Annotated in this window: 48 protein-coding genes (1 of these 48 only partly in view); 16 read left to right on the top strand and 32 right to left on the bottom strand. The window is 51.6% G+C overall.

What is annotated here, in order from left to right; all coding sequences use genetic code 11:
• A partial coding sequence (locus ACJHWK_RS05040) for an IS1 family transposase (RefSeq protein ID WP_000306640.1) occupies window positions 1-94 on the top strand: 94 nt, incomplete at its 5' end.
• 143 nt (window positions 95-237) lie between these two features.
• On the opposite strand, the gene gss is transcribed toward ACJHWK_RS05040, so the two are convergent.
• Window positions 238-2097 carry a bifunctional glutathionylspermidine amidase/synthase gene (gene gss, locus ACJHWK_RS05035; protein ID WP_001300624.1) on the bottom strand — a complete coding sequence of 620 codons (1860 nt, stop codon included), beginning with the start codon at window positions 2095-2097 and terminating at the stop codon, window positions 238-240.
• Window positions 2098-2301: 204 nt separating this feature from the next.
• Between gss and yghU the strand changes: the two genes are divergently transcribed.
• Entirely contained in the window at window positions 2302-3168 is an 867-nt protein-coding gene (gene yghU / locus ACJHWK_RS05030; protein ID WP_001295515.1) for a glutathione-dependent disulfide-bond oxidoreductase, read from the top strand.
• Between the two features lie 122 nt (window positions 3169-3290).
• Here the strand turns inward: yghU and hybG are convergent, their stop codons facing one another.
• The 10 genes from hybG to yghX form a co-directional block, all read right to left on the bottom strand.
• Window positions 3291-3539 carry a hydrogenase maturation factor HybG gene (gene hybG, locus ACJHWK_RS05025; RefSeq protein ID WP_000334896.1) on the bottom strand — a complete coding sequence of 83 codons (249 nt, stop codon included), beginning with the start codon at window positions 3537-3539 and terminating at the stop codon, window positions 3291-3293.
• A gap of 12 nt (window positions 3540-3551) precedes the next feature.
• Window positions 3552-3893 carry a hydrogenase maturation nickel metallochaperone HypA gene (gene hypA / locus ACJHWK_RS05020; RefSeq protein ID WP_000544953.1) on the bottom strand — a complete coding sequence of 114 codons (342 nt, stop codon included), beginning with the start codon at window positions 3891-3893 and terminating at the stop codon, window positions 3552-3554.
• The gene (gene hybE / locus ACJHWK_RS05015; RefSeq protein ID WP_000134014.1) at window positions 3886-4374 is read right to left on the bottom strand and encodes a hydrogenase-2 assembly chaperone; all 489 of its coding nucleotides are present in this window, start codon (window positions 4372-4374) and stop codon (window positions 3886-3888) included. Before hybE ends, hypA begins: the two co-directional genes overlap by 8 nt.
• Entirely contained in the window at window positions 4367-4861 is a 495-nt protein-coding gene (locus tag ACJHWK_RS05010; RefSeq protein WP_001221939.1) for a HyaD/HybD family hydrogenase maturation endopeptidase, read from the bottom strand. Before ACJHWK_RS05010 ends, hybE begins: the two co-directional genes overlap by 8 nt.
• Window positions 4861-6564 carry a hydrogenase 2 large subunit gene (hybC, locus tag ACJHWK_RS05005; RefSeq protein ID WP_000083065.1) on the bottom strand — a complete coding sequence of 568 codons (1704 nt, stop codon included), beginning with the start codon at window positions 6562-6564 and terminating at the stop codon, window positions 4861-4863. The genes ACJHWK_RS05010 and hybC overlap by 1 nt, the downstream gene beginning before the upstream one ends.
• Window positions 6561-7739 (bottom strand): Ni/Fe-hydrogenase cytochrome b subunit, encoded by a 1179-nt coding sequence (gene hybB / locus ACJHWK_RS05000; RefSeq protein WP_000017703.1) that lies wholly within the window; start codon window positions 7737-7739, stop codon window positions 6561-6563. The genes hybC and hybB overlap by 4 nt, the downstream gene beginning before the upstream one ends.
• Window positions 7729-8715 (bottom strand): hydrogenase 2 operon protein HybA, encoded by a 987-nt coding sequence (gene hybA, locus ACJHWK_RS04995; RefSeq protein WP_001081870.1) that lies wholly within the window; start codon window positions 8713-8715, stop codon window positions 7729-7731. Before hybA ends, hybB begins: the two co-directional genes overlap by 11 nt.
• A gap of 2 nt (window positions 8716-8717) precedes the next feature.
• Entirely contained in the window at window positions 8718-9836 is a 1119-nt protein-coding gene (gene hybO, locus ACJHWK_RS04990) for a hydrogenase 2 small subunit (protein WP_000145410.1), read from the bottom strand.
• Between the two features lie 188 nt (window positions 9837-10024).
• Window positions 10025-10312, bottom strand: coding sequence for a DUF2623 family protein YghW (yghW, locus tag ACJHWK_RS04985; protein WP_001059136.1), 288 nt, complete (start codon window positions 10310-10312; stop codon window positions 10025-10027).
• A gap of 118 nt (window positions 10313-10430) precedes the next feature.
• On the bottom strand, window positions 10431-11318 hold the full coding sequence (gene yghX, locus ACJHWK_RS04980; protein WP_001297303.1) for a YghX family hydrolase: 888 nt from the start codon (window positions 11316-11318) through the stop codon (window positions 10431-10433).
• Between the two features lie 156 nt (window positions 11319-11474).
• Here yghX and gpr point away from each other — a divergent pair, with 156 nt between their 5' ends.
• Window positions 11475-12515, top strand: coding sequence for an L-glyceraldehyde 3-phosphate reductase (gene gpr, locus ACJHWK_RS04975; RefSeq protein ID WP_000262144.1), 1041 nt, complete (start codon window positions 11475-11477; stop codon window positions 12513-12515).
• A gap of 39 nt (window positions 12516-12554) precedes the next feature.
• Here gpr and ACJHWK_RS04970 read toward each other — a convergent pair whose 3' ends face one another.
• Window positions 12555-13049: a TIGR00645 family protein gene (locus ACJHWK_RS04970; RefSeq protein WP_000439331.1), complete on the bottom strand. Its 495-nt coding sequence runs from the start codon at window positions 13047-13049 to the stop codon at window positions 12555-12557.
• Between the two features lie 190 nt (window positions 13050-13239).
• On the opposite strand from ACJHWK_RS04970, the gene yghA reads away from it, so the two are divergent.
• Complete coding sequence (gene yghA / locus ACJHWK_RS04965) at window positions 13240-14124, top strand: NADP(+)-dependent aldehyde reductase (RefSeq protein ID WP_000018760.1); 885 nt, start codon at window positions 13240-13242, stop codon at window positions 14122-14124.
• A 271-nt stretch (window positions 14125-14395) separates the two neighbouring features.
• On the opposite strand, the gene exbD is transcribed toward yghA, so the two are convergent.
• Both exbD and exbB read right to left on the bottom strand, forming a co-directional pair.
• Window positions 14396-14821 (bottom strand): TonB system transport protein ExbD, encoded by a 426-nt coding sequence (gene exbD / locus ACJHWK_RS04960; RefSeq protein WP_001240712.1) that lies wholly within the window; start codon window positions 14819-14821, stop codon window positions 14396-14398.
• A gap of 6 nt (window positions 14822-14827) precedes the next feature.
• Complete coding sequence (exbB, locus tag ACJHWK_RS04955) at window positions 14828-15562, bottom strand: tol-pal system-associated acyl-CoA thioesterase (protein WP_000527844.1); 735 nt, start codon at window positions 15560-15562, stop codon at window positions 14828-14830.
• A 251-nt stretch (window positions 15563-15813) separates the two neighbouring features.
• Here exbB and metC point away from each other — a divergent pair, with 251 nt between their 5' ends.
• The gene (gene metC, locus ACJHWK_RS04950) at window positions 15814-17001 is read left to right on the top strand and encodes a cystathionine beta-lyase (RefSeq protein ID WP_001320425.1); all 1188 of its coding nucleotides are present in this window, start codon (window positions 15814-15816) and stop codon (window positions 16999-17001) included.
• 139 nt (window positions 17002-17140) lie between these two features.
• The gene (gene yghB, locus ACJHWK_RS04945) at window positions 17141-17800 is read left to right on the top strand and encodes a DedA family general envelope maintenance protein YghB (protein ID WP_000268419.1); all 660 of its coding nucleotides are present in this window, start codon (window positions 17141-17143) and stop codon (window positions 17798-17800) included.
• A 39-nt stretch (window positions 17801-17839) separates the two neighbouring features.
• On the opposite strand, the gene yqhC is transcribed toward yghB, so the two are convergent.
• Window positions 17840-18739, bottom strand: a complete 900-nt coding sequence (gene yqhC, locus ACJHWK_RS04940) for a DNA-binding transcriptional regulator YqhC (protein WP_001298382.1) — start codon at window positions 18737-18739, stop codon at window positions 17840-17842.
• Window positions 18740-18932: 193 nt separating this feature from the next.
• Between yqhC and yqhD the strand changes: the two genes are divergently transcribed.
• The 4 genes from yqhD to yqhH all read left to right on the top strand — a co-directional run bounded on the left by yqhD (window position 18933) and on the right by yqhH (window position 22462).
• Window positions 18933-20096 carry an alcohol dehydrogenase gene (gene yqhD / locus ACJHWK_RS04935; protein WP_170886157.1) on the top strand — a complete coding sequence of 388 codons (1164 nt, stop codon included), beginning with the start codon at window positions 18933-18935 and terminating at the stop codon, window positions 20094-20096.
• 104 nt (window positions 20097-20200) lie between these two features.
• On the top strand, window positions 20201-21028 hold the full coding sequence (dkgA, locus tag ACJHWK_RS04930; RefSeq protein WP_000013149.1) for a 2,5-didehydrogluconate reductase DkgA: 828 nt from the start codon (window positions 20201-20203) through the stop codon (window positions 21026-21028).
• 199 nt (window positions 21029-21227) lie between these two features.
• Entirely contained in the window at window positions 21228-22154 is a 927-nt protein-coding gene (locus tag ACJHWK_RS04925; protein WP_000691619.1) for a YbjP/YqhG family protein, read from the top strand.
• 50 nt (window positions 22155-22204) lie between these two features.
• Window positions 22205-22462: a lipoprotein YqhH gene (gene yqhH / locus ACJHWK_RS04920; protein WP_000848528.1), complete on the top strand. Its 258-nt coding sequence runs from the start codon at window positions 22205-22207 to the stop codon at window positions 22460-22462.
• A 42-nt stretch (window positions 22463-22504) separates the two neighbouring features.
• Here the strand turns inward: yqhH and ACJHWK_RS04915 are convergent, their stop codons facing one another.
• The 7 genes from ACJHWK_RS04915 to ygiW all read right to left on the bottom strand — a co-directional run bounded on the left by ACJHWK_RS04915 (window position 22505) and on the right by ygiW (window position 32332).
• On the bottom strand, window positions 22505-24724 hold the full coding sequence (locus ACJHWK_RS04915; RefSeq protein WP_000095154.1) for a YgiQ family radical SAM protein: 2220 nt from the start codon (window positions 24722-24724) through the stop codon (window positions 22505-22507).
• 110 nt (window positions 24725-24834) lie between these two features.
• Window positions 24835-26247, bottom strand: coding sequence for a cell division protein FtsP (gene ftsP / locus ACJHWK_RS04910; RefSeq protein ID WP_000059388.1), 1413 nt, complete (start codon window positions 26245-26247; stop codon window positions 24835-24837).
• A gap of 74 nt (window positions 26248-26321) precedes the next feature.
• A complete protein-coding gene (gene plsC / locus ACJHWK_RS04905; protein ID WP_000965712.1) occupies window positions 26322-27059 on the bottom strand; it encodes a 1-acylglycerol-3-phosphate O-acyltransferase in 738 nt (245 codons plus the stop codon).
• A gap of 233 nt (window positions 27060-27292) precedes the next feature.
• Window positions 27293-29551: a DNA topoisomerase IV subunit A gene (gene parC, locus ACJHWK_RS04900; protein WP_410234800.1), complete on the bottom strand. Its 2259-nt coding sequence runs from the start codon at window positions 29549-29551 to the stop codon at window positions 27293-27295.
• Window positions 29552-29688: 137 nt separating this feature from the next.
• Complete coding sequence (locus tag ACJHWK_RS04895) at window positions 29689-31296, bottom strand: ABC transporter substrate-binding protein (protein WP_001327858.1); 1608 nt, start codon at window positions 31294-31296, stop codon at window positions 29689-29691.
• Window positions 31297-31404: 108 nt separating this feature from the next.
• Window positions 31405-31887 (bottom strand): GyrI-like domain-containing protein, encoded by a 483-nt coding sequence (locus ACJHWK_RS04890; protein ID WP_000183492.1) that lies wholly within the window; start codon window positions 31885-31887, stop codon window positions 31405-31407.
• Window positions 31888-31939: 52 nt separating this feature from the next.
• Entirely contained in the window at window positions 31940-32332 is a 393-nt protein-coding gene (gene ygiW / locus ACJHWK_RS04885; RefSeq protein WP_000712658.1) for an OB fold stress tolerance protein YgiW, read from the bottom strand.
• Window positions 32333-32483: 151 nt separating this feature from the next.
• On the opposite strand from ygiW, the gene qseB reads away from it, so the two are divergent.
• The 4 genes from qseB to ACJHWK_RS04865 all read left to right on the top strand — a co-directional run bounded on the left by qseB (window position 32484) and on the right by ACJHWK_RS04865 (window position 35525).
• Window positions 32484-33143: a quorum sensing response regulator transcription factor QseB gene (gene qseB / locus ACJHWK_RS04880; RefSeq protein WP_170886158.1), complete on the top strand. Its 660-nt coding sequence runs from the start codon at window positions 32484-32486 to the stop codon at window positions 33141-33143.
• On the top strand, window positions 33140-34489 hold the full coding sequence (gene qseC, locus ACJHWK_RS04875) for a quorum sensing histidine kinase QseC (RefSeq protein ID WP_000673411.1): 1350 nt from the start codon (window positions 33140-33142) through the stop codon (window positions 34487-34489). Before qseB ends, qseC begins: the two co-directional genes overlap by 4 nt.
• A 109-nt stretch (window positions 34490-34598) precedes the next feature.
• Window positions 34599-35180: an NADPH:quinone oxidoreductase MdaB gene (mdaB, locus tag ACJHWK_RS04870; RefSeq protein ID WP_139496487.1), complete on the top strand. Its 582-nt coding sequence runs from the start codon at window positions 34599-34601 to the stop codon at window positions 35178-35180.
• 30 nt (window positions 35181-35210) lie between these two features.
• Complete coding sequence (locus ACJHWK_RS04865) at window positions 35211-35525, top strand: putative quinol monooxygenase (protein ID WP_000958598.1); 315 nt, start codon at window positions 35211-35213, stop codon at window positions 35523-35525.
• 44 nt (window positions 35526-35569) lie between these two features.
• On the opposite strand, the gene ACJHWK_RS04860 is transcribed toward ACJHWK_RS04865, so the two are convergent.
• The 5 genes from ACJHWK_RS04860 to ACJHWK_RS04840 are packed head-to-tail and all read right to left on the bottom strand — an operon-like array spanning window position 35570 to window position 40247.
• Window positions 35570-36457, bottom strand: a complete 888-nt coding sequence (locus ACJHWK_RS04860) for a MurR/RpiR family transcriptional regulator (RefSeq protein WP_000614954.1) — start codon at window positions 36455-36457, stop codon at window positions 35570-35572.
• Window positions 36454-37401, bottom strand: a complete 948-nt coding sequence (locus ACJHWK_RS04855; protein WP_001305988.1) for an iron-siderophore ABC transporter substrate-binding protein — start codon at window positions 37399-37401, stop codon at window positions 36454-36456. The genes ACJHWK_RS04860 and ACJHWK_RS04855 overlap by 4 nt, the downstream gene beginning before the upstream one ends.
• Window positions 37402-37411: 10 nt before the next feature.
• Window positions 37412-38449 carry a FecCD family ABC transporter permease gene (locus ACJHWK_RS04850; protein WP_122987785.1) on the bottom strand — a complete coding sequence of 346 codons (1038 nt, stop codon included), beginning with the start codon at window positions 38447-38449 and terminating at the stop codon, window positions 37412-37414.
• Window positions 38450-38457: 8 nt separating this feature from the next.
• Window positions 38458-39441, bottom strand: a complete 984-nt coding sequence (locus ACJHWK_RS04845) for a FecCD family ABC transporter permease (RefSeq protein WP_000986441.1) — start codon at window positions 39439-39441, stop codon at window positions 38458-38460.
• Complete coding sequence (locus ACJHWK_RS04840; protein ID WP_000940887.1) at window positions 39438-40247, bottom strand: ABC transporter ATP-binding protein; 810 nt, start codon at window positions 40245-40247, stop codon at window positions 39438-39440. The genes ACJHWK_RS04845 and ACJHWK_RS04840 overlap by 4 nt, the downstream gene beginning before the upstream one ends.
• A gap of 373 nt (window positions 40248-40620) precedes the next feature.
• Here ACJHWK_RS04840 and ACJHWK_RS04835 point away from each other — a divergent pair, with 373 nt between their 5' ends.
• On the top strand, window positions 40621-42762 hold the full coding sequence (locus ACJHWK_RS04835) for a TonB-dependent siderophore receptor (protein WP_001051699.1): 2142 nt from the start codon (window positions 40621-40623) through the stop codon (window positions 42760-42762).
• 63 nt (window positions 42763-42825) lie between these two features.
• Here the strand turns inward: ACJHWK_RS04835 and parE are convergent, their stop codons facing one another.
• From parE to nudF, 5 genes are read right to left on the bottom strand one after another with little or no spacing between them, the layout of a single operon-like run.
• A complete protein-coding gene (parE, locus tag ACJHWK_RS04830) occupies window positions 42826-44718 on the bottom strand; it encodes a DNA topoisomerase IV subunit B (protein ID WP_000195296.1) in 1893 nt (630 codons plus the stop codon).
• Between the two features lie 28 nt (window positions 44719-44746).
• Window positions 44747-45328: an esterase YqiA gene (yqiA, locus tag ACJHWK_RS04825; RefSeq protein WP_000105733.1), complete on the bottom strand. Its 582-nt coding sequence runs from the start codon at window positions 45326-45328 to the stop codon at window positions 44747-44749.
• Window positions 45328-46155, bottom strand: a complete 828-nt coding sequence (gene cpdA / locus ACJHWK_RS04820) for a 3',5'-cyclic-AMP phosphodiesterase (RefSeq protein ID WP_000444747.1) — start codon at window positions 46153-46155, stop codon at window positions 45328-45330. The genes yqiA and cpdA overlap by 1 nt, the downstream gene beginning before the upstream one ends.
• A 24-nt stretch (window positions 46156-46179) precedes the next feature.
• On the bottom strand, window positions 46180-46602 hold the full coding sequence (locus tag ACJHWK_RS04815; RefSeq protein WP_000833393.1) for a DUF1249 family protein: 423 nt from the start codon (window positions 46600-46602) through the stop codon (window positions 46180-46182).
• Window positions 46603-47232, bottom strand: coding sequence for an ADP-ribose diphosphatase (gene nudF, locus ACJHWK_RS04810; RefSeq protein WP_000917117.1), 630 nt, complete (start codon window positions 47230-47232; stop codon window positions 46603-46605).
• 204 nt (window positions 47233-47436) lie between these two features.
• Between nudF and tolC the strand changes: the two genes are divergently transcribed.
• Window positions 47437-47824 carry the 5' portion of an outer membrane channel protein TolC gene (gene tolC, locus ACJHWK_RS04805; protein WP_000735289.1) on the top strand. 1094 nt of this gene lie beyond the right edge of the window, so the window shows 388 of its 1482 coding nt (coding positions 1-388); it begins with the start codon at window positions 47437-47439; its stop codon lies off the right edge, out of view.

The raw sequence follows: 47824 nt of genomic DNA, 5'->3' as shown, positions 1-47824 counted from the left end.
ACGGCTGGGACGGAAGTCGCTGTCGTTCTCAAAATCGGTGGAGCTGCATGACAAAGTCATCGGGCATTATCTGAACATAAAACACTATCAATAAGTTGGAGTCATTACCGGTATTCCACTGGTTAATATATTCACATATGAAATGAATAAATATTGGAATATATAAATATTGAATATTTTGATTAATCCCCGTACTAATTATTCTTCATAATCAGTACGGGGTTGCTACAACATGTATTACTTTTTCACCACAATTAACGGTTCAATATCACTCTCTTTTTTGATGACCAGTGATTCATCACCGCGCAAACACGTCCCACCGTAGTTGCCGCCAACGGTGAAGGTACATACCTGAATGTATTTATCGTCCACTTTCGGCAAACACCACAGTTGCTGATAGATGTTTTTCTGCTCGGCAAATTTACCGCTGGTTTTGTCCAGCACCTCTTCATGATGGCTGACCAGGTCGATATTGCTACCACAGCGACCGGCGATCGGTTTCACTGCGTAACCTGTTTTCACCAGTTCATCATTAACAGTGAAATCGGTATCCAGCAGGTAACGATGGTGCGGAAACAGCGACCAGAGGATCGGCAGAATCGCTTTGTTGCCGGGGATCACCGTCCACAGCGGCTCAAAGACCAGCACTTCCGGGCGCAGCAATACGTCGATAAGACGCACTTCGTTTTGCGGATGACCGGTACGGATTGGCACCGCAGCAAACTCACGGTCGCTAACTTCACGAATCTGATCAAACGCGGTTTCCCACGCCCAGGTTTTCCACACGCAGTTAACCAGTCGCCCTTCCCCATCAATCAGTTGCCCGGCAGCATCCCAGCCCAGTTCATCCAATCCACGCAAGATACGCGTTTCAAAGCCCGCCTGGTGCAGCGCCTGCTCCATAAACTGCGCGTGATAGTTTTCCTCGATATCTTTGTCCTGCATGATATGGACAAACGGACGTGCACGACTGTGTTTCCAGGCACCAGCCAATTCGTTAATCAGCCCTTCCGCCGGATTGAAGCCGTTGCCTTTATAGCCCTGCTCCGCCCAACGTTCGAGGATCAAGCCCGCTTCGGTATGACAGGAGGCGGAGTCGGCGTTGTACTCGTAAACCTTCAGGCCACGCTCATCCATGCAGAAATCCATACGACCAGTGATCATATGGTGACGGCGACGCTGCCAGGAGAGACGCAAACGTGGCCAGAGGATTTTCGGGATGTCGAACAGCGCCAGCAGGTTGTCATCTTTCAGCACCTTGTCGGTTGCGTGAAGATACATCAGGTGCAGCTCGTTGGTGGCTTTAATTAGCTCCTGCTCGGCACTCTCGGTAATGGTGTAGTAATGATAAGGATCCTGATTGATCACCTGACCGTTGGCCTGCACATAGGCGTTTTGCAGCGGATCTTTTTCATCCAGCCATTTACCGTCAAACTGGCCTTTGTTTTCCAGGCGCGCTCCGCTGATTTTCAGCAGCTCGCCTGCAATTTCCGGCTGCGGTAAGCTGTATTCAGTATCTTCCGTCTGGATCATCCAGCCCAGAATGGTGGTGTCATCAAAAGTGTCTTTCAGGGTATAGCAGCCGTTTTCGACCACCATCTCCAGCTCACGCGTCCACTGTTGCCCTTGCGGCAACGGGGAATGAATCACGTTCTGTTCCGCAATACGGACTTTGTTGCCATGCAATTGGGTAATGATGGCGACATGGCCAGTGTCTTTAAATTCACCGCCTTTATCCCAGATAAGAAGCGCACCCGCGACCGGCGCACGCGGCGAGCCGTTAGGAAATGCCTGCAATGGCAGGATGTTGTCATTAACCACTTCTCGCAGGAAGCGCAGCGAGAAAATCTCCCACGCCATACCCACGTCAGTAAAGACCACACCGTAATTCAGAAAGAGAAAACGGCGAGCAAATTCAACGCATTGCCACTTGTGGCCCATATATTCGTCGTCGATATAGCTACGGAATACGGCGTCATCTTCGTATTCCTGCGGATCGAGAGAACTGTAATCTGAAGAGTAGATTGCTACCCCACCTGGGGCGTAGCCCAATAATGTCCCGAACGGGGCATCCTGGCTGGTCGTTCCTTTGCTCATCACTTTACCTTTAACAATACAACCTAAGCAGTTGGCGTAATTGTTGTGCTCTGATTACCTGCTCAGCGACATTAACCGGACAGAGGTCAGACTAATCATACACCTCATCGCAGCGGCTGGCGCAAAGGGTTAAAAAATTCACATTCTGTACAGCAAGTGACCTGCTACACTGCTTCAACACTACCACTCAGAAGGCAACTCACTATGACAGACAATACTTATCAGCCCGCGAAAGTCTGGACGTGGGATAAATCCGCTGGCGGCGCGTTCGCCAATATCAATCGCCCGGTTTCTGGTCCGACGCATGAAAAAACGCTGCCCGTTGGCAAACACCCATTGCAACTTTATTCGCTGGGAACGCCGAACGGTCAGAAAGTAACGATTATGCTTGAGGAGCTGCTGGCGCTGGGCGTTACTGGTGCAGAGTACGACGCCTGGCTGATTCGTATTGGCGATGGCGATCAATTCTCCAGCGGCTTTGTCGAAGTGAACCCAAACTCGAAGATCCCGGCGCTGCGCGATCATACGCATAATCCGCCGATCCGCGTGTTTGAATCTGGTTCGATCCTGCTTTATCTGGCGGAGAAATTTGGCTACTTCCTGCCGCAGGATTTGGCAAAGCGTACTGAAACGATGAACTGGCTGTTCTGGTTACAGGGCGCGGCACCGTTCCTCGGCGGTGGTTTTGGTCACTTTTACCATTACGCACCGGTAAAGATTGAGTACGCCATCAACCGCTTTACCATGGAAGCCAAACGTCTGCTCGACGTGCTGGATAAGCAACTGGCGCAGCATAAGTTTGTTGCGGGCGATGAGTACACCATTGCGGATATGGCGATTTGGCCGTGGTTTGGCAACGTGGTGTTAGGTGGTGTGTATGATGCCGCTGAGTTTCTTGATGCGGGCAGTTATAAGCATGTACAACGCTGGGCGAAAGAAGTAGGCGAACGTCCGGCGGTGAAACGTGGGCGTATTGTTAACCGCACCAACGGACCGCTGAATGAGCAGTTGCATGAGCGCCATGACGCCAGTGATTTCGAGACGAATACGGAAGATAAGCGTCAGGGGTAAGGGTTGGTGTTCGTCGCAGCAAGCCATCCAGGCCGGATAAGGCGTTCACGCCGCATCCGGCAATCGTGCACAATGCCTGATGCGACGCTGCCGCGTCTTATCAGGCCTACGAAAGCTAATCATCACGCGCTGGTAATGTCGTAATCCATTTGGCGCAGTGCGTCTAATGTGGCTTTGGCTTCATCTTCGTCGATGATGCTCATGGCAAATCCGACGTGTACCAGCACCCACTGGCCCAGTAGATCGGCAGGGTTACCTTCACAAATCAGGGCGATATTCACATCGCGCTTGATACCACATACTTCAACCTGCGCAAGCTGGTGAATATCTTCACCGACAGCCAGCACCTGGCCTGGAACGCCAATACACATTATTAACTCCGGTTATTCAACTTCAATACTTTTGACGATCAGCGAATCGCCGGTATCGACACGCAACCGCTCGCCGTGACAGAGCGGACACTGCGCATCGTGCTGATGAATCTCCACCACCTGGCTGCAATCCCAGCACCAAGCCTGGGCGGGTTTATAGACGATATGTAAATCGCACCCTTGCGCCACCGTTCCGTGGCAGACAATTTCAAAACTAAAACGGACGGCGCTCTCCTCAACGCAGGAGAGCGCGCCAATTTCCAGCCACACGGCGGTGACGCGCTTAACATCGTGCTGCTCCGCCTGCCGTTGGATAATTTCAACGGCGCTCTGGCAAAGAGACAACTCATGCATTTTCGCCACTCCTGCGACCAAACAGCAGGGCGCGACGCCCTGCGTGTGGTACATCCGGATTCGTGACTGGCAGCGAAAGGATCATTCGTGCGCAGTCATCCGTCAGGCGTTGGCCCTCTTCAATCGACATGCTGTGCGAAAGCGGCGACATCAGCGAACAGGAGAGATATTGCGAAACACCGTCCAGTTCGCCAACGGTAAAGGTCATAGTGCCATACGGCAGTTGCAGACCAATTTTTTCACTCACTTTGCGCAGCGGCCAGAGTTGATCCGGGCCGGGGAAGATAACTGCACTCAGCATCCACGGGGTGATCACACACCCCGTCCACTGACCTTCGAACAGCGTAAAATCAGAAACATACACCGGCATTGAAGGATGCAGAAAAGAGAGATCGTGCATCGAACGCCGGGCAATTTCTTCAAACGCTGCCTGTACTTGCGCCTTCGGGGAGGTCTGGAAACCTGCTATCTCTTCAGTCATGAATCGCCTCCCGTGGGATGGCTTCCACGCCAGATTCACGCAGCGCAGCCAGAACCTGCTCAAGCGCAGGTTCAATCATTGCTTCAACCGTCGGCGTTAAGCCGATGTGTGGCTCCAGCGATTCCGGGATCACGCCGACCAGGGTCAGCTTTTTCGGAAACTCGCCGGTGAAGCGCAGGGCCGACAAGACGTCGGCCAGGCCAAGCTGATGCGGAGAGATTTTGTTGGTAAACAACGCCGGAACTTCTTCATCCCGCAGGATCATCATCGTTCCCGGCGCGTTCTTTTTCGAGACAATGGCATCCGCAATAATCAAATGATCGCGATTTGCCATGTCGCCAAGCAGCTCCATTCCCGCCGTGCCGCCATCGAGGATCTCAACATAATCCGGCAGAATGTATCGTTGCTCTAACGCTTCGACAATCCGCACACCGATGGCTTCATCGGTCAGCAAAATATTGCCGACCCCTAAGACTAAAATACGCATTACAGAACCTTCACTGAAACCACTTCGTTGCCGTCAGCATCCACTACGTGTACCGCACAGGCCATGCACGGGTCAAAGGAGTGAATGGTACGCACCACTTCCAGCGGTTTATTCGGATCGGCAACCGGTGTACCCACCAGCGACTGCTCGTAAGGACCGACGTCATCATTGAAGTTACGCGGACCAGAGTTCCAGGTTGATGGAACAACCGCCTGGTAGTTGCTGATGATACCGTCTTTAATAACCATCCAGTGAGAGAGCATACCGCGCGGCGCTTCGAGGAAGCCAACACCTTTGAATTCACCCGTTGCCGGAATGTTCGGCTTCACAAAGGTGGTGTGATCGCCTTTGCCGATATTGGTGATCAGTGCACTGTATTGGTTTTGCAGGATATCCTGCAATTCACAGCAGTGAACGGTACGACCAATAATACGGCCCAGCGTGGAGTGCAGCTGTGCCACTTCCAGCGTGTTGCCAGTCAGTTTCTGATAAATCGCAACGATTTCATTCAGTTTGTTCTGGGTAGATTCGCGACCTGCCGCCAGTTTCACCAGCATATTAGCCAGTGGCCCCACTTCTACCGTTTTGCCGTAGAAAGTCGGTGATTTCACCCAGGAATATTTCCCGTCGTCAGACCAACCATCATAAGCCGGAATGGTGGTGCCTTCCCACGGTGCCTGCGGCGCTTCGTCTTTATACCAGGAGTGCTTCGCGCTTTCCTGAATGCCTTTGATCAGGTATTCATCGGAATGAGAAGTGATCGGACGATACGAGGACAGATCCGCATTCTCAATGTAGCCGCCCGGGAACAGGAAGCTGCCGTTTTTACTGTCGGTCGGGAATTCCGGCACGCTCAGGTAGTTCACCGCACCTTTACCGCGTGTCAGCCATTCCGGGTAGAACGCGGCAATAACTGCGGTATCAACCTTATAAACCTGCTCAACAAAGTCGCTCAGTTTGTCGATGAAAGACTTGATGTACATCAGGCGCTCAAGGTTCAGCACGCCCAAACCGTCGAGGTTGATCGGGTTCGCGACACCACCTACCGCCAGGTTCTGAATGTGCGGCGTTTTACCGCCCAGCAGCGCCACGACGCGGTTAGCGTCACGCTGGCACTCCAACGCTTGCAGGTAGTGCGCTACCGCAATCAGGTTCACTTCCGGCGGCAGTTTCATCGCCGGATGACCCCAGTAGCCATTAGCGAAAATACCCAACTGACCGCTGGCAACCAGATCTTTGATCTTGTTCTGAACTTTGGTGAACTCTTCCGGACTGTTCAGGTGCCAGGTCGAAACGCCTTTCAGCATTTCGGAGGCTTTGGTTGGGTCAGCTTGCAGTGCAGAAGTGATGTCCACCCAGTCCAGCGCCGAAAGCTGATAGAAATGAACAATATGGTCATGCGTGGTGTGCGCAGCCAGAATGATGTTACGGATGTATTGCGCGTTAACCGGAACGTCGATATTCAGCGCACTTTCTGCCGCACGAACGGAAGACAGCGCGTGAGTGGTAGTACATACGCCACAGATACGTTGCACAATCATCCATGCATCGCGCGGATCGCGGTTTTTCACGATCTCTTCCATGCCGCGCCACATGGTACCGGAAGCCCATGCTTTCGAAACGACGCCATTTTCGATTTCGCAATCGATGCGTAAATGCCCCTCAATACGGGTTACCGGATCAATAGTAATTCTCTGGCTCATGCTTTGCTCGCCTCATGACGATTATGATCGTTTTGTTTTAAAGGAGGAAGTATCGGCAGTAGACGAATGAGTACGATGTAAGCGCAAATCTCAATAGCCACAAAACCAATAGAAATCAACAGTTCTTCCCAGGTCGGGAAGTAGGCGTAACCGCCGCCCGGGTTGAATGCCACCAGCGAATAGGTCAGACGCCAGGTTGCACAACCTAACAGTGCGCTCAGTGCTGACAGGAACAGCATGCGGGAATCATTACGCAGCTTCGCCACACGCAGAACGACCAGCGGGAAGAGCATCAGCAGGACTTCAATCCAGAACATCACGGAGTAGAAGTCACCGGCAAACGCTAACGACAGCTTGTCGCGATAGATAAGCTCGCCAAAGCGCAGCACGATGAAAATCGCCAGCAACACACTGATGGTGTTGGTCAGCTTAACAAACAGACTCTTTTCATCCGGACCGTTGCCACGCAGACCCGCCTGCACCAGCGAACCTTCAAAGATGACAATCGAGAAGCCCATGATGAACGCCGTCAGCAGCGAGAACAGCGGCAACATTTCATAGCTCTGCCACAACGGATGCACCTTGTAGCCCGCCGAGATCATCAGCGACCCCATTGAAGACTGGTGCATGGTCGGCAGCAGCGCACCGAGCGCGATGATGAAGAACATCACCTTGTTTAGTCGCTGTAGCGACACCTTCCACCCCAGACGTTCAAACAGTGCCGGAGCAAACTCCAGTGCCATCACGCCGATATAGATGGTCATACAGACCGCCGTCTCGAACAGTACCGAGTTCACGTTGAAGTGACCCGGAATGTAGAAGTACGGCAGGTTCCAGTAGCGACCCACGTCGATAGTGATCGACAAGCCACCCAGTGAGTAACCAAACAGACTCGCCAACAGCGCCGGACGCACCAGCGGATGGTATTGCCCACGGTTAAAGACGTATACCGCCCACGCCAGCGCCCAGCCGCCACAGGCAAAGCCGGTGCCAATCAGCAGGTCAAACGCGATCCACACGCCCCACGGGAAGCCGCCGTTCAGGTCAGAGACAGAGCCCAGACCGAACACCAGACGCTTCACAATCAGGAGCATACAGATGACGATTAACGGTCCAAAAATCATGACCGGTTTACTGATGATTTTGCCGCCCAGCGGTTGTGGATCATGACTCATGATCGTCTCCTCCGTCGTGATGGTCGTTTTTGGTGTTGCGACGAACCAGCACGGTTAAGCCCGCCAGCACAGCCAGTGGTAGCATCATGCCTTTATACAGGGTGTGTTGAATATTTTCGGAACGCGCACCGGTAGAAAGATCGTCCAGTTTCGGCAGGTCGAGATTTTCATAAGGCACACCCGTCAATACCAGAACCTGAGTACCGCCGCCCTCTTTCTCGCCGTACAGATGCGGATAATATTTCGGCACCGTATGCAGGTAAGTGTCGCCAGATTTCAGCGTCTGACGCGGATAGTGGTATTCGCTGCCAGGCTTCAGCGCCAGACGTTTTTTCGCCTCCGCCATCAGCTCTTCACGCGTACCGAAAATCACCGCGCCCGCCGGGCACACTTCTACGCAGCCAGGTAGACCGCCTTTATCGAGACGTTCCACACCTTTCTGGTTGCACAGCTCGCACTTATGCAGCGCACCAAACGGGTTGTTGTAGTCGTACTTCGGCACGTTGTACGGACAGGCGACCATGCAGTAACGGCAGCCGGTGCACACGTCTTTGTCGTAATGGACAATGCCGGTTTTCGGATCTTTTTTCAGTGCAGAGACCGGGCACACAGAGACACAGTTCGGATCGACGCAGTGCATACACTGTTTCTTAATGTACGCGTAGCCGTTCTCCTCCTGGTCTTTGTTGACCCCTGTGCCGCTGGTCCACACCTGAATGATGTTATTGGTATACGGCGACAGTTTGTCGTTGTTCGACCAGGTCTGTTCCCCTTGCGGGTTACGTTCAGGGAAGTTGATATCCTGACACTTGGTGACGCAAGCCTGGCAGCCTACGCACAAGGTCGAGTCGTACAACATCCCCAGCGATCCCGGAATTGGCGGGCGGTTTTCAGCAGCCGCATGACTGACAGACGGCAGCGCGCCCGTCAGCAATGCCCCGCAGGAGGCTGCTTTAATAAAATTACGTCTGTTCACGGTTATTCTCCCCGTGAGTCAGCGTTATCTTTCTTTTGCTGACGACCCAGTTCACGCACCGCCATCACGCTGACACCGGCAACGAGCCCAACCACACCGCCGAGCAAACCAATAGCGCCTGCAGAGACGTTGCCGCCCTCTTTAGCGTTAACATCCGGTTTCTGTGAACGCGGAGTCTGATTTTCGACGTTGGCAAGCTGATGGATGCCTTTATGGAAGCCGATACCTTCTTCGTTACAGCCATAGCACGGGTGACCAATCGCCACCGGCCACACACCGCCAACATCGCAGAATTGCAGCGTTGAGCAGTTGCCATAAGTTTCTGGCCCTTTACAGCCGAGGTGGTACAGGCACCAGCCTTCGCGGTGGCCTTCATCACCGAACTCTTTGGCAAAACGACCAGCATCGAAGTGCGGGCGACGTTCGCAGTGTTCGTGAATCAGACGGCCATAGGCGAAGGTCGGACGGTTTTTGTCATCCAGTTTCGGCGGTTTGCCGTAAGTGATGATGTGCGCAACGGTCGCGAGGAAGTTGTGCGGGTTCGGCGGGCAGCCCGGAATATTGATAACGGTTTTGCCTGGCAGAACTTCTTGCAGGCTGACTGCGCCAGTTGGGTTAACTCCAGCTGCGGCAACACCGCCCCACGCAGAGCAGGAACCGATAGCGATAATCGCTGCTGCGCCTTCTGCCGCTTTGCGGATGTGATCCACAATCGGCTCACCAGCAACCATGCAATAAATACCGTTATCTTTTAATGGGATGGAACCATCCACAACCAACACATACTGCCCTTTGTACTTCTCAAGTGCGTTATGTTTGTTCTCTTCGACCTGATGACCGAAGGCGGCGGAAAGCACTTCGTGATACTCCAGAGAGATAGTCTCCAGCACGAGGTTTTCTACCGTTGGATGCGTTGCACGAAGCAGAGATTCCGTACAACCGGTGCACTCCTGCGCGCCAATCCAGATAACTGGCGGACGCTGCGGGTTAGTAACCGATTCGGCCATCTCTGCAGCGGCTTTGCTACTTAACCCCATGGTGGCGGCTAATGCTGCACAAAGCTTCATGAAATCACGACGGTTAATGCCGTGAGAATGGATGAGGGTGTTATCTCCAGTCATTTATAGTTATTCCGTTGCGAAGACCTGGCATATATTTTGCCTCAATCGCAAAATCAATAATGCGATCGATGCGCCATTTACCACACATTTATTATGGTTATCGATATCATGATACTGCGGCGGGGCGCTAAAACGAAGGGAAGAAGCATTAGTGTAATTAATTAAAGCAAGATAATACGTATGTTTGATCAATTTTCGAGGCGATAACCGGCCATAAAAAAGCGCAACGTAGAACAGGAATTATTCTCACGAAAGAAATCCATTACCATCTCTTTATCCAGTCCATAGCGGCGCGTCAGAATACCCGCTTCCCAGGCGCTAAGCTGGCGATCTCCGGTCTTTTCGTACATCCGGTGTGAGTAGCCTAATACAAAACCGCGTTTATAATCGGCACAGAATTTTGTCACATTAACCGCACTGTCGGCATGCGTTGCTTTTAATCCCGCCATTAAGCCTTTACCAAAATGGTTATTCATCGTTCACCTCATTCGCTATATATCTCCATATATAGCGATATTTTAGGCAAAGAACGACTTTTGCGCACGCTATTTTTTCATGCTTGTTTAAGACGTAATCCAGTAAGAGATAAACCTATCAGGAGAGATATTTATCGAACCATTTCAGTGTCCTTTGCCAGGCAAGATCGGCGGCAGATTTGTCATAACGGGGCGTGGAATCATTATGGAATCCGTGATTAACCCCCGGATAGATATACGCCTCATAAACCTTATTATTGGCTTTCAACGCCGCCTCGTAAGCAGGCCAGCCCTCGTTGATTCGGGTGTCCAGTTCCGCGAAGTGGAGTAGTAAAGGCGCTTCAATCTTCGCCACATCGGCAGTGGGTGCCTGACGACCATAAAACGGCACCGCGCAGGCCAGTTCCGGATACGCGACAGCCGCCGCGTTCGATACGCCACCGCCATAGCAAAATCCGGTAATACCCACTTTGCCTGCCGCTTGCGGATAGCGTTGCATAAACTCAATTGCGGCAAAGAAATCATTCATCAGTTTGGTTGGATCAACCTGCTGTTGCAGCTCACGACCTTTATCATCATTTCCCGGATAACCTCCAACGGAACTTAAGCCGTCAGGTGCCAGGGCGATATACCCCGCCTTCGCCACTCGCCGTGCCACATCTTCGATATACGGATTCAGTCCACGATTCTCATGCACCACCACCACGGCTGGCGTTTTGCCGCTCATTTTTGCGGGTTTCACCAGATAACCCCGTACCTCGCCGTGACCATTTGGCGAAGGATACGTGATGTACTCAGCAACAATCTCCGGGTCGGTAAACTCTACCTGAGTCGCCAGCGCATAATTTGGCTTGAGCAAATCAAACAACGCTAATGCCGTCATCCCGCCCACCGCATACTTCGCCGCAAGGTTGAGGAACTCACGTTTCGAGATTTTCCCGTGAGCGTAATAGTCGTAGTAATCCAACAACTCTTGTGGGAAATCTTTGGCGGTTAAACGCGGCATCGTTGCACTCCTCAACTGGTGTTTTTTTAAGCAAAGCATAAGCACTTGTTTTTGCCCAGTTTTTCGTCACTCTGTGAGCCAGACTACGGGATACGCGCTGGCGAATCGCTAAACTAGAAACATTGTTTCGAAATTGAACGGTGGAAAGGAGAGGTCATGGTCTGGTTAGCGAATCCCGAACGTTACGGGCAGATGCAATACCGCTATTGCGGAAAAAGCGGTTTACGCCTGCCCGCGTTATCGCTCGGTTTATGGCACAATTTCGGTCACGTTAACGCGCTGGAATCACAGCGTGCGATCCTGCGTAAAGCGTTTGATTTGGGCATTACGCACTTTGATTTAGCCAACAATTACGGGCCGCCTCCAGGAAGCGCAGAAGAGAACTTTGGTCGCCTGCTGCGGGAGGATTTTGCCGCTTATCGCGATGAACTGATTATCTCTACCAAGGCTGGCTACGATATGTGGCCCGGCCCTTACGGCTCTGGCGGTTCACGTAAATACCTGCTCGCCAGCCTCGACCAAAGCCTGAAGCGTATGGGGCTTGAGTATGTCGATATCTTTTACTCTCATCGCGTCGATGAAAATACGCCGATGGAAGAAACCGCCTCTGCGCTGGCTCATGCGGTACAAAGCGGTAAGGCGCTGTATGTCGGGATCTCCTCTTACTCGCCAGAGCGGACGCAAAAAATGGTCGAGTTGCTGCACGAGTGGAAAATTCCGCTTTTAATTCATCAACCTTCGTACAATTTACTGAACCGCTGGGTGGATAAAAGCGGCCTGCTGGATACCCTGCAAAATAACGGCGTGGGCTGTATTGCCTTTACTCCTCTGGCTCAGGGATTGCTGACCGGAAAATATCTCAACGGCATTCCTGAAGATTCACGGATGCATCGTGAAGGGAATAAAGTTCGTGGCCTGACGCCGAAAATGCTCACCGAAGCCAACCTCAACAGCCTGCGCTTATTGAATGAAATGGCACAGCAGCGTGGACAATCAATGGCGCAAATGGCGTTAAGCTGGTTGCTGAAAGATGATCGCGTGACGTCGGTATTGATTGGTGCCAGCCGTGCAGAGCAACTTGAGGAGAACGTGCAGGCGCTGAATAATCTGACATTTAGCACCGAGGAGCTGGCGCAGATTGATCAGCATATCGCCGATGGCGAGCTGAATCTGTGGCAGGCGTCTTCCGATAAATGACCTGTTAATAACGGGCGCGAGAACCGCGCCCGAATCAGATCAGTGATTATGACGAGTTAGTCGGTCAAGATAGCCCATCACAAATGCAGAGAGCACAAACGTCAGATGGATAATGACGTACCACATCAGTTTGTTATCAGGAACATTTTTCGCATCCATAAAGACGCGCAGTAAGTGAATGGAAGAAATTGCCACAATCGACGCTGCTACTTTGTTTTTCAGCGACGTTGCGTCCATTTTCCCCAGCCAGTTCAGCTTCTCTTTGTTCTCGGAGATATCCAGTTGTGAGACGAAATTCTCATAACCGGAAAACATCACCATCACCAGCAAACCGCCAACCAGCGTCATATCCACCAGCGACAGCAACACGAGGATCAAATCTGATTCCGCCATCGAGAAGATATTCGGCAGTACGTGAATAATCTCCTGGAAGAACTTCAGCGCCAGGGCAACTAACGCCAGCGAAAGGCCAAAGTACACGGGGGCAAGCAGCCAGCGAGAAGCATACATTGCATTTTCAAGAAAACGTTCCATACATTCCTGTCGTGTAGTTAAAACGGGCAACAGTATATCGCAATTGAGTAAACAGCACGCAACAGCAAATCAACATATACGTTAAACCTTTGTCGCATAATTCTGAGGTTTAGGGATCTTCCTGGTTCCCTTATCAACGCATCGAGAACGTCTACCCTTAAAGGACGTTGAACCTGAAGGGAGAAAAACGATGTCTCATTTAAAAGACCCGACCACGCAGTATTACACTGGTGAATATCCCAAACAGAAACAACCGACGCCAGGCATCCAGGCGAAGATGACACCGGTACCGGATTGCGGCGAGAAAACCTATGTTGGTAGCGGTCGCCTGAAAGATCGTAAAGCACTGGTGACAGGGGGCGATTCCGGAATAGGTCGCGCTGCCGCCATCGCTTACGCGCGTGAAGGGGCTGACGTGGCGATCAGTTATCTTCCCGTGGAAGAAGAAGACGCTCAGGATGTGAAAAAGATCATTGAAGAATGCGGACGCAAAGCCGTTCTGCTGCCAGGCGATTTAAGCGATGAGAAATTTGCCCGTTCGCTGGTTCACGAAGCGCACAAGGCGTTAGGCGGGCTGGATATTATGGCGCTGGTCGCCGGGAAACAGGTTGCCATTCCGGATATTGCAGACCTCACCAGCGAACAGTTTCAAAAGACCTTTGCCATTAACGTTTTCGCGCTGTTCTGGCTAACCCAGGAAGCGATCCCCCTGCTACCGAAAGGTGCAAGTATCATCACCACTTCGTCAATCCAGGCATACCAGCCAAGTCCGCATTTACTGGACTATGCGGCTACGAAGGCGGCGATTCTGAACTACAGCCGTGGCCTGGCAAAACAGGTCGCGGAGAAAGGTATTCGGGTGAATATTGTCGCGCCAGGCCCGATCTGGACAGCACTGCAAATTTCCGGCGGACAAACGCAGGATAAGATCCCGCAGTTTGGTCAGCAAACGCCGATGAAACGTGCGGGGCAACCGGCGGAACTGGCCCCTGTATATGTTTATCTGGCAAGTCAGGAGTCGAGCTACGTCACCGCAGAAGTGCACGGCGTGTGCGGCGGCGAGCATTTAGGTTAAAAAAATGCCCGGTTGTGAAAAGCAACCGGGCATCATTGTGAATTCACTCTTACCTGATGTGGCGAAAACGCCTTATCCGCCTACAAACGCATGAAGATTCAACATGTTGCAATAGATTTTGTAGGCCTGATAAGCGTAGCGCATCAGGCATTGAGCACCTAATGCCGGATGCGTCGTGAACGCCTTATCCGGCCTACAAACGCACGAAGATTCAACATGTTGCAATAGATTTTGTAGGCCTGATGAGCGTAGCGCATCAGGCAATTCTACTTTACTTCGCTTTGGCGGTTTCTTCGCCGACCAGACCTATCTTCAGGTAACCCGCCTGATGCAGCGTATCCATTACCTTCATCAACGTCTCGTAATCGACGGTTTTGTCCGCTCGGAAGAAGATGGTGGTGTCTTTCTTGCCTTCGGTTAACGCATTCAACGCCGTAATCATTGTTTCATCGGTGACCGGATCGTTACCGATAAACATCGAGTTGTCTGCCTTCACCGACAAATAAACCGGTTTTTCCGGGCGCGGCTGCGGCGTGCTGGTAGAAGCAGGCAAATTCACCTTCACATCTACCGTCGCTAACGGTGCCGCCACCATAAAGATAATCAGCAGAACCAACATCACGTCGATAAACGGCGTCACGTTGATGTCATGCATTTCGCCGTTATCGTCGAGGTTTTCGTTAAGATGCATTGCCATCGGATATTATCCTGCGCGTAATTTTTGTGCGACACGAACCGGATGCGCAGCGGCGCTGGCTTCCAGATCCAGGTCACGGCTTTGCAGCAACAATACCTGCGCTGCAACATCACCCAGCATCGCTTTAAAGCCGCCAATCTGGCGTGCAAATACGTTATAGATAACGACCGCAGGAATCGCTGCCACGAGGCCGATTGCCGTTGCTAACAGAGCTTCTGCGATACCCGGCGCAACGACTGCCAGGTTAGTGGTCTGCGTTTGCGCGATACCAATAAAGCTGTTCATGATGCCCCAGACCGTACCAAACAGACCAACGAACGGAGAAATCGCGCCGATGGTTGCCAGATAGCCGTTACCGCGGCCCATTTGACGACCCACTGCGGCGACCCGACGCTCCAGACGGAAGCTGGTACGTTCTTTAATACCTTCGTTATCGTCGCTGCCTTCTGACAGTTCCAGCTCATTCTGCGCTTCATTGAGCAAATGCAGGCTTAAGCTTTTGCTACCAAAATCAGCGGCGATATCGTTGGCCTGGTTTAAGGAACGCGCTTCAGCCAGCAGTTGCTGCTCGCGCTTAAGGCGACGCTTCTGATTGAAGAACTCTACGCTCTTACTGAAGAAGATTGCCCAGGTGACTACGGAGGCCAAAATAAGCCCAATCATCACGCACTTAACGACAATATCGGCGTGCTGATACATACCCCAGACGGAAAGGTCCGTCTGCATTAAATTATTACCCACTGTGTATCTCCAGGACGCAAGTCACAAAATCTGCGCATAATAATATCAAAACGACGTCGAATTGATAGTCGTTCTCATTACTATTTGCATACTGCCGTACCTTTGCTTTCTTTTCCTTGCGTTTACGCAGTAAAAAAGTCACCAGCACGCCATTTGCGAAAATTTTCTGCTTTATGCCAATTCTTCAGGATGCGCCCGCGAATATTCATGCTAGTTTAGACATCCAGACGTATAAAAACAGGAATCCCGACATGGCGGACAAAAAGCTTGATACTCAACTGGTGAATGCAGGACGCAGCAAAAAATACACTCTTGGCGCGGTAAATAGCGTGATTCAGCGCGCTTCTTCGCTGGTATTTGAGAGTATGGAAGCCAAAAAGCACGCGACGCGCAATCGCGCCAATGGCGAGTTGTTCTATGGACGGCGCGGAACGTTAACCCATTTTTCCTTACAACAAGCGATGTGTGAACTGGAAGGTGGCGCAGGCTGCGCGCTATTTCCCTGCGGGGCGGCAGCGGTTGCTAATTCGATTCTTGCTTTTGTCGAACAGGGCGATCATGTGTTGATGACCAACACCGCCTATGAACCGAGTCAGGATTTCTGTAGCAAAATCCTCAGCAAACTGGGCGTAACGACATCGTGGTTTGATCCGCTGATTGGTGCCGATATCGTTAAGCATCTGCAGCCAAACACTAAAATCGTGTTTCTGGAATCGCCAGGCTCCATCACCATGGAAGTCCACGACGTTCCGGCGATTGTTGCCGCCGTACGCAGTGTGGTGCCGGATGCCATCATTATGATCGACAACACCTGGGCAGCCGGTGTGCTGTTTAAGGCGCTGGATTTTGGCATCGATGTTTCTATTCAAGCCGCCACCAAATATCTGGTTGGGCATTCAGATGCGATGATTGGCACTGCCGTGTGCAATGCCCGTTGCTGGGAGCAGCTACGGGAAAACGCCTATCTGATGGGCCAGATGGTCGATGCCGATACCGCCTATATAACCAGCCGTGGCCTGCGCACATTAGGTGTGCGTTTGCGTCAACATCATGAAAGCAGTCTGAAAGTGGCTGAATGGCTGGCAGAACATCCGCAAGTTGCGCGAGTTAACCACCCTGCTCTGCCTGGCAGTAAAGGCCACGAATTCTGGAAACGAGACTTTACAGGTAGCAGCGGGCTATTTTCCTTTGTGCTTAAGAAAAAACTCAGTAATGAAGAGCTGGCGAACTATCTGGATAACTTCAGTTTATTCAGCATGGCCTACTCGTGGGGCGGGTATGAATCGTTGATCCTGGCGAATCAACCAGAACATATCGCCGCCATTCGCCCACAAGGCGAGATCGATTTTAGCGGGACCTTGATTCGCCTGCATATTGGTCTGGAAGATGTCGACGATCTGATTGCCGATCTGGACGCCGGTTTTGCGCGAATTGTATAACATTGCCACTTTTGGACAATTTTGCAGACATTTAATTGTGAAAAGTCTTAAATTGTTGCGTCCGGGATCAAGGCGTCCCGGACGAATCAGGAGTACAATAGGCAGATAAAGGCTTAAACGCTGTTCCACAGGAAAGTCCATGGCTGTTATTCAAGATATCATCGCTGCGCTCTGGCAACACGACTTTGCCGCGCTGGCGGATCCTCATATTGTTAGCGTTGTTTACTTTGTCATGTTTGCCACGCTGTTTTTAGAAAACGGCCTGCTGCCCGCCTCATTTTTGCCAGGCGACAGCTTGTTGATACTGGCAGGCGCATTGATTGCCCAGGGGGTTATGGATTTTCTGCCTACGATTGCGATTCTGACCGCCGCAGCAAGTCTGGGCTGCTGGCTAAGTTATATTCAGGGGCGCTGGTTAGGGAATACCAAAACGGTGAAAGGCTGGCTGGCACAGCTTCCTGCTAAATATCACCAGCGCGCCACCTGCATGTTTGACCGCCACGGTCTGCTGGCGCTGCTGGCTGGACGTTTTCTTGCATTTGTCCGTACGCTGCTGCCAACCATGGCGGGAATTTCCGGTCTGCCAAACCGCCGTTTCCAGTTTTTCAACTGGTTAAGCGGATTGCTGTGGGTCAGCGTGGTAACCAGTTTCGGCTATGCCTTAAGTATGATTCCGTTCGTTAAACGCCATGAAGATCAGGTAATGACGTTCCTGATGATCCTGCCAATTGCCTTGTTAACCGCTGGCTTGTTAGGCACGCTGTTTGTGGTGATTAAAAAAAAATACTGTAACGCCTGACGATTTTCCCTGTTCCCGGTTGCTGTACCGGGAACGTATTTAATTCCCCTGCATCGCCCGCATTCTTGCCGCATCTTCCCCCGGCGTCACACCGAAGTAACGTTTAAACTCACGGCTAAATTGCGATGCGCTTTCATAGCCGACGCGCATCGCTGCTGCGCTGGCCTTCATGCCGTCATGGATGATCATCATCCGCGCCTTATGCAGACGGTAATTCTTCAAATACTGCAACGGCGAGGTACTGGTGACAGACTTAAAATTATGGTGGAACGCCGATACGCTCATGTTGGCTTCTGCCGCCAGTTGCTCGACGCTCAGGTTTTCGGTGTATTTATTCTCAATCCGTTTCAGCACGCGGCTAATCAGACTGAAGTGAGTCTGGCGACTGACCAGCGCCAGTAACGCGCCGCCGCAAGGTCCGGTCAGCACGTAGTACAGAATTTCGCGGATGATCTGTTTGCCGAGAATACGCGCATCCAGTGGTCGCTCCATCACGTCGAGTAACCGCTCCGCCGCGCATAAAATCTCTTCTGATAACGTGGCGGAGTTAATCCCGCTGGCTGCCATCGACGGCTGGAAATGCTCATCTTCGCCAATGTCCATCAACAGTTCCTGTAACTGCAAAATATCGACATTGAGACGCAACCCTGCCAGCGGCACCTCTGACGTGGCATAGGTTTCGCACTCAAACGGCAACGGCACCGTCAGCAGCAGGTATTCATTGGCATCATAACGAAACACGCGTTCATTGATATAACCGATTTTATGCCCGGAAAAGAGAATTATGATGCCAGGCTCGTACATCACCGGTGTACGTGCGAAAGGCGTCTCGCCATACAACAAACGCACATCGGGCAACAGTTCTGACAAACTATTTTCTTTATTTTTCAGTTTATTAACTTTATCCGCCAGCAAGCGGCAAATCTCTTCACGTTTCATATCGCGTAATTTCTTAGGAATAATGCGGCAATTTGATTGTGCACAATTTTGTAGCATTTCTCCAGCACTCTGGAGAAATAGGCAAGACATTGGCAGAAATGAGCATTGAGAGCCAGGGCGCTGGCGATCACAATGAAAAACATCAGGCAGATCGTTCTCTGCCCTCATATTGGCCCAGCAAAGGGAGCAAGTAATGAACAACTTTAATCTGCACACCCCAACCCGCATTCTGTTTGGTAAAGGCGCAATCGCTGGTTTACGCGAACAAATTCCTCACGATGCTCGCGTATTGATTACCTACGGCGGCGGCAGCGTGAAAAAAACCGGCGTTCTCGATCAAGTTCTGGATGCCCTGAAAGGCATGGACGTGCTGGAATTTGGCGGTATTGAGCCAAACCCGGCTTATGAAACGCTGATGAACGCCGTGAAACTGGTTCGCGAACAGAAAGTGACTTTCCTGCTGGCGGTTGGCGGCGGTTCTGTACTGGACGGCACCAAATTTATCGCCGCAGCGGCTAACTATCCGGAAAATATCGATCCGTGGCACATTCTGCAAACGGGCGGTAAAGAGATTAAAAGCGCCATCCCGATGGGCTGTGTGCTGACGCTGCCAGCAACCGGTTCAGAATCCAACGCAGGCGCGGTGATCTCCCGTAAAACCACAGGCGACAAGCAGGCGTTCCATTCTGCCCATGTTCAGCCGGTATTTGCCGTGCTCGATCCGGTTTATACCTACACCCTGCCGCCGCGTCAGGTGGCTAACGGCGTAGTGGACGCCTTTGTACACACCGTGGAACAGTATGTTACCAAACCGGTTGATGCCAAAATTCAGGACCGTTTCGCAGAAGGCATTTTGCTGACGCTAATCGAAGATGGTCCGAAAGCCCTGAAAGAGCCAGAAAACTACGATGTGCGCGCCAACGTCATGTGGGCGGCGACTCAGGCGCTGAACGGTTTGATTGGCGCTGGCGTACCGCAGGACTGGGCAACGCATATGCTGGGCCACGAACTGACTGCGATGCACGGTCTGGATCACGCGCAAACACTGGCTATCGTCCTGCCTGCACTGTGGAATGAAAAACGCGATACCAAGCGCGCTAAGCTGCTGCAATATGCTGAACGCGTCTGGAACATCACTGAAGGTTCCGATGATGAGCGTATTGACGCCGCGATTGCCGCAACCCGCAATTTCTTTGAGCAATTAGGCGTGCCGACCCACCTCTCCGACTACGGTCTGGACGGCAGCTCCATCCCGGCTTTGCTGAAAAAACAGGAAGAGCACGGCATGACCCAACTGGGCGAAAATCATGACATTACGTTGGATGTCAGCCGCCGTATATACGAAGCCGCCCGCTAAGCTTTTTACGCCTCAAACTTTCGTTTTCGGGCATTTCGTCCAGACTTAAGTTCACAACACCTCACCGGAGCCTGCTCCGGTGAGTTCATATAAAGGAGGAACGTATGGCTAATCCAACCGTTATTAAGCTACAGGATGGCAATGTCATGCCCCAGCTGGGACTGGGCGTCTGGCAAGCAAGTAATGAGGAAGTAATCACCGCCATTCAAAAAGCGTTAGAAGTGGGTTATCGCTCGATTGATACCGCCGCGGCCTACAAGAACGAAGAAGGTGTCGGCAAAGCCCTGAAAAATGCCTCAGTCAACAGAGAAGAACTGTTCATCACCACTAAGCTGTGGAACGACGACCACAAGCGCCCCCGCGAAGCCCTGCTCGACAGCCTGAAAAAACTCCAGCTTGATTATATCGACCTCTACTTAATGCACTGGCCCGTTCCCGCTATCGACCATTATGTCGAAGCATGGAAAGGCATGATCGAATTGCAAAAAGAGGGATTAATCAAAAGCATCGGCGTGTGCAACTTCCAGATCCATCACCTGCAACGCCTGATTGATGAAACTGGCGTGACGCCTGTGATAAACCAGATCGAACTTCATCCGCTGATGCAACAACGCCAGCTACACGCCTGGAACGCGACACACAAAATCCAGACCGAATCCTGGAGCCCATTAGCGCAAGGAGGGAAAGGCGTTTTCGATCAGAAAGTCATTCGCGATCTGGCAGATAAATACGGCAAAACCCCGGCGCAGATTGTTATCCGCTGGCATCTGGATAGCGGCCTGGTGGTGATCCCGAAATCGGTCACACCTTCACGTATTGCCGAAAACTTTGATGTCTGGGATTTCCGTCTCGACAAAGACGAACTCGGCGAAATTGCAAAACTCGATCAGGGCAAGCGTCTCGGTCCCGATCCTGACCAGTTCGGCGGCTAACATGCAAATTCTCCCGGTGGCGGTAATGTTCCGCTACCGGACTTTTCAGAAATCATTTATTCCCCTCGCGTCCCGCCCGTTGTTACTCTTCCTTGTTCAGGAATGCCAAATATAAGGACATCATCATGCAGAGCCGGAAGCTCTTAAAAGAACAACTCATCTATATCCGGGATAAACGCAACGGAGAGGTGAAAAACAGATGAAAATAATACTTCTGTTTTTAGCAGCCCTGGCAAGTTTTACCGTACACGCACAGCCCCCCTCACAGACCGTAGAACAAACAGTCCGGCATATTTATCAGAACTATAAATCAGATGCCACTGCCCCTTATTTTGGTGAAACCGGAGAGCGGGCGATAACTTCTGCGCGTATTCAACAGGCGCTTACCCTGAACGACAATCTTACGCTGCCGGGCAATATTGGCTGGCTGGATTATGATCCGGTTTGTGATTGTCAGGATTTTGGCGATCTGGTGCTAGAAAGCGTTGCGATAACCCAAACTGACGCCGATCATGCCGATGCCGTTGTGCGCTTTCGTATCTTTAAAGATGATAAAGAAAAGACCACGCAGACACTGAAAATGGTGGCGGAAAATGGTCGTTGGGTCATTGACGATATTGTCAGCAATCATGGCAGCGTCTTACAAGCAGTTAATAGCGAGAATGAAAAAACGCTGGCCGCTTTAGCTTCGTTGCAAAAAGAACAGCCGGAAGCCTTTGTTGCCGAACTCTTTGAACATATTGCTGATTATAGCTGGCCGTGGACGTGGGTGGTTTCCGACTCTTACCGCCAGGCGGTTAATGCCTTCTATAAAACCACCTTCAAGACGGCCAATAATCCCGATGAAGATATGCAAATAGAACGGCAATTTATTTACGACAATCCGATCTGTTTTGGCGAAGAGTCGCTATTTTCACGCGTTGATGAAATTCGAGTCCTGGAGAAAACCGCCGATTCCGCCCGCATTCATGTTCGTTTTACGCTGACCAATGGCAACAACGAAGAGCAAGAACTGGTTTTACAGCGGCGCGAAGGCAAGTGGGAAATCGCTGATTTTATCCGCCCGAACAGCGGCAGCCTACTTAAGCAGATTGAGGCAAAAACTGCCGCCAGATTAAAGCAATGAGCTGAATTAAATAACAATTAGCCGGAACAATAAATAAAAGGGAACACTATATGAAAACGATTTTCACCGTGGGAGCTGTTGTTCTGGCAACCTGCTTGCTCAGTGGCTGCGTCAATGAGCAAAAGGTCAATCAGCTGGCGAGCAATGTGCAAACATTAAATGCCAAAATCGCCCGGCTTGAGCAGGATATGAAAGCACTACGCCCACAAATCTATGCTGCCAAATCCGAAGCTAACAGAGCCAATACGCGTCTTGATGCTCAGGACTATTTTGATTGCCTGCGCTGCTTGCGTATGTACGCAGAATGATAAAAAAATCCCCGGTAGCGTGTCAGTTGCCGGGGATATTTTTTAACGTCCAACCGCCGCTTTAGGCCGTTTCTTCGCACCAGCATTCACCGGACGAGATTGCGTAGACGACGCTTTTTTTGCCGTAGCAGGCGTCTGACGCTGGGTCGCCATCGGCGTATGTTTCGTCAACGCCGGACGGGTATTGCGGTTCTGGCGACGAGCTTCACGCATCTCTTCAATGGTTGGCGCAGGCACTAAGCAATCGCGACGGCTACCAATCAGATGCTTTTTACCCATCGCTTCCAGCGCCTGGCGGATTAACGGCCAGTTTGCCGGATCGTGGTAACGCAACAACGCTTTATGCAAACGACGCTGCTTGTCGCCCTTCGGTACGAAGACGTCTTCACTCTTATAACCAATCTTCGCCAGCGGGTTTTTCCCGGTGTAATACATGGTGGTTGAGTTCGCCAGCGGCGATGGGTAGAAGTTCTGTACCTGGTCGAGACGGAAACGATGCTTTTTCAGCCACAGCGCCAGATTCACCATATCTTCATCACGCGTACCGGGGTGCGCGGAGATGAAATAGGGGATCAGATACTGCTCTTTACCTGCCTGTTTTGAGTAAGTATCGAACAGCTCTTTAAAGCGGTCATAGCTGCCCATGCCCGGCTTCATCATCTTCGATAACGGCCCTTCTTCGGTATGTTCCGGGGCAATCTTCAGATAACCGCCGACGTGATGGGTCGCCAGCTCTTTGATATAGCGTGGATCTTCCACGGCGATGTCATAACGTACGCCTGAGGCAATCAGGATCTTTTTAATGCCTTTCAGATCGCGAGCGCGGCGATAGAGGTTGATCGTCGGTTCGTGGTTAGTGTCCATATGCGGACAAATATCCGGGTAAACGCAGGACAAACGGCGACAAGTTTGCTCTGCGCGTGGCGATTTGCAGCGCAACATATACATGTTGGCAGTTGGCCCACCGAGATCGGAAATCACGCCCGTAAAACCTGGAACGGTGTCGCGGATCGCTTCAATCTCATTAATGATCGAATCTTCCGAACGGCTCTGAATAATGCGCCCTTCGTGCTCGGTGATAGAACAGAAAGAGCAGCCGCCAAAGCAGCCGCGCATAATGTTGACCGAGAAACGGATCATTTCGTAAGCCGGAATACGGGCATTGCCATAGGCCGGATGCGGCACGCGCTTGTACGGCAGCGCAAAGACGCTGTCCATCTCTTCGGTAGAAAGCGGAATAGCAGGCGGGTTGATCCACACATAGCGGTCGCCATGTTTTTGCATCAATGCGCGGGCGCAGCCTGGGTTAGTTTCGTGGTGCAGAATACGCGAAGCATGGGCGTACAGCACTTTATCGCCCTTCACTTTCTCGAAAGAAGGCAGCAACACGTAGGTTTTTTCCCACGGTTTCGGGCGCGGCGGCTGCACGGTTACGGCTTTGGCTTCCTGCTTTTTCGGCATCACCGGTTTGTTATCCGCACACGGCAAATCTTCGCCATACGGATGCGGTATCGGGTCGATTTTCCCAGGAGTATCAAGACGAGTAGAATCCACGCCGCTCCAGCCTAGCAACGCCTCTTTTACGATAATCGCAGTATTACGCACATCGCGGATTTCGCTAATTGGCTCGCCCATCGCCAGACGATGCGCCACTTCCACCAGCGGACGCTCACCGTTACCAAACATCAGCATGTCGGCTTTCGAATCCACCAGCACGGAACGGCGCACGGTATCGGACCAGTAATCATAATGCGCGGTACGGCGCAGACTAGCCTCAATACCGCCGAGGATCACCGGTACATCTTTCCACGCCTCTTTACAACGCTGGGTATAAACCAGTGTGGCGCGATCCGGGCGCTTACCCGCGACGTTATCCGGCGTGTAGGCATCGTCATGACGTAAACGGCGATCGGCGGTATAACGGTTGATCATCGAATCCATGTTGCCAGCAGTAACACCGAAAAACAGATTCGGTTTACCCAGACGCATAAAGTCGTCTTTGCTGCTCCAGTCCGGCTGGGCGATGATCCCGACGCGAAAGCCCTGCGCTTCCAGCATACGACCGCAAATCGCCATCCCGAAGCTTGGGTGATCGACATACGCGTCGCCAGTAACCAAAATGATGTCGCAGCTATCCCAGCCAAGTTGATCCATCTCTTCACGAGACATCGGCAAAAACGGTGCCGGTCCAAAACAGGCGGCCCAGTACTGCGGCCAGGAGAACAGGTCGCGATCCGGTTGGATCAGGGAGATAGAGCTCATTTTGCTTCCAGAAATGATAAAAAAATAATCAAAGGCCGGGGATTATAAGCCGGAACGAAAGAGAAATCGAAAGGTATTCCATACTCGCCCTCCTCGGGCGAGTATGAAGATTACGGTACCGGATTGACCAACAGTTGCCCAATCGAGCCACGGTCCGCCATTTCCAGCGTCTGACTGTTGAAGTAGAACGGGAAGTGCGCCCAGGAAGGCTGACCGAAATAAACAAGCAGCTCCACTTGTCCGTCAACCCAAACGGTATCTTTCCAGCCTCTGTCTTCCGGGAACGGCATCGCGCCATTCACGTTACGGATCTGGAACATTACGCCTTCAATATGGAACGCTTGCGGCTCGTCCGCGCGTACCGTCCAGCGTTCCCACGTTCCTTGCTGCGCGGTGACATCAATACGGTTGACGTCCCACAGCTGTCCATTAATACCCGGGTCATCACCCAGACTGATATCGCGACTGCGAATTGGCGAACCAGCCATGATTTCAGTTGGCAGCAAGCGCATCGGAAGACTGTCTGTGACCAGCGGCAGAAGGCCGGTTGGGCGCAGCGTTAGCACCAGGGTAGAAACCAGAATACTGGATGGCTCAAAGAAGCCACGAATACGATCAACAATGCTCGCCGCTTCGCCACAGGTGATCGACACTTCATCGCCGTTGCTCATATCCACCAGAATCTCGCGGCGCTCGCCCGGTGCCAGCGAAAGTTGCTTCACCGATACAGGAGCAGGCAGGAATCCCTGATCGCCAGAAATCACATGTAACGGGCGACCATCGTTCATCTGTAGTTGATAGCGACGAGAGTTCGACGCGTTCAGCAGTCGCAAGCGCACCCAGCCACGCGAGACTTCAACGTACGGGCTTTGTACACCGTTAACCAGCAGCGTATCACCAACAAAGCCGCCGCTTCCCGGTTCGTTGTATTCTGGCGTACCAAAGTTATCCAGCCGTTTATCCTGGATAATGACCGGAAAATCATCCACACCATAATGGTTGGGGATAGGCAGCGACTTGCTGACTTCATCTTCCACCAGCCACATTCCGGCAAGGCCGTTATAGACCTGCTGAGCCGTGCGGTTGGGAGTATTGGCGTGATACCACAGAGTAGCTGCGTTCTGGCGAATGGGCAGTACGGGTGCCCAGTCAGCGTTTGGCGACATCATCCGTGCCGGACCGCCCATCAGCGGGCCTGGTACCTGTAGCCCGGCCACCGTCATTGAGACATTTTCTGTCAGGCGGTTGCTGTAAATAAGCTTAACATCGTCGCCCTTCCAGACGCGGATAGTCGGCCCCAGGTAACGACCATTGATTCCCCAGACCGACGCGCGTGTCCCTGGCGTAAATGACCAGTGCGCACGTTGTACAGTCATAAACAGCGGTTGCCCACGGCGAGATTCAAGTAGCGGCGGAACGGGTAGCGGTTGCTGTTGCCCGGCTGCGCTGGCCTTCAGGGGAACAGCGCCTGCACAAAGTGCAATCCCCGATGCCTGAATGAACTGACGCCGACTGAGTGACATATTTGCTCCATGTAAAACTGGCTAAAGTAATACCGTGCAGGAAAGTGTTCCCCGCAAAAATACAGATTGCCGACTTAAACTTTTCCGGCGGCTTCACGCTCTGCGACTTCTTTATCGAGCTCGGCGATTTTTTGTTCCATTATCGAACGACAATGGGCAGCCAGCTCACGAACCTGATCTTTGCCATACTGACTGACGTCAATTGGCGGCAGCATTTCGACAATCACCAGACCGTTGTGCAGTCGATTAAGATTAATCTTATTCGAAGTTGTAGAGACGCACACGGGAATAATCGGGACGCCTGCCGCAATTGCCGCGTGAAATGCCCCGGTCTTGAACGGTAGCAGGCCGCGACCACGGCTGCGGGTACCTTCCGGGAACATCCAGATGGAAATACGGCGTTTTTTGAAATGATTCACGACTTCCGCAATAGTGCCGTGAGCTTTAGTGCGATTGTTTCTGTCGATCAATAAGTTGCCGGTTAACCAGTACAACTGCCCGAAGAAGGGGATCCACAGCAAGCTCTTTTTACCTACCGTCACCGTCGGCGGTTGCACAATGTTCGATGCTGTCACCATGTCATAGTTGTTCTGGTGGTTAGCGATATAGATAGCATTGCCGTAGCTTTCAGCGTCTGCAGGTTTGCGGCACTCCACTTTCAGGCCGAAAAGCGGCGCAAGACGGCCAAACATATGCCCAAAGGTGGCCACATGTTTCGGGTTACGCGGGCTGAAAAGGCAGTAAATGGAGCCGAATACACAGACTAAGATGCTGTAAATCACGGTAATAATAAGACGAAAGATATATAGCATAACACCCTCTGAAGGTCTGAGAGACTGGCATTGTACGTCACCTGAAATCAGGTTAGGGCATTGTTAAAAGCCGCTCTCTGGAAAAGCGTATTGTTAATCGCAACGCATGAATAAACAACGGTTTCAAGGGAATTTTTATCGTTTCCGGGGGTTGAATACGCTGCCGGATGACGACTTAACGTTTCATCCGGCGTTCCTTGCAAGCGGGAGGAAACAGCGCCCTCCCCGACATATTACTCTTCGCTATCACCGCTGCTGGCACGGCGAGGAGAGTCGATCTCAACACGATCGATACGCTGCAAACCGCGCATCAACGTACCGCGGCGTCCACGTTCGCCAGTGACTTTCTGTAGCTCTTCCGGACGCAGTTTAATTTTGCGTTTCCCAACATGAATGGTCAGCGTGCTTTGCGGCGGCAGAACGTACAGTTGCGCCAGACCATCCTCGCCACGCGCGGCTTCTGCCGACGGAATGTTGATAATCTTATTGCCTTTGCCCTTCGACAACTGCGGCAGATCGCTTACCGGGAACATCAACATACGGCCTGCCTGAGTGATTGCCAGCAGCATATCGGAAGCATCTTCAATCACCACCGGCGGCATAACATGGGCATTTTCCGGTAAGGTGATCAAAGCCTTACCTGCACGGTTACGCGCTACCAGATCGTTAAAGGTGCAGACGAAACCGTAACCCGCATCGGAAGCCATCAGCAGTTTCTGATCGTCGCTTTCCATCAGCATATGGTCAACGGTCGCCCCAGGCGGCAACGTTAATTTGCCGGTGAGCGGTTCGCCCTGACCACGCGCCGACGGCAGCGTAATCGGGTCGATGGCATAGCTACGACCGGTGGAATCAACAAAAACTACCGGTTGGTTGCTCTTACCTTTCACCGCCGCTTTGAAGCTATCACCCGCTTTATAATTCAGGCCCGGCGCGTCGATATCATGGCCTTTAGCGCTGCGTACCCAGCCCATCTGCGACAGCACAATGGTGACAGGTTCAGACGGCAGCATGTCGTGCTCGCTCATCGCTTTCGCTTCTTCGCGTTCCTGCAACGGCGAACGACGTTCGTCACCGTAGGCTTGCGCGTCTGCCTGCAGTTCTTTCTTCAGCAGGTTATTCATTTTACGCTCGGAAGCCAAAATGCCCTGCAACTGGTCGCGCTCTTTTTCCAGCTCACTCTGCTCACCGCGAATCTTCATCTCTTCCAGTTTGGCAAGATGACGCAGTTTCAGTTCGAGGATCGCTTCCGCCTGGGTTTCCGTAAGGCCAAACCGCGACATCAGCGCCGGTTTCGGTTCATCTTCATTACGAATGATCTCAATCACTTCGTCGATATTGAGAAACGCCACCAGCAAACCTTCGAGGATATGCAGGCGCTTGAGGACTTTCTCCAGACGATAGTTCAGTCGGCGGCGCACGGTATCGCGGCGGAACACCAGCCATTCGGAGAGGATTTCCAGCAGGTTTTTCACCGCCGGACGACCATCCAGACCGATCATATTGAGGTTAATACGATAGCTCTTTTCCAGATCGGTGGTTGCGAAGAGGTGGTTCATCACCTGATCCATATCCACGCGGTTGGAACGCGGCACAATCACCAGACGGGTCGGGTTCTCGTGGTCAGATTCATCGCGCAGATCGTCAACCATCGGCAGCTTTTTGTTGCGCATTTGCGCAGCAATTTGCTCCAGTACGCGCGCACCTGAAACCTGATGCGGCAATGCGCTGATAACCACCGCGCCATCTTCTTTCTTCCAAACCGCGCGCATACGCACTGAACCACGTCCGTTCTCGTAGATTTTACGGATCTCGGCGCGCGAAGTGATAATTTCCGCTTCAGTCGGATAATCCGGCCCCTGCACGATATCCAGCAGCTGGTCGAGCGTGGTTTTCGGCTGGTCGATTAATGCGATTGCCGCCTGAGCCACTTCACGCAGGTTATGCGGTGGAATATCGGTCGCCATGCCGACGGCAATACCGGTGATGCCGTTAAGCAAAATGTTTGGCAGACGGGCAGGTAGCATTTTCGGCTCCTGCAAAGTGCCGTCGAAGTTTGGCACCCAGTCAGCCGTCCCCTGCCCCAGCTCGCTCAATAGCAGCTCGGAATATTTCGACAACCGGGATTCGGTGTAACGCATTGCTGCGAACGATTTCGGATCGTCCGGCGCGCCCCAGTTCCCCTGACCATCAACCAGCGGATAACGGTAAGAGAACGGCTGCGCCATCAGGACCATCGCTTCATAACAGGCGCTATCGCCGTGCGGATGGTATTTACCCAGTACGTCACCGACGGTACGGGCCGATTTTTTAAATTTGGCGCTGGCATTCAGGCCCAGCTCAGACATCGCATACACAATGCGGCGCTGAACAGGTTTCAGACCATCACCAATAAACGGCAACGCACGGTCCATGATCACGTACATGGAGTAGTTTAAGTAGGCGTTTTCCGTAAATTCATGTAGCGCAAGGCGCTCTGCCATATCGCTCATTAATTCTGATTCCTCAACTTATTCGCCAGCCTTCAAAGGGGTAATATTGCCGGAGATACTACATTATCTGCCGCGTCGAGTCACAGGAGATCAGCGTGAATAGCGCCGCTGGACGTGCTCCGACGGCGATAAAGGCATCAATGTGCCTTGATATACAACTCTTTGCTGTAGACATAATCCTGGGGATTATGCAGCGGAAAACCGCCAACGTAGGGTTTAAGCAGTTTGATTAACGGCTGATAGTAGATAGGAATCAGCGGTGCCTGTTGGTTGATGATCACTTCTGCCTGCTGATACAACGCATTACGCTTTGTCGCATCAGTGATCTGCGTGGCCTGGTTTAGTAAGGCGTCATACTGCGCATTTTTCCAGTGACCGACGTTTTCTTCACTATCGCTTTTGAGCGTGTTCAGGAAGCTGGAAGCATCATTATACGTCGCATCCCACGACTGCCGCGACAGCATGAAATCACCGGCTCGTCGGGCATCAAGATAAGTTTTCCACTCCATTGTGCGCAGCGTCACCTGTGCACCCAGCCATTTTTTCCATTCGGAAGACAACGCTATCGCGGTTTTTTCATGCAGATCGTACTTGTTGTAGAACAGCTCAAAGCGTAGCGGATGAGAGGCGTCGTATCCCGCCTGTTTCAGCAAGGCTTTTGCCATCGCGACACGCTCACTCATTGGCTTTTGCAGTTCATCGAACGTCGTCGCGCTAAAGCCTTTTACCTCTGGCGGCGTCAGCGTGGTTGCGGGCGTTCTCAACCCCAGTACCTTTTGCGCAATAAGCTGTCGATCAACCGTAAGATATAGCGCCCGACGCACCCGCACATCGTTAAATGGCGGTTTCTCAAGGTTAAAGTTGTAATATTCGCTGTTCAGACGCGGGATAATTCGTAGCTCGCCAGGCAGTGATTTTTCAATGGTGGGAATTTGCTGCGCCGGAACCCAGGTGAGATCGACCTCTCCCGCGCGATAGCGGTTATAGCCGGTGACCGAATTATCCAGCGCCAGATACTCAACCTGTTGCAATACTGTATGTTGCGCATCGCGGTACTTTGGATTTTTGCGTGCAGTAATCTTTTCGTTAACTACCCACTGTTCAAGCACAAAGGCACCGTTGTAAACCATATGCGCAGGCTTACTCCAGCTATCGCCATATTTCGCGATGACATGATGGGGAACCGGGAACAGCGTCGGCCAGGCGAGCATCGTCGTGAACCAAGGAACCGGCTGCTCAAGCGTAACTTCAAGAGTACGATCATCCATCGCTTTGACACCCAGCGATGTAACATCTGCTTTACCCGCAACAATAGCCGCGGCATTGTTAATGTGCGCCTGTGCCAGATAGCCAGCAAAAGGGCTTGCCGTTTTCGGGTCAACCGCGCGCTGCCAGCCGAGGACAAAATCCTCTGCCGTCAGAGGCTGACCGTCTGACCACTGCAAACCGCTACGCAGATGGAAAATATAGCGCTTGCCGCCGTCCAGTATCTCCCAGCGTTCAGCCTGAGCGGGCTGCACCTGGCCTTCACCGTCCATCCATACCAGACCTTCAAACAGATCCAGCACAATCTGCGCGGCAGTATTCTCCTCTACCTTTTGCGGGTCGAGCGTACCTGGGTCGCTATGATTGTTGTAACGAAAGACTTGTTGCGGGGCGAGCGGTGTGTTGGCGGGAACGTCAGCAGCGTAGAGAGGAGCCGCACTTACCAGGCTGACCAGCCATAATAAATTTCGCGTATACATGGTATTCCTTACCGGAGAAATTATAAGCCCGACAACAATACGCCTGTGGCATTGTTCGCTCAAACTTATCGCGAGTGATGTGGCTCACACTCCGGTAAAGATTCTCCATCACGCTAACGGTACATAAACATCCGTTTCCAGTCGCTGCTCTGTCATCCCTTCGGCAAGATTGGTGTAGTGAAACAGAATCGGTGCTTTACGCATTTTCTCGCCGCTTGCAGGTAGCCAGTGGCGAATGATGCCCCATATCGTGTGTGAAATATCGTCCAGCTCGCCAACATGGCGGGCCACAGCATAACGTCCACCGGTAAGTTCACCATTACTCACACCATAACGATTATCGGGGATCGGTTCGCTAACGCTGCCGCAGATATCAAAGCGAAACGCTTCCGGTGCGGTGGTGGCAGGGTCGTCCCAGGCGACGCCAAAAGTCTGGCTTTGGTTAACAGGAGAAAGCCCCGTCTCTTTACGCCACATGATAAATTTCGCCACGCTGTAGTTGAGCAACTCAGGGCTACAGCGGTGCGGCAACATCGCCACAGGGATTGATGGGAAATCGATAATATTTACATCCAGTGTCAGGTTTGTCATTTTGCCTCCCTGCGAAATTATTCCCGGGAATGCGTCCCGGGAGCGGTAACAATTACGGATTTACTTTGCGGATCTGTTTGACGTCAATTTCAACAGAATTCCAGTCTTTATCGACTTCACCCTGAATCTCAACCGTATCTTTCGGCGTCACCGTCACGCCGTTCCAGCGTTTGTGGTCGATATCAACATTGATAGTACCGCTGGCATCTTTGAACACGTAGAGATCGTCAGAGATGCGTTCAACGATATTGCCGCGCAGGGTTACCCAGGTGTCGTCACGCAGGGATTTTGCGCTTTCTACGGTCGTTACGCTGCCGTTCGGCCCCTGGAATCCTCCGGCCTGACTTTGCGTTGCCGATGGGCCAGAAAAACCGCCCTGCTCTGCTGCCATCACCGGTGCGCTGCACAGGGCCATTACTGCGATTACTGCTGCGAATTTTTTCATGTTTATTACTCCCTTTAATGTCTGTTTCCGAGCATTTAACAAGATAGTCCTTAACAACTTCTTAAGGGAAAAAAATAAAATTTAATGCTGTACAGAGCGCGTTACAACACGGTTTACTGGCAGCAAATACGGTTATCGCAGGGATGAAAAAATGCGAATTTTACTGATAGAAGATGACATGCTGATTGGCGACGGCATCAAAACGGGCCTTAGTAAAATGGGTTTTAGCGTCGACTGGTTTACACAAGGTCGTCAGGGAAAAGAGGCGCTATATAGTGCGCCTTATGATGCGGTGATCCTGGATTTAACCTTACCAGGCATGGATGGTCGCGATATTTTGCGCGAATGGCGAGAAAAAGGTCAGCGTGAGCCGGTACTGATCCTGACCGCGCGCGATGCGTTAGCGGAACGTGTAGAGGGGCTGCGTCTGGGAGCTGACGATTATCTGTGTAAACCTTTTGCGTTGATAGAAGTCGCCGCCAGGCTGGAAGCTCTGATGCGCCGAACCAACGGCCAGGCCAGCAACGAACTGCGCCACGGTAACGTCATGCTCGACCCCGGCAAACGTATCGCCACGCTGGCTGGCGAACCCTTAACGCTGAAACCAACAGAATTTGCCCTGCTGGAATTACTGATGCGTAACGCTGGTCGGGTACTGCCGCGCAAACTGATTGAAGAGAAACTGTATACCTGGGACGAAGAGGTCACCAGTAATGCCGTTGAAGTGCATGTGCATCATCTGCGACGCAAACTCGGCAGTGATTTTATTCGTACCGTTCATGGTATTGGCTACACATTAGGTGAGAAATGAAATTTACCCAACGTCTTAGTCTGCGAGTCAGGCTGACGCTAATCTTTTTAATTCTGGCCTCAGTGACCTGGCTGCTTTCCAGCTTTGTCGCCTGGAAACAAACAACGGATAACGTCGATGAGTTGTTCGACACCCAACTGATGCTGTTTGCCAAGCGGTTAAGTACGCTCGATCTCAACGAAATCAACGCGGTAGATCGCATGGCACAGACGCCAAATAAATTAAAACACGGTCATGTTGATGACGATGCGCTGACCTTTGCCATCTTTACCCACGACGGCAGAATGGTCCTTAATGATGGCGATAACGGAGAAGATATTCCCTATAGCTATCAACGGGAAGGTTTTGCTGACGGGCAACTGGTCGGTGAAGACGATCCCTGGCGTTTTGTCTGGATGACCTCACCTGATGGCAAATATCGCATCGTTGTTGGTCAGGAATGGGAATACCGCGAAGACATGGCGCTGGCGATTGTTGCCGGGCAATTGATCCCGTGGCTTGTCGCACTGCCGATTATGTTAATCATCATGATGGTACTACTGGGTCGTGAACTCGCGCCGCTGAACAAACTGGCGCTGGCACTACGTATGCGTGACCCTGACTCGGAAAAACCACTAAACGCGACGGGCGTACCCAGCGAAGTGCGTCCACTGGTTGAGTCGTTGAATCAACTGTTCGCCCGCACACATGCGATGATGGTTCGTGAACGACGCTTTACCTCCGACGCAGCTCACGAACTTCGTAGCCCGTTAACGGCGCTGAAAGTGCAAACCGAAGTTGCGCAGCTCTCTGACGATGATCCGCAGGCGCGGAAAAAAGCGCTGCTTCAATTACATTCCGGAATCGATCGTGCTACTCGTCTGGTTGATCAACTGCTCACGCTATCGCGGCTGGACTCACTGGATAACCTTCAGGACGTCGCGGAGATCCCGCTTGAAGATCTCCTGCAATCGTCGGTAATGGATATTTACCACACGGCGCAGCAGGCGAAAATTGACGTGCGACTGACACTCAATGCCCACGGTATCAAACGCACCGGACAACCGCTGTTGCTAAGTTTGTTGGTACGAAACCTTCTGGATAACGCCGTGCGCTACAGTCCACAGGGCAGCGTGGTGGACGTCACGCTGAATGCCGAAAATTTCATCGTGAGGGATAACGGCCCCGGTGTGACGCCAGAGGCACTGGCGAGAATTGGCGAACGCTTCTATCGCCCACCCGGACAAACCGCTACCGGCAGTGGACTTGGGCTATCGATTGTCCAGCGAATCGCCAAATTGCATGGCATGAATGTTGAGTTTGGGAATGCGGAACAAGGTGGATTTGAGGCGAAGGTGAGCTGGTAAGGGTAAGACTTTTGCTAAATTAGCAAAAGACTTTGCACATTTTGCTAATTTCACCGTACCGCTCTGTGACGTACTATAGTCGACAAACGTCTCACCTTGAGGTTAAAAAATGAGCAACATCCTGATTATCAACGGCGCGAAAAAATTCGCCCACTCCAATGGTCAACTGAACGACACCCTGACCGAAGTCGCGGATGGCACACTGCGCGACCTCGGGCATGATGTTCGCATCGTTCGCGCCGACAGCGACTACGATGTCAAAGCGGAAGTACAAAACTTTCTCTGGGCTGATGTGGTGATCTGGCAGATGCCAGGCTGGTGGATGGGCGCGCCGTGGACAGTGAAAAAATACATTGATGATGTATTCACCGAAGGTCACGGGACTCTGTATGCCAGCGATGGTCGTACCCGCAAAGATCCGTCGAAAAAATACGGTTCCGGCGGCCTGGTACAGGGCAAAAAATATATGCTTTCTCTGACCTGGAACGCACCAATGGAAGCCTTCACCGAAAAAGATCAGTTCTTCCACGGCGTTGGCGTTGACGGTGTGTATCTGCCGTTCCATAAAGCAAACCAATTCCTTGGCATGGAACCGCTGTCGACATTTATCGCTAATGACGTGATAAAAATGCCTGATGTTCCCCGCTATACTGAAGAATATCGCAAGCATCTTGTGGAAATTTTTGGTTAACTAGAGCTCAGGCTTTAGAAGGAGTTAACCATGCTTACCGTAATCGCAGAAATCCGTACTCGTCCTGGTCAACATCACCGTCAGGCAGTATTGGATCAGTTTGCTAAAATCGTTCCAACCGTACTGAAAGAAGAAGGTTGCCACGGCTATGCGCCAATGGTGGATTGCGCTGCTGGCGTGAGTTTCCAGTCTATGGCACCGGATTCTATCGTGATGATTGAGCAGTGGGAAAGCATCGCGCATCTTGAAGCGCATCTGCAAACCCCGCACATGAAGGCGTACAGCGAAGCCGTAAAAGGCGACGTGCTGGAGATGAATATCCGTATTCTGCAACCGGGGATTTAACATTCCTGAAAAGAGGCCGGTGCTGCTACCGGTCTCAGCCCAGATTAGCCATTCTTTCTTCCCGTTTTCAGTCCTCGATGGAAATCGTTAATTCGCTTAATGGTTTTAACCGCACGCTGCGGCACTGCGGAAGCTACCGACCAGACAATCATTTCCAGACACAACAATACCGTACCATGTAGTGGCGTTTTCCCCTTTTCATCCCCGCGCGGAACATGAATCACGATACTGGCGTCTTTGCTAAAACGTGAATCCAGCGCGTTTGTCAGCAAAATAACAGGGATCCCCAGCCGCCTCGCCTCACGAAGCGTTGTCAGCCCTTCCCGGTGCGCAGATTTTTGCGCCATCATGATCAGAACATCGCCACGTTGAAGCGCGATCAGTTGCTCGGCAAGGCCAATACCCGTACGGTTTAGTGCCGTGGCAGGCAAACCTATGCGGTTGAATAGTCGTGCGGTATAGTCCGCCAGGATACCCGAAGCGCCAATGCCAAAAATAGCGACTTGCCGTGCCTGCACCAACAACGCTACAGCTTGCGCAAGCGCGTGGCGGTTTTCAGGCTCTGACAGGACATTACAAGTATACAAATGCCCTTCAAGAACAAAGTCGATTGCGGTGTTAACATCGCTCGTCAAGTTACTCACCGTCGTAGACATCTTTTCGCTGGAACTAAGGGCTGGACCAAGCCACTGTTCCAGAGTGCGTTTCAGATCACGCAGCCCGGCAAACCCCAGAGCCTGTATAGCCCTGATAACTGTGGCATCGGAAGTGTTCAACGTGGCCGCAATTTCCATCGCCGTTTGCTCGAGTACCACTTCACGATGCTCATTAATGTAGCTTGCGACAGCTCTTAACCCAGGCGTTAACTGACTCGCGCGAGTGCGAAAACGCTCACCATAAATATCAACCCGCGTTTTGTCTTTCTGGATCATTTAGCCTCCGGTAGAGGTCGTCCCGCAATTTGTGATTGTATCTGCGCAGCCATCAGCCCCAGAGATGCAAAGGAGTTAGAAATCGCCTCTTCACGAGAAATCAGCACATAGCGCCCGGAACGACAGGCCGTCAGAAACTGACACCATCCCGGCATGACTTTTTCCATTGCTGCCAGCTCATCCTGAGGTTTACCACCGGTGTCACCGCGCCAGGTTGCAAAAACAAAATCGGCATCCAGTTCAGGTAAACGCTCTGCGCTCACATCCATTCGCCCACCTTCAGGAATGCTCTCAATCAGCGGCGGAAAGCGAAAACCAGCATCGCGTAATACCCGCCCCAGCGAATGATAGCTATGCATCACATTAATTTTTCCCTGATTTGCCTGAATCACCGATACCGTTATTTTTTGGCTGTCCAGCGTCGCCTTCAGCGCATTGATTTGTGCCTGATAGCGGCGTTCAAGTATCGCCAGCTGCGACTGCGTTCCTGTAAGTTCTGCCAGCTTGCGGTAGATTTCTGGCGCGCCTCCTTTGAGATGATCAATGCTCACCGTGGGCGCAATTTTTTCCAGTTGTTCAATGGGCGTATTACGGGTCGGTTCTGTGATGATCAGGTCAGGCTTTGCCGCCACAATCGCTTCAATATCAATATCAGCGGTGCCAATAAAAGCGATCGATGAATTATCAAAGTCGACACCTGTCAATAACGCGCCTGATCGAATGAAATGGCTACCATCAGGCCGGGTTCGCCCGTGGCTGGCGACAGGAGGTACACCGAGCTCAATCAGAGGAATAGTGATATCAAGATCGTGTAAAGAGACAATTCTCTTTGGATGAGCAGGAACAGTAACTTTGCGCCCTAAATCATCAGTAAAGACCTGAACAGGTTCTGTCGCGCGGGCAAAGAATGACAACAGTATCAGCAGAGAAAAAAATAAACGCATATAACTCCCATTAAAAACTGTTCCTGCGCTGCCAGAGCAGTAGCAAAAAGAATGGTCCACCAATCAATGAAATAATGATTCCGGCAGGCAGTTGCAAAGGCAAAAAAGCCAAACGACCAATGCTATCCGCCAGGATGACTAACAACGCCCCCGATACGGCGCTCCCCAGCAGTAATGTCGTCTGCCCGCCACGTAGAATAAAACGTGATATATGGGGTGCTATCAATCCGACAAAACCGATGTTACCAACACACGAAACGCAGACGGCTGTCAGGATTATTGGTGCGGCGACACGTAACAACGCCAGACGAGAACTATTCACCCCTAACCCGGTTGCAACCTGATGACCAAGCAGAGCGATATCCGCCGTCCTGGCGGTGAACAGCAATAAAAGAGCGGCTGGCAACATCCAACAGGCTGAAATACCGACTAACATCCAGTTAGCTGCATGCAGGCTTCCCGATAACCACATCAATGCAGTTTGTACATCTCGAACATCTGCAGTGGTCATAAATACACCGATACCGGCGGCGAAAAACCAGGAAACACCAATACCAATCAGAACAAATCGCGGGCGGGAAATATCGCGCGCACAAAAAATCACGATTAAAGCCACCAACAAGCCACCAGCAAGACCAGCCACTGGACGCCAGAACATTCCCAGCATTGGAAACTGGAAAATCAGCCACAGCACCGCCACGCTACATCCTTCTTTGACGCCGATTAAACCAGGATCGGCAAGGCCGTTACGCGCAATGGATTGCATCGCGGCCCCCGCCATACCTAACATGGCTCCGCATAGCAATGCCATGATGACTCTCGGCAAGCGAATATCCTGCACAATATAACGTGCGTCTGTGCTTACGTTTTCTGGAGCAAACAACGCTCGTCCTACTTCCGATGCCGGGACAGAAAAAGAACCCTGCATCAGACCGAATATCAGTATTCCAACCGCAAACAGAAACAGCCCACCAAGCAACACCAGATTTTTAGGGCGTACCAGTGTCGAAAACTTACCAACACGTAGTGGACGTAGCCCGACGTTCATTATCCGACTCATTTGAACATCCTCGTCGCCATAATGACAAAAACAGGCGCACCAACTAACGCCGTCATGACACCGGTCGCTAACTCATGGGGCGTGAAAAGCGTCCGAGCAATAATATCTGCCAGTAATAACAAAAGCGCGCCGACACAAGCTGAAAGAGGGAGCAGAACGCGCAGATCCGCTGATACCAGACGCCTGACAATCTGCGGTACTAGCAGACCGACAAAACCAATGGGGCCAGCAATCGATACGGCTGCGCCACAGAGCAACGCGATCGCAAGCAGAGTGAATGTTCGCGTGCGGAGTACCGAGACGCCCAGCCCCTGCGCCATGCGATCACCCAGTGCCAACATGTTAAGAGAGGGCGCAAGGTAAATGGCTAACACAACCCCCCCCAGAGAAAACCAGGCGGACGTACCCAGCGTCGCCCAATCCTGCCCCGCTAAATCACCTGCTAGCCATGTCCGCATCGCCAGCAGTGTTTGTTCGTCAAGAATCAGGATTGCAGCCGTTATTGAGGACACGAACGCCGATAGCGCCACGCCGCATAAAGTAACTTTCATTGGCGTTAACCCTGAACGCCCTGCGGAGGAAAGCAGCAATATCAACAGGAACAATAACGCGCCGCCCGTAGATGCCAGCAGTGGGCGTCCAACCGGAAAGGCCAGCCCAAGCGCACTGGCAGCAACGACAGCAAGAGCGGCTCCGGCATTTAAGCCTAAAATATGTGGCTCCCCCAATGGGTTACGAATGACAGCCTGCAACAAAGCACCAGCAACTCCAAGAGAAGCACCGGTAAGCAATGCTGCCGCTAAACGCGGCAAACGGAGTCTTACAATTACGTTGTGATCGAAGTTTTGCGGTTCAAAATGAAGAAATGCCTGCAACACCGTTTGTGGTGCAATAAATCGGGCACCAATCCCTGGATATACCACGCATCCCACCAGCAGTAAGGCGAGGAAAATTACAGTAACCAGCCCTGTGCGCATCATACTTTTTCTACACCACGAAACGGCATGAAGAACGGCTTTCCCGTCAGAGGATTTATTGATGCGTGAACATCAACGTCAAAGACAGCTTTTACCAGCTCAGGCGTGCAATGTTCCCCCTCATTCAACACACGCACCACTTTCCCCTGGCGTAAAAATATCAACGTATCACCATAATTGACGGCAAAATTCAGATCATGCAACACCACGACGACTGTACGCCCGTGATGACGCGTTAAATCATGTAATAACTCAAGAATTTCAACCTGATAACGTAAATCAAGCCAGGTTGTGGGTTCATCCAGCAGGATATAAGGCGTCTTTTGCGCCAACACCATCGCAATCCAGCAACGCTGGCGCTGCCCACCAGAAAGTTTTTCAACAGGTAAATGTGCAAACTCCTGCGTACCGGTTAATTTCAGGGCCTCTTCTACCGCCTGCTCGTCGGCGTCGCTCCATTGACGAATGAAATTCTGCCAGGGAAAACGCCCACGCGACACCAGTTCATAAACGGTTAAGCCCTCCGGCAATAATGGCGACTGCGGCAAGATCCCAAGTCTACGGGATAACGCTTTCGTTGGTTGCTCGTGAATCGCTTTACCATCCAGCAATATCGAGCCGCCCATAGGTTGCAAGATACGTGCAATGGTGCTGAGCAACGTCGACTTTCCACAGCCGTTTGCCCCAACCAGAACGGTCATTTTTTCTGTGGGAACGGAGAAAGAAACACCATCAACAATGATTTTCGTGTGATACCCGGCAGAAACATTGTCGAGGATCAGCCCCTGCCCTTTTGCGTTATGTGCCACGTGTACGCCAACTTAATCAAAGACAAACAAAAATAAAACTCATTCTCCTTTGAGAGTTTGACGCCACAAAATGTAGTAGTCAAGAAGTTAAAAGCCATACAAAAACAAGGTAAATAACAGGTGAAATATTTTTAAAGATAAAAATAAAACCATTAAATATTAATAAATTATCATCAATTGAATTGCATTAACCTCTCATAAAAACACATGTAGCAATTTTTTGTTATTTCTCATTTACTACTACATCACCGCATGGTTGAATGATTCTCAATTACATATCCGATGACGAAATAACAAACGGATAGTGCTTAGTGAGCAACAAGAAACAATTTTCACTCACGACAATCCGTGAGTTTTTGGGATAACAGACTAAATGGCTAAGTTCACACCTTCATTCTCAGGAATCAAAGGTCGGGCGCTCTTTTCACTGCTCTTTGCAGCACCAATGATTCATGCAACCGACACTGCAACGACCAAAGATGGCGAAACAATCACTGTTACAGCGGATGCAAATACCGCAACTGAGGCGACCGATGGTTATCAACCTCTGAGCACTTCCACGGCGACATTAACCGATATGCCGATGCTGGATATCCCGCAGGTGGTCAATACGGTTAGCGATCAGGTTCTGGAAAATCAGAATGCGACGACGCTGGATGAAGCGCTTTATAACGTCAGTAACGTGGTACAGACCAATACATTAGGCGGAACTCAGGACGCCTTTGTACGTCGTGGGTTTGGCGCAAACCGGGATGGCTCCATCATGACCAACGGCCTGCGAACTGTACTTCCTCGCAGTTTCAACGCCGCCACAGAACGTGTGGAAGTGCTAAAAGGTCCGGCCTCCACGCTGTATGGCATTCTCGATCCTGGTGGATTGATTAACGTCGTGACCAAGCGCCCGGAAAAAACATTCCATGGTTCTGTCTCAGCCACGTCCTCCAGTTTTGGCGGAGGCACTGGGCAACTTGATATCACAGGTCCCATTGAAGGCACTCAGCTGGCATACCGCCTGACGGGGGAAGTGCAGGATGAAGATTACTGGCGAAACTTCGGTAAAGAGCGCAGTACATTTATTGCCCCGTCACTCACCTGGTTTGGTGATAATGCAACAGTAACCATGCTCTATTCCCATCGGGACTATAAAACTCCGTTCGATCGTGGAACGATTTTCGACCTTACGACGAAACAGCCCGTAAACGTTGATCGAAAAATACGTTTTGACGAACCGTTTAATATTACAGATGGTCAGTCCGATCTGGCGCAACTCAACGCAGAATATCATCTCAATAGCCAGTGGACAGCGCGCTTTGATTACAGCTACAGCCAGGATAAATACGGCGATAATCAGGCTCGTGTTACCGCGTATGATGCAACGACAGGAACGCTGACACGGCGTGTTGATGCAACTCAGGGATCTACCCAGCGTATGCATTCTACTCGTGCGGATCTGCAAGGGAATGTTGATATTGCTGGGTTCTATAATGAGATTCTGGGTGGGGTGTCATATGAATATTATGATCTTCTGCGCACAGATATGATTCGCTGTAAAAAAGCTAAAGATTTCAATATCTACAACCCTGTTTATGGTAATACCAGCAAATGTACAACGGTTTCGGCGTCGGACAGTGATCAGACGATCAAACAGGAGAGCTACTCAGCGTATGCACAGGACGCACTCTATCTGACCGATAACTGGATTGCCGTCGCCGGGATCCGCTATCAGTATTACACGCAGTATGCGGGTAAAGGCCGTCCTTTTAATGTCAATACTGACAGCCGCGATGAACAATGGACGCCCAAACTGGGGTTAGTCTACAAACTGACGCCATCGGTATCCTTATTTGCTAATTATTCGCAAACATTTATGCCGCAATCGTCAATTGCCAGCTACATCGGAGATCTTCCACCGGAATCATCTAATGCTTACGAAGTCGGGGCAAAATTCGAGCTGTTCGATGGTATAACCGCAGATATTGCGCTGTTTGATATCCATAAACGTAACGTGTTGTATACCGAAAGTATTGGTGATGAAACCATCGCCAAAACGGCAGGCCGCGTTCGTTCAAGAGGGGTAGAAGTCGACCTTGCGGGAGCATTAACTGAAAACATTAATATCATTGCCAGCTACGGCTATACCGATGCTAAGGTTCTGGAAGATCCTGATTATGCAGGGAAACCATTGCCGAATGTTCCTCGTCATACCGGTTCGCTATTCCTGACCTATGACATTCATAACATGCCAGGCAATAACACACTGACGTTTGGCGGTGGTGGACATGGCGTAAGCCGTCGTTCGGCAACCAATGGGGCTGACTATTATCTGCCAGGCTATTTCGTTGCCGATGCCTTCGCCGCATACAAAATGAAATTGCAGTATCCGGTCACACTGCAATTAAACGTCAAAAACCTGTTTGATAAAACGTATTACACCTCTTCCATCGCCACAAATAATCTGGGGAATCAGATTGGCGATCCGCGTGAAGTGCAATTCACGGTGAAAATGGAATTTTGATCAAAAAAGCCCGGTATACACTTGTATACCGGGCTATGTTTTATTCTTCTGGCGGGAGGATTATCAGACCTCAATCTCCGCCATGTCGCCTTTCTCTTGCAACCAGTTGCGGCGATCTTCCGAGCGTTTCTTCGCCAGCAGCATATCCATCATCGCGTCAGTACGCTGATCGTCTTCATCATCGATAGTCAGCTGCACCAGACGGCGAGTGTTCGGATCAAGCGTGGTTTCGCGCAATTGCATCGGGTTCATTTCCCCCAGACCTTTAAAACGCTGGACGTTCGGCTTGCCTTTCTTGCGTTTTAATTGCTCAAGTACGCCCTCTTTCTCTTCTTCCGTCAGCGCGTAATAAACCTCTTTCCCGAGATCAATACGGTAGAGCGGTGGCAGTGCGACGTAAACGTGACCGTGTTTCACCAACGCGCGGAAGTGTTTTACGAACAAAGCGCAGAGCAGCGTGGCAATGTGCAGACCATCAGAGTCCGCATCTGCGAGGATACAGATTTTGCCATAACGAAGCTGGCTCAGATCGTCGCTGTCTGGATCGATACCGATCGCTACCGAAATATCGTGCACTTCCTGTGAAGCCAGCACTTCGTCGGAGGAGACTTCCCAGGTGTTAAGGATCTTACCTTTCAGTGGCATGATAGCCTGATATTCGCGATCGCGCGCCTGCTTGGCAGATCCGCCTGCGGAGTCACCTTCCACAAGGAACAGCTCGGTACGGTTAAGGTCCTGCGCGGTACAGTCAGCCAGTTTGCCAGGCAGCGCCGGACCGCTGGTCAGCTTTTTACGCACCACTTTTTTGGCCGCACGCATACGGCGCTGGGCGCTGGAAATCGCCATCTCCGCCAGCAGCTCCGCCGCCTGAACGTTCTGGTTCAGCCACAGGATGAAGGCATCTTTCACCACGCCAGAAACAAATGCCGCGCACTGACGCGAAGAGAGACGTTCTTTGGTCTGCCCGGCAAACTGCGGATCCTGCATTTTTACTGACAGCACATAGGCGCAGCGATCCCAGATATCTTCCGCCGACAGCTTTACACCGCGCGGCAGAATGTTGCGGTATTCACAGAACTCACGCATCGCGTCCAGCAGGCCCTGACGCAGGCCATTAACATGGGTACCGCCCTGCATCGTTGGGATCAGGTTGACGTAGCTTTCGGTCAGCAGTTCACCGCCTTCCGGCAGCCACAGTAGCGCCCAGTCCACCGCTTCAGTATCGCCAGCGAAATTACCGATAAACGGTTTTTCTGGCAGCGTCGGTAAACCGTTTACCGCTTCCGCCAGGTAATCATTCAGACCGTCCTGATAGCACCAGCGCTGTTCGGTGTTGTTGATCTCATCTTTAAAAGTGATCTCAACACCAGGGCACAGTACCGCTTTGGCTTTCAGCACATGTGTCAGGCGTGAAACAGAAAAACGTGGGCTGTCAAAGAAGGTTTCATCCGGCCAGAAGTGCACGCTGGTACCGGTATTGCGCTTACCGCAAGTGCCGACAACCTGTAAATCCTGCACCTTTTCGCCATTTTCAAAGGCGATGTTATAAACCTGACCATCGCGGCGTACGTTAACTTCTACGCGCTTCGACAGGGCGTTAACTACCGAAATCCCCACGCCATGCAGGCCGCCAGAGAACTGGTAGTTTTTGTTAGAGAATTTACCGCCTGCATGCAGACGGCAAAGAATCAGTTCAACCGCCGGTACACCCTCTTCCGGGTGAATATCCACCGGCATCCCGCGCCCATCGTCAATCACTTCTAACGACTGGTCAGCATGTAAGATTACATCCACGCGTTTTGCGTGACCCGCCAGTGCTTCATCGACACTGTTATCAATAACTTCTTGCCCCAAATGGTTAGGGCGAGTGGTATCGGTATACATCCCCGGACGGCGGCGAACCGGCTCAAGCCCGGTGAGTACCTCAATGGCATCAGCGTTATAAGTTTGCGTCATGGTTTAAGTTAGCAATTCGAGTTGATCGTCAGAGATGGTGCAGACCAAGAAAATCGACGATCGGGTTGAAATAATCTTCGAAGCCCGTGAATGCGTGGTTGCCGCCTTCTATGACAGTCTGGCGGCAGGAAGCGTAGTACGCCACCGCCTGGCGGTAATCCAGCACTTCATCTCCCGTCTGTTGCAGCAGCCAGATCAAATCCGGCGCTTCCAGCGGGTCAATCTGCATGACTTTGAGATCGTAAATATGGCGTGACTCTAGCACATATTGCTGCCCGGTGTAGGGGTTCTCGTTCTGACCGAGATAGTCCGTCAGCAGTTCAAACGGGCGTACCGCCGGGTTTACCACCACTGCGGGCAGCATAAAACATTGCGACAACCAGGTGGCGTAATATCCCCCCAGTGACGAACCGACAATACCCAGCGAATCGCCGCCATGTTCCAGGACAATGGATTCCAGCAGTTCTGCCGCATCGGAAGGATACGGCGGCAACTGCGGAATGATCATCTCTACGTCAGGGTGATGTTCCGCCAACCAGTTTTTTAACAAGCTCGCTTTTGCAGAGCGCGGCGAGCTGTTGAAACCGTGTAAATAAAGAAGCGTAGACATCAGTAGCCTTCTGAAGCGGTATCAGGTTGGAAACGTGTGTCCGCCAGGCGATGCACCTCGGTGGTCAGCGTGCCATCAGCATGTAACTCGAGAGTACGCCAGCCGGGCGCGATGGTGTCCAGCGTAAAGTTGGAACAGTGCGGCTTAAACTGCACACAGGTCGACGGCGTTGCCAGCAGGCGGCGACCGTTCCAGTCGAGATCCAGCTCCTGATGAATATGACCGCACAGCAAGTATTTGACGTGCGGAAACTTCGCCAGCACGGTATCCAGTTCGCCCGCGTTACGCAGGCTGTGTTGATCAAGCCAACTACAACCCGCAGGTAGCGGATGATGATGTAGCAGCAGCAACGTATGGCGTTCTGGCGCATCGGCCAGTTTACGTTCCAGCCACTCAAGCTGAAACTCGCTCAGCTCACCGTGCGGCACGCCAAACACCTGGCTATCCAGCAACAGGATTTGCCATTGCTCACCAATAAACACCCGCTTCGCCGGGGAGATACCCGCATCCTGTAACGCGCTGTACATCGCGGGCTGGAAATCGTGGTTGCCCGGCAGCCAGACGCAGGGCGCACGAAAACTTGCGATGCCTTCAGCGAAATGCTGATAGGCCGCAGAGGATTGATCCTGCGCTAAATCACCTGTCGCGACAATCAGGTCGAATTCGTGCTGGTGTGGCCGAATCGCCTCCAGCACCGCCTGGTAGCTTTCCCAGGTGTTTACCCCCAACAGGGCTTCGTGCTTTTGCGCAAACAGGTGAGTGTCGGTAATTTGTAAAATCCTGACTCTGGCCTCACCAGCCAGAGGAAGGGTTAACAGGCTTTCCAAATGGTGTCCTTAGGTTTCACGACGCTAATAAACCGGAATCGCCATCGCTCCATGTGCTAAACAGTATCGCAACCAGTCCGCTAAAAACTGATTAATTTGATGCTTTTCGTCGCGTTGATGCAACTTTTTATTAGGATAATCATACCGCGCTTTGAAGCGAAAAATCTGCTGGCTTGAACACACTTCAGCCACCATCGCGTCATGATACAGACGCACCGTCATTGACGGAAGGCTCCAGTAACTGATCGCGGGCGCAGTCTGTTCTATTGTCACCAGGGTAGTGTATCGGGTCGATTCCACAATCGTCAGCCGATATTGTGCGTTTGCCACCTGATAGCTTACAGTTTCGCCGGGTGCGTCATTGCGCGGTAACAAACGGCGCAATTGTGAAAAGTTCATCTCGCACAGGCGCATCATTTCAGGAAAGTCAGGTGTGTAACGCTTCATTTATGCCCACTCATTTTTTAACGCTTGATGATGCAGCTGCAGCCATTGCAAAGCGATGACCGACGCTGCGTTGTCGATTTTCCCCTCTTCTACCCACTGGTATGCCTGTTCCCGGCTTACCACATGAACGCGAATATCTTCGTTTTCATCAGCCAGACCGTGAATACCGCTTGCGGTCGTGGCGTCCACTTCGCCCACCATAATTGACGAACGCTCACTGGTGCCCCCCGGGCTTGCCAGGAAACTTAACACCGGTTTGGTCCGTTTGACTATCAGTCCCGCCTCTTCAATCGCTTCGCGACGGGCAACATCTTCCACACTTTCACCCTCTTCAATCATCCCGGCAACCATCTCCAGTAGCCAGGGGGTTTCGCTGGTGTCGTACGCGGCAATCCGAATCTGCTCAATCAGCACAACTTCATCACGCACTGGGTCAAAGGGTAGCAAGACTGCGGCGTGACCGCGCTCAAAAATTTCCCGCCGTACCTCATGACTCATTTGCCCGTTGAATAGACGATGACGAAATCTATAAAGATCTAATGAAAAAAAGCCGCGATAAAGTGTTTCTCGTGCAATAATTTCTACATCGTTTTTGCCAAATGTAACGGGCAGGTTGTCTGGCTTAAGCATTGTTAATGTCCTGGCACTAATAGTGAATTAAATGTGAATTTCAGCGACGTTTGACTGCCGTTTGAGCAGTCATGTGTTAAATTGAGGCACATTAACGCCCTATGGCACGTAACGCCAACCTTTTGCGGTAGCGGCTTCTGCTAGAATCCGCAATAATTTTACAGTTTGATCGCGCTAAATACTGCTTCACCACAAGGAATGCAAATGAAGAAATTGCTCCCCATTCTTATCGGCCTGAGCCTCTCTGGGTTCAGTTCGTTGAGCCAGGCCGAGAACCTGATGCAAGTTTATCAGCAAGCACGCCTTAGTAACCCGGAATTGCGTAAGTCTGCCGCCGATCGTGATGCTGCCTTTGAAAAAATTAATGAAGCGCGCAGTCCATTACTGCCACAGCTAGGTTTAGGTGCAGATTACACCTATAGCAACGGCTACCGCGACGCGAACGGCATCAACTCTAACGCGACCAGTGCGTCCCTGCAGTTAACTCAATCCATTTTTGATATGTCGAAATGGCGTGCGTTAACGCTGCAGGAAAAAGCAGCTGGGATTCAGGACGTCACGTATCAGACCGATCAACAAACCTTGATCCTCA

The sequence above is a fragment of the Escherichia sp. WS547 genome, assembly GCF_046486065.1.
GTDB classification, from domain to species: Bacteria; Pseudomonadota; Gammaproteobacteria; order Enterobacterales; family Enterobacteriaceae; genus Escherichia; species Escherichia coli.
This window is presented reverse-complemented; position numbering and strand designations above follow the sequence as displayed.

Coding starts and splice junctions, on each gene's coding strand:
- ACJHWK_RS04835 (WP_001051699.1), top strand. CDS start 40,621: ATGGCTAAGTTCACACCTTCATTCTCAGGAATCAAAGGTCGGGCGCTC.
- ACJHWK_RS04890 (WP_000183492.1), bottom strand. CDS start 31,887: ATGACAAACCTGACACTGGATGTAAATATTATCGATTTCCCATCAATC.
- mdaB (WP_139496487.1), top strand. CDS start 34,599: ATGAGCAACATCCTGATTATCAACGGCGCGAAAAAATTCGCCCACTCC.
- ACJHWK_RS04970 (WP_000439331.1), bottom strand. CDS start 13,049: ATGGAACGTTTTCTTGAAAATGCAATGTATGCTTCTCGCTGGCTGCTT.
- ACJHWK_RS04815 (WP_000833393.1), bottom strand. CDS start 46,602: ATGAAGCGTTACACACCTGACTTTCCTGAAATGATGCGCCTGTGCGAG.
- parE (WP_000195296.1), bottom strand. CDS start 44,718: ATGACGCAAACTTATAACGCTGATGCCATTGAGGTACTCACCGGGCTT.
- gss (WP_001300624.1), bottom strand. CDS start 2,097: ATGAGCAAAGGAACGACCAGCCAGGATGCCCCGTTCGGGACATTATTG.
- ftsP (WP_000059388.1), bottom strand. CDS start 26,247: ATGTCACTCAGTCGGCGTCAGTTCATTCAGGCATCGGGGATTGCACTT.
- gpr (WP_000262144.1), top strand. CDS start 11,475: ATGGTCTGGTTAGCGAATCCCGAACGTTACGGGCAGATGCAATACCGC.
- ACJHWK_RS04845 (WP_000986441.1), bottom strand. CDS start 39,441: ATGATGCGCACAGGGCTGGTTACTGTAATTTTCCTCGCCTTACTGCTG.
- dkgA (WP_000013149.1), top strand. CDS start 20,201: ATGGCTAATCCAACCGTTATTAAGCTACAGGATGGCAATGTCATGCCC.
- qseB (WP_170886158.1), top strand. CDS start 32,484: ATGCGAATTTTACTGATAGAAGATGACATGCTGATTGGCGACGGCATC.
- parC (WP_410234800.1), bottom strand. CDS start 29,551: ATGAGCGATATGGCAGAGCGCCTTGCGCTACATGAATTTACGGAAAAC.
- hybG (WP_000334896.1), bottom strand. CDS start 3,539: ATGTGTATTGGCGTTCCAGGCCAGGTGCTGGCTGTCGGTGAAGATATT.
- hybB (WP_000017703.1), bottom strand. CDS start 7,739: ATGAGTCATGATCCACAACCGCTGGGCGGCAAAATCATCAGTAAACCG.
- ygiW (WP_000712658.1), bottom strand. CDS start 32,332: ATGAAAAAATTCGCAGCAGTAATCGCAGTAATGGCCCTGTGCAGCGCA.
- yghX (WP_001297303.1), bottom strand. CDS start 11,318: ATGCCGCGTTTAACCGCCAAAGATTTCCCACAAGAGTTGTTGGATTAC.
- hybE (WP_000134014.1), bottom strand. CDS start 4,374: ATGACTGAAGAGATAGCAGGTTTCCAGACCTCCCCGAAGGCGCAAGTA.
- yqiA (WP_000105733.1), bottom strand. CDS start 45,328: ATGTCTACGCTTCTTTATTTACACGGTTTCAACAGCTCGCCGCGCTCT.
- yqhH (WP_000848528.1), top strand. CDS start 22,205: ATGAAAACGATTTTCACCGTGGGAGCTGTTGTTCTGGCAACCTGCTTG.
- metC (WP_001320425.1), top strand. CDS start 15,814: ATGGCGGACAAAAAGCTTGATACTCAACTGGTGAATGCAGGACGCAGC.
- yqhD (WP_170886157.1), top strand. CDS start 18,933: ATGAACAACTTTAATCTGCACACCCCAACCCGCATTCTGTTTGGTAAA.
- hybC (WP_000083065.1), bottom strand. CDS start 6,564: ATGAGCCAGAGAATTACTATTGATCCGGTAACCCGTATTGAGGGGCAT.
- ACJHWK_RS04860 (WP_000614954.1), bottom strand. CDS start 36,457: ATGATCCAGAAAGACAAAACGCGGGTTGATATTTATGGTGAGCGTTTT.
- yghA (WP_000018760.1), top strand. CDS start 13,240: ATGTCTCATTTAAAAGACCCGACCACGCAGTATTACACTGGTGAATAT.
- exbD (WP_001240712.1), bottom strand. CDS start 14,821: ATGGCAATGCATCTTAACGAAAACCTCGACGATAACGGCGAAATGCAT.
- yqhC (WP_001298382.1), bottom strand. CDS start 18,739: ATGAAACGTGAAGAGATTTGCCGCTTGCTGGCGGATAAAGTTAATAAA.
- hybO (WP_000145410.1), bottom strand. CDS start 9,836: ATGACTGGAGATAACACCCTCATCCATTCTCACGGCATTAACCGTCGT.
- qseC (WP_000673411.1), top strand. CDS start 33,140: ATGAAATTTACCCAACGTCTTAGTCTGCGAGTCAGGCTGACGCTAATC.
- nudF (WP_000917117.1), bottom strand. CDS start 47,232: ATGCTTAAGCCAGACAACCTGCCCGTTACATTTGGCAAAAACGATGTA.
- ACJHWK_RS05010 (WP_001221939.1), bottom strand. CDS start 4,861: ATGCGTATTTTAGTCTTAGGGGTCGGCAATATTTTGCTGACCGATGAA.
- ACJHWK_RS04855 (WP_001305988.1), bottom strand. CDS start 37,401: ATGCGTTTATTTTTTTCTCTGCTGATACTGTTGTCATTCTTTGCCCGC.
- yghU (WP_001295515.1), top strand. CDS start 2,302: ATGACAGACAATACTTATCAGCCCGCGAAAGTCTGGACGTGGGATAAA.
- ACJHWK_RS04865 (WP_000958598.1), top strand. CDS start 35,211: ATGCTTACCGTAATCGCAGAAATCCGTACTCGTCCTGGTCAACATCAC.
- plsC (WP_000965712.1), bottom strand. CDS start 27,059: ATGCTATATATCTTTCGTCTTATTATTACCGTGATTTACAGCATCTTA.
- ACJHWK_RS04895 (WP_001327858.1), bottom strand. CDS start 31,296: ATGTATACGCGAAATTTATTATGGCTGGTCAGCCTGGTAAGTGCGGCT.
- ACJHWK_RS04850 (WP_122987785.1), bottom strand. CDS start 38,449: ATGAACGTCGGGCTACGTCCACTACGTGTTGGTAAGTTTTCGACACTG.
- hypA (WP_000544953.1), bottom strand. CDS start 3,893: ATGCATGAGTTGTCTCTTTGCCAGAGCGCCGTTGAAATTATCCAACGG.
- ACJHWK_RS04925 (WP_000691619.1), top strand. CDS start 21,228: ATGAAAATAATACTTCTGTTTTTAGCAGCCCTGGCAAGTTTTACCGTA.
- ACJHWK_RS04915 (WP_000095154.1), bottom strand. CDS start 24,724: ATGAGCTCTATCTCCCTGATCCAACCGGATCGCGACCTGTTCTCCTGG.
- yghW (WP_001059136.1), bottom strand. CDS start 10,312: ATGAATAACCATTTTGGTAAAGGCTTAATGGCGGGATTAAAAGCAACG.
- yghB (WP_000268419.1), top strand. CDS start 17,141: ATGGCTGTTATTCAAGATATCATCGCTGCGCTCTGGCAACACGACTTT.